This is a genomic window from Pseudomonas sp. GW821-FHT04C07, assembly GCF_059420325.1.
The window spans coordinates 55,633-112,058 of the sequence record NZ_JBWKTM010000011.1 but is presented as its reverse complement, the minus strand read 5'-3'; the positions used below and the strand labels follow the sequence as shown (position 1 = coordinate 112,058).

Here is a 56,426-nt window from a genome sequence, read left to right as displayed (position 1 = left end):
ACTTGAAGTAGTAGTAGACGTTGGGCTTGGGCAACCCCGCCTTGGCCGCGATGTCACTGGTTTTAGTCGCAGCGAAGCCCTTGTCGGCAAACTCTTCGCTGGCTGCGCGCAGGATCAGTTCTTTGTTGCGCTCGCGGATGGTGCTCATAAACCAGGTGATTCCTTGCCTGTTCTGGCGGTTGCGCATGGTAGCACCGGCTTTGCGCGGGGCTCAAGAATGCCCCGCAGCGCCTTGTGTCGCGCTATGCTCGACAAAATTCATGATCGAAGGAAGCCTGATCCATGGCAGGAAGCAGTTTGCTGGTGCTGATCGACGACATCGCCGCCGTGCTCGACGATGTAGCCTTGATGACCAAGCTGGCCGCCAAGAAAACCGCCGGCGTGCTTGGCGACGACCTGGCGCTCAACGCCCAGCAAGTTTGCGGTGTGCGCGCCGAGCGTGAAATTCCGGTGGTCTGGGCCGTGGCCAAGGGCTCGTTTCGCAACAAGTTAATCCTCGTTCCTGCTGCATTAGCCATCAGCGCCTTGGCGCCGATGCTGGTGACTCCGCTGTTGATGCTCGGCGGGGCCTATCTGTGCTTCGAAGGCTTCGAAAAACTCGCCCACACGTTCCTTCACAGCGAGGCCGACGACAAGTCCGGTCATGATCAACTGATCGATGCCGTGGCAGATCCGGCCGTCGACCTGGTGGCCTACGAGAGGGACAAGATCAAGGGTGCTGTGCGCACTGACTTCATCCTCTCGGCAGAAATCATCGCCATCACCCTGGGCACTGTGGCCGACGCGCCGCTGATGCAACAGGTCATCGTGCTGTCGGGTATCGCCATCATCATGACCGTTGGCGTCTATGGCCTGGTGGCCGGCATCGTCAAACTCGACGATCTCGGGTTATGGCTAACCCGCAAGCCAGGGCAGGTGGCCAAACGCATTGGCGGCGCCATCCTGCGTGCCGCACCGTACATGATGAAAAGCCTCTCGGTGATCGGCACCGCGGCGATGTTCATGGTCGGTGGCGGGATTCTCACCCATGGTGTGCCGGCGGCTCATCACTGGATAGAAAGCGTGAGCCAGAGCACAGGTGGCTTTTCGCTGATCGTGCCGATACTGCTCAATGCTGTGGCCGGGATTATCGCCGGGGCGGTGGTCCTGGTGGGGGTGATGGCGGCGGGCAAGGTCTGGCGGATGGCGAAGGCCTGAAACGGCGTTCTACAAAACGCCAAAGAAAAAGGCCATTCGATTGAGTCGAATGGCCTTTTTTTCACCCATGGATCGCGTTACTCAGCAATCTGCAACTTGCGCGCCTCGGTGTAGACGTAACGCACTTTTTCGTACTCGAACGGCGAGTTCGTCTGTCCATAGCGGAATCTGTTCTGGTAGCGCTTGTCGATGCCGCGCAGGACCCAGATTTCCGGATGGTTCTCGCTGACCTTCGAGACATTGAGGAAGTTGATCTGCGATTCCGCCGTGAAGTCGAATACAAGCCCGCCGGTATCACGCAGGTTCGACGGGCCGAGGATCGGCAGGACAATGTAGGCACCGCCCGGGACGCCATAGAAGCCCAGGGTCTGGCCGAAGTCTTCGTTCTGGCGCGGCAGGCCCATCATGGTTGCCGGGTCCCACAAACCGGCGATGCCGATGGTGGTGTTGAGCAACAATCGACCGGTGGTCTCCATGGAGCGCTTACCCTTGAACTGCAACAGGCTGTTGAGCAGATTGGGCACATCACCGAGGTTGTTGAAAAAGTTGCTCACACCGCTGCGCAGGAAGCTTGGGGTGATATACCGATAGCCGTCGACCACTGGCAGGAACACCCACTGATCGAAGCGATAGTTGAAGTGGTAGACCCGGCGGTTCCACGACTCCAGCGGGTCATAGACATTCAGCGCGTTCAAGGTCGAGCGTTCGAATTCGCGCTGGTCCAGCCCAGGGTTGAACTTGAGTTTGGTCATGGGCTCGGTGAAACCGTCCTGATCGACCACGGTGGTGGTGTTGGCCTTGCTGTTGTCGGCGTTGGCATAGCCTGTGAAAAGTAACGCAGCGATAAGCAGGAGATGTTTATAACGGGCCCTATCCACGGAAGAACTCCAGCATGGCGTCGCTGTTGACGCGGTAGTTGAGGTTGCCGCAATGGCCGCCATGGGGGTAGACGGTCAGGCGGTCGCCGAAGGTTCTACGCAGAAAACCAAGGTCGCCCGGGCCGAGAATCACGTCGTCGGCGTTGTGCATTACGGCAATCTTCGGGTTGTTGTGCAGGTAGTCCTTGAGTGCATAAAGGCTGACCTGGTCGATCAGTTGCAGCACGCTGCCGCCATCGGTGCGGGCGCGCCACATCGGGATCAGTTGCTCGGTGATGTAACAATCGAAGTCGCATTGCAGGGCACGCTTGAGGAACGGTGTAAGACTGGTGCCTTCGGTGATCGGGTATTTGGGTGGGGTGATCAGGCCGCGGCGGTTGATCAGGTCCGAGGTGAAGGCAATGTCGGCCGCAGAAAAGCGGAACGAGGTACCGATCAGCATGGCCATCTGTTCATTGCTCAGATGCTGTTTGGACTGTTGAAAGTCGTAGAGCAACGCATCGTTGAGATCGATATAGCCTTTTTGCTGAAAGTAGCGAGTCAGTTTGTTCAACACCAGTTCATAAAATGTGGTGCTGTTGTTGATGCCCTTGACCTCGGTCTGGACCAGCTTGTCCAGGTTGGTAATCGAGGTGTAAAGGTTGACCGGAGGGTTGAGCAGCAGGACTTTCTTGAAGTTGAAACTGCGTCGGGTTTCATCCAGCTTGCTGACAAACGCCGCATCCAGGCCGCCCAGGCTATAGCCGGTGAGGTAGTAGTCGGTGATCGGCAGTTTCGGGTTTTGTGCACGCACGGCCTGCATGACGCGGTACAGGTCCTCGGCGTCATCCTTGGTCACACCTGGCGTGGCATAGCGCGATGCAGCGCTCATGAAGTCGAAGCTGGTTGGCGACGACAGTTGCACCACGTGATAGCCGGCTTTGTAGTAGAGCTTTTTCAGGTATTCGTTAATGCTGCTGTTGTAGGGCGCGCCCGTACCGGAGATCAGGAAAATCAGCGGTGCGGCGTGATCCTGTTTGGCCATCCGGTAGGTGAGCTTCTTCACTGCCCAGAAATTATCCGGCAGGTTGAACTCACGCTCCGGGCGCAACCTCAGGCTGTAATCAGCCTGATCGATATCCTCATCGGACGGCAGCTCCGGCCGCAAATCCGGTGGGGTAGTAGCAATCGTCGCCTCGAACGGGTTGGTCAGCGGGTAGCCATAACTGACGGCGTCGATATCGACCGCCAGCGCGGACGCACTCAAGATAAGGCCGCCAAACAAGGCAGCGAGGCGCAAGGAACGGAGCATGACTGGATCCCTAAGAAGAAGGTGCCGAGTGAGGTATGCAGGCTATGACCATCGCGCTGTCGCCGAAGTGCCATGCATCGGCACAAATAGCTGGTCCAGACAGCCATAATCGGGGTAATAGTAGCTAGACGATACACTTTGCAGCTGTTTGGCGGACAGTTATCTGTGCAACGCGCTTGCATACCCTCGTCGGGCGATTAAGCTGAGCGCCGTTTTCGTTTATCGGAGTGCTTCATGTCCCGTCGTCTGCCCGTGATTCTGCTGCTTATTGTCTTGCCATTATGGCTGGCCGCCAGTTATGGCATGCGTTATGGGCTTATGGAGGATGCCCGGTGGGTTGGCGTCTGTGTCGATGAGGCGAGCCGTTGGGAGTGCCAGGCGCGTTCGACCCTGGGGCTGATGATTCATTTCAAGATCATGGGCTGGACTGCGCTGGCAGCGGCGATCATTGGGTTCCTGGTGCCGGGGCGTGCCGGATGGAGTCTGGCGGTGCTGTCACTGTTGTTCGGCTTTCCGGCGCTGGCGTTGTATAACGTCAGTCTTGCGGTGTTTGCGGTGGTGATTGGGGCATTGCGGTTGGTCCGGGCGCCGGACGTTGCCGCTTGAGCTGAATCGCGAGCGAAAAAAAGGGATGACCGTGGTCATCCCTTTTTTGTGCCTGTCGATCAGCCCTTGCGAGCCCGCAAACTGCGCCACAACGCAGCGACCATCAACACACTCACCAGCGCCCAGCCCCAGGCCTGCTGGTTTTGCAGGCCTTCGCGGTACAGCTGCGGGGCGATGCCGGCACCGATGATAAAGGTCAGCAAGGCGACCTCCCGGCGCGCAACGCTGATCGGGCGGCACAGGTAAACCAGCGCCGGCAGCAACAAGGCTGCGCTCGGGAAGCTGCGATAGCGTGGGTCGAACACCAGCTCCAGCATCATCACCGCTGTGGCAAAGCCTGCGGCCGCCAGCAGCCAGCCAGCGCGCTGTTCCAGCCAGTTGAAGGCACACTTGCGCCATGCGGTTTTGGCGCTCAGGGCAAGTGCTGCGTGGGCCAGCACCAGCAGATTCAAGCCGACCAGCAATCCGGCCCAGATCCATTCGCCGGCAAAGCGGCTGGTGACTCGTGCCAGTTCGCCCCAGGCGCCTATGGAGCAGGCGCCCAATGCGCCGAGCAGCGGCAGGAGCAGAGCTGTGCGAGTGCTGCGCACGCGACCGCCGAGGATCAGCGTGCCGAGGAAAAGCAACCCACCGATGCCCAGCCATTGAGGCCAGAAGGGCAGATTAGACACCGGCCCGGCCAATACACCCTTGTCCTGACGATCTGCATCGAACAGCCCCCAGTAGCCGCCGACAGCCCCCTCGCTGGCGCGCTTCCAGGGTTGGTCGAAGGCTTCAATCAGGTTGTAGTGCCAGCCATTGTGCTCAGCCAAGGCGACAAAACCACGAATGAACTTGGCTTCGTTGACCCGGCTTGGCAGCGCCGTTTCGCGCTGGCGGCCTTCGCTTGGCCAGCCGGTTTCGCCAATCATCACGTCTTTGGGGGCGAAGCGATTGCCAAATACCTGGCGGACTTGCGCGACCTGATTGAGGGCGGCGTCGATGTTGGACGGATCATCTTCCCAATACGGCAGCAAATGGATGGTCAGGAAATCTACTGCCGGGGCGATTTCCGGGTGCTTGAGCCAGAACTCCCAGACATCGGCGTAGGTCACCGGCTGTTTGACGTGGCTTTTCACCTTGAGAATCAGCTTGGCCAACTGGGCTCCGGTGACTTCCTTGCGCAGCAGGGCTTCGTTGCCGACGATCACCGAGGTCACTACATCCGCGTTGGCATTGGCCGAGGCGATCAGCATGTCGACTTCCTTGGCGGTATCCACCGGGTTGCTGTTGACCCACGCGCCGATCATCAGCTTCAAGCCGTGCTTGCGCGCCAGGTCGGGAAGGGCTTCGAGACCGGTCATGGAATAGGTGCGAATGCATTCGAAGCGGGTCGCCAACAGCGCAAGGTCGGCGTCCATGCGTTCGGGGCGCAACTTGAATGGTTCGTCGAACGGTGATTGGTCTTTATCGAACGGGGTATAGGAGGCGCATTGCAGCTTGTGCCTGGCGCTGGCTACATCCGGTAGCAGTACCGGTTGGCCGAGACCGTACCAGAAGCCGCAAAGCGCAAACAGGCCAAGCAGACAGGCGAATAGATAAGGTAAGAAAGGAAAGCGGGCAGTCGCGGGCATGGTCAGGCCGTCTGGGAGCAAAGCCGCGCATCTTACCTGCATTTGCCGCGTGCTTGGGGGGCCGCATAAATTTGACAAGCAATGTTCGGGCGGTACCCGGTGAGGTATTCCTCATTGTCACGATTACTGGCGTTCTGATGTCGTTTCTCGTTGCCTTGAGGTCGCAGCCAGAGCAGGTCGTCGCGCACGTCAGGTTGATGATCGAAGCATCAGTACTCCGCTGATATTCGGACGGGTTTGGCAATGAAGCGTGAAGGGGGCGCAAGTGACCTGTGTGGCGCCGAAGTTGACTAACAGAACCAGCCACACAGGCCAAAATGCACCATAGCAATAAGTTGACGCCGCTCGGCATCCGTCGGGCGCAGCACTTTCGGGGAAGTAACGATGAAGATGCGACAACTCTTAGGTGCAGGTGCCGCTCTGGTACTTGCGATTGGTTCCAGCGTGGCCAGTGCCGACGGCAAAACCCTGAGCATCGGCTATGTCGACGGCTGGTCCGACAGCGTGGCGACGACCAACGTGGCGGCTGAAGTGATCAAGCAAAAGCTCGGTTATGACGTCAAGCTGCAGGCCGTTGCGACCGGGATCATGTGGCAGGGCGTTGCCACCGGCAAACTCGACGCGATGCTCTCGGCCTGGCTGCCGGTGACTCACGGTGAGTATTGGGCCAAGAACAAGGACAAGGTGGTCGACTACGGTCCTAACTTCAAGGACGCGAAAATCGGCCTGATCGTACCGGAGTACGTCAAGGCGAAGTCCATCGCCGACCTGAAAGATGACACTACCTTCAAGAGCAAGATCGTCGGGATTGATGCCGGCTCAGGCGTGATGCTCAAGACCGATCAGGCCATCAAGGATTACGGTCTCGATTACAAGCTGCAAGCCAGTTCCGGTGCGGCAATGATTGCCGAATTGACCCGTGCTGAAGAGAAGAACGAGTCCATCGCTGTCACCGGCTGGGTGCCGCACTGGATGTTCGCCAAGTGGAAACTGCGCTTCCTCGACGATCCTAAAGCCGTTTACGGCGCTGCCGAAACCGTCAACAGCATCGGTAGTAAAGATCTGGAGAAGAAGGCTCCGGAGGTCGCTGCCTTCCTGAAAAAATTCCAGTGGGGGTCCAAAGACGAGATTGGCGAAGTCATGTTGGCGATTCAGGATGGTGCCAAGCCTGAAGCTGCTGCCAAGGACTGGGTGGCCAAGCACCCGCAACGTGTTGCCGAGTGGACCGCCAAATAACCTTACCACGCGTCTGAATAGCAGGTATCAAGACCGTCTGGCGTTCGCGCCAGGCGGTTTTTTTCTGTGCGCCAGGCATGGCGCGTTGCGCGTCAGCGCAACCAGCTTGGCTGTGGTGGCCACGCATGGGACTCAATGAGGCGCGTGCTTGTAACTCGGCATTCAATGGTCGAGGCCCTTGGCGGAACTCCGGAGCCCTCCACATGAATCAGGCGCTGGCGAAGAAACTATGGGATCGACTCGGGCTGGTCTCGATACTGGACACGATACGCCGGCTTAACCGCTTAACCTGAACCGCCGTATACGGAACCGTACGTACGGTGGGAGGACGGCGGATGTGAATCCGCCTCCTACTCGATTTAAAGCTATAACTCCACAGGGGGTATTTGTGCGATCTTCGCGCCATTCGCTTGCTGGAGTTGCTTGATGCCGACATTTCTCACCGATCACCCACTGCTCTGTGCCCTGGCCCTGGTCCTTATCGACATCTTTTTGTGGCGGTTGATTTCAGCCAGTGGCAGCAACTGGAAACTGGTGGTGCGGCTGGTGATTTTCTCGTTGTTCAGCGCGCTGCTGTTCAACGAGGGCATGAACCCGATGGAAACGCCGCCGTGGCCGGAGAATGTGCCGTTGCACCTGGCCGCGACCGGTCTGCAGATCGGTTGGTGGTTGTTCGGCGCGCGGACCCTGACGGTGCTGCTCGGTACCCTGATGATGCAGCGGGTCGGGCACACCGGGCGGTTGTTGCAGGATTTGCTCGGCGCGGTGATTTTCCTGATCGCGATCATTGCGGCGCTGGCCTACGTGCTCGATTTGCCGGTCAAGGGTGTGCTGGCGACTTCCGGGGCGGTGGCGATCATTGTCGGTCTGGCGCTGCAAAGCACCCTTAGCGATGTGTTCTCCGGCATCGTCCTGAACGCCACCAAGCCCTATCAAATCGATGACTGGATCTCGATCGATGGCACCGAAGGTCGGGTGACCGATATTGACTGGCGGGCGACGCGCTTGCAAACGACTCAAGGCAGCATGGCCGTGATCCCCAACTCCCTGGCGGCAAAAGCCAAGATCATCAATTTCAGCCGGCCCCGCGACATATTCGGTCTGTCCGTGAGCCTGCAGATCAGTCCCCATGCCCGGCCGCAAACGGTGATCGAAGCCCTGGAGCGCGCCATGCAGGGGTGTCGGCCACTGCTCGGCAGGCCAGCACCCAATGTTGCGCTGAAAAGCTCCAGCAGCGATGGGGTGGAATACGAAATCAGCGGGTTTGTATCGTCCATGGCTCAGAAGCGTGAAGTACGCAATCAGCTGTTCGATCTGGCGTATCGGCACTTGAGGGCGTCGGGTGTGAGCCTGTTGTCGACGGTGGAAAGCGCGACGCCGGCCAACTACTCACGGCCCCGGGCGCTGCTGGAAAGTTCGAATATTTTCTCGACCTTGCGTAAGGAGGAGAAAGACACCTTCAGCCAGAACATGACCCTGCAAACCTTCCGTGCCGGCGAGATGATCCTGGCCACTGGCGAGGTCAGCGATCATTTGTTCATTATCGAGTCCGGTGTGGTTTCGGTAGCCCTGAGCCGTGCCGGCAGCAAGTTCGAAGCCGGGCGCATGGGGCCGGGAGAGGTGATCGGCGAGGCCGGGATCCTCTCCGATCAGGCCGTGATCGCCGATTTCTCGGCCAAGACCTTTTGCACCTTGTATCGCATCGAGAAGGAGTACTTGAAACCTTGCCTGGATGCGCGCCGCGATATCAGTGATGCAATGAAAAACCTGCTGGATTTCCGCCTGCACACCGCACACACCCTGACTCAGGAAGTGCCAAAAGTGGTGGAGAAAAAAAAGGGCTTTTTGCAGTGGTTGCGCAGCAGGGCCTAGAGAGGTGGCCTGTTTATTGAGGGTGTCTGGTCTGACGCCTATCGCGGGCAAGGAGTAGGCGACTCGGTCTATCGGAGTCGTCGTTCCACCGATTGGTATCCTCAACTTCCAAAAAATTGGTTATTTGTGCAACTCACAGGCGGGGCTAACGTATCTACACCCCCACTTGTTATGGAGCACAGCATGCAACCTCGTATCGATTTCTACACCGCTTCGCCGGATGCCTTCAAAGCCATGTTGGCGCTGGAAACTGCGGTATCGAAACTGCCACTGGAAAAAAGCCTGGTCGAGCTGGTCAAGCTGCGCGCTTCGCAGATCAATGGCTGTGCATTCTGCGTCGACATGCACACCGCTGATGCCCGTAAGGGCGGTGAAACCGAACGTCGTCTGTATGCGGTTTCGGTCTGGCGTGAAACGCCGTTTTTCACCCCGCGCGAACGTGCCGCGCTGGCCTGGACCGAAGCCCTGACCCGACTCTCGGAAACCCACGCGCCGGATGAAGATTACGCGCTGCTGAGCGCTGAATTCAATGCCAGCGAAATGGTCGACCTGACCATGGCGATTTCCACAATCAACAGCTGGAACCGTCTTGCGGTAGGCTTTCGCAAGTTCCCGCAGGAATAAATCTGAGGCTCAATGAGCATCGGCAGACGGCGCGGCCGGTGGTTTGACCTTGCGCATCAAGGGCACCATCGCCGTGGCGATGATGAAGCAGGCCATGATCATCAGAAACGCGTCGCCATAGGTTTGTGTCTGGGCTTCGCGCCAGGTCAATAGCCACAGTTGATGAAGGCTGGCGGTAACGCCCTGGTCGCCGGTCTGACCGAGGGCGGCGAAGTTACCGCCCACCTGCGTCAGCCACTGGTTCAAGGCTTCGTTGCTGCTATTGAGATGCTCGGCCAGTCGGGTGAAGTGCAGGTTGGTGCGGTCATTGAGGATGGTCGCGCAGGCAGCAATGCCAATCGCACCACCCAGATTACGCATCAGGTTGAATAACCCCGAGGCGTGCTTCAACCGAGACGGGGCCAGCCCACCGAGGGTCAAGGTCACGGCCGGCGGCACCGCCAATTGCTGGGCGATACCACGCAAGGCTTGCGGCAGTATCAATTCTCTGGCTCCCCAATCGTGGGTGATCGGGCTGAAATCCCACATCGACAAGGCAAACAGCCCCAGGCCGGTCATCATGATCCAGCGCAGGTCGATGCGGTTGGCCAGGAAGGCATACAGCGGAATCGCCATAATCTGGAACACCCCGGTGGAAAATACCGCAAGACCAATGTCCAGCGCGCCGTAGCCGCGTACCCGTCCGAGAAACAGCGGTGTCAGGTAAATGGTCGCGAAAAGGCCGATGCCAGTGACGAAGGAAAAGAAACAACCCAAGGCAAAATTGCGGTCTTTCAATGCACGCAGATCAACGATCGGGTTGGCCACGTGCAAGCTGCGACCGATAAAGGCCAGTCCCGCCAACCCGGAGATCCATGCGGTCGTGAGGATGGTGCTGTCGCTGAACCAGTTCCAGCGCGGGCCTTCTTCGAGGGTGTATTCCAGGCAACCGAGAAACAGTGCCATGAAGACCATGCTCAGGTAATCGGCGCCCTTGAGCAGCGACAGTTCCGGCTCGTCGATTTTCACCAGCATTGGCACCGCCACCGCGACGAAAATCCCCGGTACCAGGTTGATGTAGAACAGCCAGTGCCAGGATGAGATATCGGTGATCCAGCCACCGATCACCGGGCCCAGGGTCGGAGCCAACGAAGCCACGGCGCCGATGGTCGCTGCGGCGATCACCCGTTGTTTGCCGGTGAAGAAAAAGAACGCGGTGGTGAACACCAGCGGGATCATCGAACCGCCGAGAAACCCTTGCAACGCGCGGAAGGCGATCATGCTCTGGATGTTCCAGGCCGCGCCGCAGAGCAAGCTGGCCAGGGTGAAACCGACCGCCGAGACGCAAAACAGCCAGCGTGTGGAAAACACCCGAGAAAGCCAGCCCGAGAGCGGGATAACAATGATTTCGGCGATCAGGTAACTGGTCTGCACCCAGGCGGTTTCGTCGGTGCCGGCCGAGAGCCCGCCACCGATGTCGCGCAACGACGCCGAGACAATCTGGATATCCAGCAGCGCAATGAACATACCGATGCACATAGTGGCGAAGGCGAACACCTTGGTCGCGGTCGCCATGGTACTGGCATCGAAGGGCTGAGCCCGGGCAGCGAGGGCGCGACTCATGGTGCGCTGGCCTGGGCGACGGCCGCCGAGGGTTCTTTATGTTCGGCTTTCGTATCGACTGACGCGGTCACCGAAAGGCCCGGACGCAGTTGGCCCAGCACCGCGTCAGCCGGATCGAGGATGATTCGCACCGGCACGCGCTGGACGATTTTAGTGAAGTTGCCCGTAGCGTTTTCCGGCGGCAACACGCTGAACTGCGCGCCAGTCGCCGGGGCCAGGCTGTCCAGGTGGCCGTGGAACTCCCGACCGGGCATCACATCAGCGTGGATACTGACCCGCTGGCCGGGAACCATGAGTCTGAGCTGATCTTCCTTGAAATTGGCATCGACCCACAGGCCGCTGGCCGGTACCACCGAGAGCAGTTGCGATCCGGCCTGGGCATAGGCGCCCACCCGCGCCCGACGGTTGCCGATCACGCCATCTGCAGGCGCGCGCAACTCGGTGTAAGCGAGGTTCAATCGAGCGATATCCCGCTCGGCCTGGGCTTGCATCAACGCCGCTCTGGCCTGCTGTTTCTGAGTGGCGATCACGTTCAACTGGCGCTGGGTGGCGAGCAGTTCAGCCTGCGCCCGGGCGCTGAGGGCTTGCGCGGTTTTGAAGGCGGCGTCTGCCCGTTGCGCACTCTCCACAGACACTGCGGAACTGCCGACCAGGCGTTTGTAGCGCGCATTGTCGTCGCGTGAGCGCGACATCTCCGCGCCCGTGGCATCGATCCCCGCCCGGGCCTGATCAATCACCGCGTGTTGCAGTTGTTCGGTGGCGTCGAGGTTGGCCAGCAAGGCTTCTTCGGCAGCTACCGCACCCTCGGCCTTGGCCAGGCTGGCGCGGTAATCCCGTGAGTCGAGCCGGATCAGTACGTCACCGGCATGCACCTGTTGGTTGTCGGTCACCAGCACTTCTTCGATGTAGCCGGCCACTTTCGGCCCGATCACCGTGACATCGCCGCCGATGTAGGCATCGTCGGTATCTTCGATAAAGCGCCCGCTGGTCCACCAGTGCAGGCCATAGAGCCCGATCAGCACCAGCGCAGCGGCGGCCAGAATCATCAGCATCAGGCGCTTGAGCAGTGCAGGCCTGGGTGGGTTCAGTGCGGTAGCGATTCCGGGCTCTTCAACTGCAGTCATGCTGGTCATGGCAGGGTACCTGTCGGATCAGATAAATATTACGCGTGTAATATGATATATGTAATATTGGCTCGCAAGTGAATTTTCCTGCCAGTCGTCAGGTGGGTTTAATACAACGGTTGTTTGAAGCGCGTCAGGAGCGCAGCGCCTGGTTGAACAAGCGCTTGCTCAGACGAAGATTGAACGGGGACTGGATGCTGACTTTCAGGTACTACGCAAACCGGGAAAGAAAAATGCGCGGGATCTGCATGATTCAATACTCGGGTTGTTCAGCACCGACCACCAACACACTGCAAGGCATCTTGTAGAGCAGGTGCTCTGCCGTACTGCCGATAAGTTTGTCCAGGCCATGCGGGCTCACTTTGCCCATGACGATGACATCGACGTCATGGGTGTCGGCATAACTGGCCAGGACCTTGGCCGGATTGCCCATGATCAGGTGGCGCTGCCCGGTCGGTATGCCGTTGCGTTCGGCCAACGCGTTGAAGGCCTCATCCTGAATGTCATACATGGTCTTGGCCATGCTTGAGGAGAAGAAGGATGAACCGCTGGCAAAGCCGAACTCTGACGAGGTAATCGATGACAGGTCATAGGCGTACAACACATCGATTTCGGCGTTGCATCGCATCGCCAGTTTCACCGCTTCGCGGACGATCCGGTCATTGAAGCCCGGGTTCTGGTCACTGTGATGGAGGGGGTCCACCGCTGCGACGATCTTGCGCGGCAAGGCATGACGGGTATTGCTCACAAAATGCAACGGTACAGGGCACTGGCGCATCAGGTGCACATCGAGAGGCGTGAACATGATCCGCGTCAACAGCGACTCGTGCTCCAGGGCCTTGATCAGCATGTCCATGGGTTGTTCGTTGAGGTGGACAAGGATTTCTTCCAGTGGACGTTCGACCCATGTCACTTCGGTGGTCACATCAACACCGATTTTGCGCAGGGGCCTGGCCTGTTCCTCAAGCCACTGGCGGTGCCGCCCGACGTAGCCCAAACGCATTTGCTCCAGCGCTTGCTCATTGACCAGGCCCGCTGTCGCCAGGCCCTCGAGATAATCAAAAGCCACGATGTGCAGCGCTGCACCTTCGGCTTTGGCCAGGGCGGCGGCCCTGTCGAAGGCTGCGCTGTGCTGCATCAATGGCGAAGTCACCAGCATGAAGCGTTTTTGTCTGGACATGACAAACCTCCCAAACAGTAAAGACAGCGGTCCCTCAGGGCCGTGACTGGACATCAAGTGGCAAGACGATTATCTGATCATGCCGCCAGTACGAGCAAACGGGTTGATTGGCATCAACGTCAGCCGGGGTGTCCGACGTGTGGTCGGGGATGAAGCGCCCGGTAACTGACTGGCGTTCAGGGCGTCAGTACGAGCGCCCCTTTGAACTGTCCTTGTCGCAGGCAGGCGAGGGCGGTATTGGCATCTTTCAGAGCAAAACAGGTGACATGGGAGCGAATGGGGGTATGACGAAATTCGGCGAAGAACGCCTTGCCGTCCTCGCGGGTCAGATTGGCCACCGAACGCAGTACTCGTTCACCCCACAGCAGTTGATAGGGAAAAGCCGGAATATCACTCATATGAATGCCGGCGCAGATCACACAGCCACCCTTGATCGTCGCGGCAAGGGCCAGTGGTATCAAGGCCCCGACGGGGGCGAATATCAGCGCGGCGTCCAGCGGTTGCGGTGGCGGTTGTTCTGAAGACCCGGCCCAGACAGCGCCCAGTTTTCTGGCGTAATCCTGGCCTTGTGTGTCGCCAGGGCGGGTGAAGGCATACACCTGCTGGCCACGTGTTAGCGCGATTTGTATGACCAGATGAGCGGCGGCGCCAAAACCATAGAGACCCAGTCGCCGCGCTGTCCCCGCCAGCCGCAAGGCGCGATAACCAATCAGCCCGGCACACAGCAACGGAGCAGCCTCGACAGGCGGCAGCGCGGCTGGAATGGTGAGGCAAAAGCGCGCATCGGCGAGGACGTAGTCGGCATAACCTCCATCGAGCTGACACCCCGTGAAAAGTGCCCGATTACACAGGTTCTCCCGTCCTGCCAGGCAGAAAGCGCAGTGTCCGCAGGCCCAGCCCAACCAGGGAACGCCGACCCGTCTGCCGATCCAGTAAGGTGCCACTTGCGAGCCGACCGCCACGACCTGACCAACAATTTCATGTCCCGGAACCCGTGGCAGCACCGCTTGAGGGAGCTCGCCGTCGAACAGGTGCAGATCAGTACGGCAGACACCGCAGGCCAGCACCTTGATCAGCAATTGATGGGGGGCAGGTGTCGGGACTGGACGCTCTTCCAACTGCAACGGCTGACCAGGGGAATGTAAAACCATGGCGCGCATGACCATTCTCCAGAGTAAGGGATATTAATCACTGTAGTTCGCAGGTGCAGACCGAACGAGAACCCTGGCGACCGGAGCTACGGTGGTAAGCGCCGCACATCGCTGCGGCCGTCAATGCTCGCGTAACCGGGGAACATAGGCTTGGACGCGTCAGTCAAACACTATGTGGGTATGTATGAAGCCGGTATCGGGGGCATACCACCTGGAGGAGGTTATTAAATGATTCATTATTCCTCTCAGCAAACGACCTTGCATGACCGGGCTGCTGCCGGTCGTAGCCTGGTGGAGCCGCTGCTTAAATACAGCGCAAAACCCGATGTCATTGTCCTCGCCTTGCCCCGAGGGGGTGTCCCGGTGGCCTATGAAGTGGCCACAGCCCTGGAGGTTCGCCTGGACCTGATGCTGGTCCGCAAGCTCGGCGTTCCTTCTCACCAGGAGTTCGCCATGGGTGCCATTGCCAGCGGTGGCATACAAATAGTGAATGAGGATGCGCTACGGGCTAACCACATTGATCAACGCACACTCGAGGCCGTGGCCGCACGGGAAACGCAGGAGCTGCTGCGCCGCGAGCGCATCTACCGGGCAACGCGTCCGCCCGTGGCGTTGCAAGACCAGGTGGTGATTCTGATCGATGACGGGCTGGCCACAGGGGCTTCAATGATGGCCGCAGTACACGCCGTGCGCCTGCAAAAACCGGCACGCATCGTTGTCGCTGTACCGGTGGCGCCACTGGAGACCGCGGAGGCGCTGCGCAGCGAAGTGGATGAGCTGGTTTGCCCGCTCACCCCCGAATGGCTGATGTCGATCGGCAGTTGGTACGCGGATTTTTCCCAGACCCCGGACGAAGAGGTTATTGATTTGTTGCAACGCGCCTGGCGACGCGAATCGAATTCGGGGCAGGGAGTGCCTTAAGGCAGTCCAATGCTAAAGCCACAGCGTCGCAATCTGGAACTGGCGGACGTCGAGTTAGCCGCTGATTTGCGTTTGCCTGCAGCCGCAGGCGGATTGGTGGTGTTCGTCCATGGCAGTGGCAGCAGTCGCTCGAGCCCACGTAACCAGCAGGTTGCACAATCTCTGGCCCAGCGCGGTCTGGGCACGCTGCTGTTCGATCTACTCACCGAGCAGGAACAATACGTGGACTACCTGACCGGAGAGTTGCGCTTTGATATCGCGCTGCTCTCCAGACGACTGGTGGGTGTGATCGACTGGATAGGGCACAGGGCTGAATTGAAATCGTTGCGCGTCGGGCTGTTCGGCGCGAGCACCGGGGCCGCAGCGGCGTTGTTGGCAGCGGCGCTGCGCCCGGACGTGGTGCATGCCGTGGTCAGCCGGGGAGGGCGGACCGACCTGGCCGGGGCAGCGCTGGCCCTGGTGAAGGCACCCACCTTACAAATCGTCGGAGATCAGGACCCGACGGTGCTTGGCCTTAACCGCCAAAGCGCCCTGGCCCTGCAGTGTGAGCACCGGCTGGACGTCATCGCCGGAGCCACCCACCTTTTTGAAGAACCAGGAGCCCTGGAGAAAGTCGCCAGCCTGGCTGGCGACTGGTTTGAGGTGTATCTGCACACGCCGGCAAAAAAAACGCCCGAATGAGCCAAACCTTGTAGGAGCCGAGCTTGGTCCGGGCGGCGTTCCGACGATGGCGATCTCAAGGACGCCATCGCCGGCAAGCCGTGCTCCTACAGGTGTGCGGATATCACACACCAAACGGAAAGGTTTCGTCCTCCGGTTCCAGTTCCTGGCTTTTCGGCAGGTGCAGTGCGGTCACCGGTTGCGTCTGTTCAATCCAGACCATGGCGTCGAATTGCTCGGCAAGCACCGCCTGGAAGTAGTGGCTGGCGAGCTCGCTTTCAGGTCGGTAAATCACCCCAATGGCCCGCTCCAGCAGTGGCTCGCTGAGGGCCTGGCGCAACGCTTCTCGCTGAGGATCGCGCCAGTCGGTCAATGACGCAGCGATGCCCGCCTCAAGGAACTGATACTCCCAACTGTCTGTTCGAGATGGCCGGATGTCCATGATGTGCATGTCGCCATCCCAGTCATCGGCCGCCGCCACCTGGCCGCGGTCGGTGCTCATGCCGATCAGCACGACGTCGCGCCCATAGGCGCTGCGGCACAGCTGACCGATATTGAACTGGCCCTTCCAGCCCATCTGTGTGGCGGCGGCATTGCCGATATGGGAGTTGTGCGCCCACACCACGGCCCTGGCTTGAGGGCCACGATGCTCGAGCAGCGCACACAAGGTGTCGAACATATGCCTGTCACGCAGGTTCCAGGAGGTGGTCGAGCCTCGATAAATCGCTCGGTAGTATTGTTCCGCCGCCCGAACGACCTGGGCGTTTTGCGTGGCATTGAAGAAAGCTTCGTCGTCCTGGATAAGCCCGGCCATTTGTTCGGCCAATATGGCATTGAGCTGCTCGATCACCGCTTGCTCACAAGGCATGACGCCGCCGCGCTCGACAAAATGGCCATATAGCGCAGGATCATCCTGCCAGGGTGTCAGACAGCCATAACGCTGTCGTGCTTCGTGCGCAAGCTGAGGGTCGCCCAGGTCCAGGTAGTTCAAGACCTCGCGAATGGAATTGCGCAAACTGTAAACGTCCAACCCGCGAAACTCGACACGCAGCTCGGAGGCTTTGTGGCTGTTGTGCTGATGAAGCCAGTGGGCGAAAGCCCTCACATCGGTATTGCGCCACATCCAGGTCGGGAATCGGCTGAAGATATGACGTTTCCAGGCCGAAGGCGCCAGCCCGCGGACGTAACGGTCAACGTGGCCCGCATCCGGCCAGTCCGCTTCGACGGCAACAATATTGAACCCATGCTGCTCAATCAGCCGTTGGGTGATGGCCGCCCGGGTTCGATAGAAGTCGCTGGTGCCATGGCTGGCCTCACCGATCATCACCACACGAGCATCGGCGTAACGGTCGAACATCGCGCCGAAGGTCTGCGAATTCAACGCCGGCAGCTCCTCAGCGTACTGGCGTAACAAGGGGACAATGGAGGTCTGCACCCCGTTGGCACGGGAGCCGGGAAGTTTCTTCGAGAAGTCTTGGAAAGATGGGCTCATGAGCGTCATTCCGATGAGAGTGGATTGCCCGACGTGCAGCGCTCTGGGGCATCACGTCGACTGCCGGGGCAGCGCTGACTTGAGGGGCATTAGCGCGGGGAATTCTTCAGGCGTCAGGGTTTCCTTTTCCAGCAAGAGTCTGGCGCCGGCATCCAGATCAGCCCTACGGTCCTCAAGCAACGCCTTGGCGCGACTGTAGGCTTCATCGAGCAGGGCTCTGATGCCGAGATCGATTTCCCGCGCGGTTTGTTCCGAGTAATCCTTCTCCCCCCGATTCAACATGTGTTCGCCCAGGAAAGTGGGGGTCTGTCGCTCCAGCACCGACTGCCCGAGCTCCGTACTCATGCCGAAGCGGGTAATCAGTTGCCGGGCGATATCGGTCGCCCGGGTCAAGTCGTCCGCCGCTCCCGTGGAGATCTGGCCATAGGCGATGTACTCGGCGGCCCGCCCGGCCATCAACACTGCGATGCGGTCCTTGAGCATCTGACAACTGATCAGAAAGTGATCTTCGGTCGGGCGTTGCAGGGTATAGCCCAACGACCCGATAGCGCGGGGAATGATCGAGACCTTGTGCACCGGATCCATTCCCGGCAAGGTGCTGGCGGCCAGCGCATGGCCCATTTCGTGATAGGCGACCACCAGACGTTCTTGTGGCTGCAGCAAGCTGCTCTTGCGCTCCACTCCGGCGACGATACGCTCCACCGCAGCGGTGAAATCATCGAGGCTGACCGCCTGGGCACCGCGACGGGTTGCGACGATAGCGGCTTCATTGATCAGATTCGCCAGGTCCGCGCCGGTGAAGCCGGTAGTGATCTCGGCAATGCGCCCGCAGTCGACGCTGAGCTCAACGGTGATTTTCTTGATATGCACTTTGAGAATCTCGAACCGGCCCTTGCGGTCCGGGCGATCAATGACGATCTGACGATCGAAGCGGCCGGCCCGCAGCAGCGCCGGGTCGAGGACTTCCGGACGATTGGTGGCGGCCAGCAGAACCACGCCTTCGCGGGGATCGAAGCCATCGAGCTCCGCCAGCAGTTGGTTGAGTGTCTGCTCTTTTTCGTCGTTGCCACCGAACGCACCGATCCCCCGCATCTTTCCCAGGGCATCCAGTTCGTCAATGAAAATGATGCAGGGTGCCGCCTGACGAGCCTGTTCGAACAGGTCGCGGACCCGGGCGGCGCCAACGCCGACGAACATCTCGACGAACTCGGAGCCGGAGATGGAGAAAAACGGAACCCCGGCTTCACCGGCGATGGCCTTGGCGACCAGGGTTTTACCGGTTCCGGGAGGGCCAACCAGCAAAGTCCCTTTGGGGATGTGGGCACCCAAGCGGGTGTACCTGGCCTTGTCTTTCAAAAACGAGACAATTTCCACCAGCTCGGCCTTGGCTTCGTCAATACCGGCTACATCGGCGAAGGTCACGCCCGTATCGCGTTCGACGAATACTTTGGCCCGCGACTTGCCGACACTCATCAGGCCACCAAGGCCCTGCTTCTCGGCAAGGCCGCGAAACAGAAAAAGCCAGACGCCCATGATCATGATAAAGGGCAGGAACCAGCCGAGCAGATTGCCCAGAAAGGTGTTTTCGTTGACACCGGAAAAACCGACGTCTGATTGAGCGAGTTCTGCCGCCAGGGTTGGGTCGACCCGCACTGTGCTGAACAGGTTATGACCGTTGATAGGCTCTTGCAGCTTGCCGTTGATTTGGTCCTTGGTGATGCTCAACTCGCTGACCTTATGCTCGTTCAGCAACTGCAGGAACTGACTGTAAGGGATCGACTCGACGGCAGCGCGTCCGGCAAACAGGAACTGCGCCAGTGTCAACGCGACGAAGGTGATGAGGAAGTATGAAAAATTCCACTGATCGGTCTTCTTCATGGTCTGGGCTCGAGAGTGAACGATGCATGTGAGCAACGACCCTGTGCAGTGCTACGCAGAGTCGTTCTGCGCCCTACACTTGAGTATTGGTTAAAATTTTAGACCTGCTGTCAGTCGATCAGTTTTATGTATATCGAGCGGGCGCCCTGTGGTTTGCTCGCAGCAGCTGCCAAAGGTTCGGGCCGTGTACGGACGATCTTTTGATCCTCGGTCAGAACGCGATCCTGGGTGAGTGCTGAAAAGATCGCAGGCTGCGCCAGCGCCTGCAAAGGGGAAACCCACAAAAAGCCCCTTGCCAGGTTTTCCTGGCAAGGGGCCAATGGGCACGCGGTTTTAGTCGGCTTTAATTCGCACAATTTTTTCCGGTTTTATGGCCTCGGCTTTTTTCGGCAGAGCCACCGTCAGCAAGCCTTTGCTGAAATGCGCGTCGATCTTGTCGACATCGACCCCTTTGGGCAGGTTGAAGACCCGCTCGAATGAGCCGTAGCTGCGTTCAGTGAGGTGATAGCCCTTCCTCTGTTCTTCCCTGTCTGCTTTCTTTTCGCCTCTGATGATCAGGCTGCCATTGGACAGTTTGATCTCAATGTCCTTCTCATCCATACCGGGAAGTTCGGCGGTGATTTCGTAGCTTTTATCCCGCTCGGCAATGTCCACGGCGGGCATGCCACGACCGCTCATCTCCCGATTCCAGAATGGCTCGACATCAAAGAGGCCGCGGCTGAACGGCTCGACATCGAAGAGGCTACGGCCGAGCGGCGAAAGCGCCGAGCCTCGACCGAAGTCTTCGAACAAATTGTCGACCTGTTGGCGCAGCGCGTCGAAGGGACGCCAGAGATCCTTGCTCACTGATGGCTGGCTGGTCTTCTGTTCGGTGCTGATCGGCATTTTTTTAACGGTAGACATATCATTTCTCCTCTTGGATGACTCGAGCTGGACTGCGAATGTCCGGGTCGCATGTCCACGTCGAGAGAGGCAATCAGGGGATATCAACGCCCTGTGGCGTCAGATTCCCCGCCACCGTATCCAGGCAGCGAATGCTGCTTGTGGTACGGGTATATAAACTCCTTTTGCACTTATAAGCATAGGCGCGCCAGAGGTCTGGATCATTCCAACGGGGAGGCAGGCGAGAAAAACGCGACGAGCGGATAGCGGGCTTCAAAAAATCAGATCGTTTTGTTGATTCGCCAGGGGCTTCGCAGAAGCGTTGCAGTCGAGTGGAGCGCTCTAAAGAGTGCAACGCTGGAGCGCGCATGCTGGTGAAGCCTGTTGGTGAGTGCCTGTGTCGGGGTGAACTGTAGGTGGAGACGTTAAACAGGGCTGTAAATCCGTGGCGCGCTTCGGTGGGGGACGTGGATCAAGTTGAGGCGGTGCTTGATTGCCCACTGCACGGTCAATGCGGTGGGTGCCGACAAGCTGACCAGCGTGCCAAACTTCGCCCTTACCGCTTTGTGAATAAGCTCCAGGCTGCAGCGGCTAGTCACTACCGTGAAGCCACAACGTGCATCGATCTGTGCATGCTGCATAGCGCCTATCAATTTATCCAGCGCGTTGTGGCGGCCGATATCTTCGCGGCACAAGAGCGCCGAGCCGTGAGTGTCGAAGTACAGCGCCGCATGCAGCGCGCCACTGCTGCGTGCCATTATTTGAGCCTGTTCGATGCGCTCACGCAGTCCGCTGAAGTGTTCCGCGAGAGGGAGGGGAACAGGCTCCAGAATGTCCAGTTGCGGAAGTGCCTGCTCCAGCGCTTCCACACCACACAACCCGCAACCACTGGTACCCGCCATTTGCCGGCGATGATTCTTCAGTGCCCAGAAGGCGCGACTGGAGATCTGTACATCCGCCTGACAGGCCTGGTCGAAGTGCGAGAGACGGATGTCGTGGATTTCGTTCAGATTTTCAACAATATCGTTACTCACGCTGAAACCCCGGATGAAATCCTCGATATTGCCGGGTGAAACCATCATCACGGCCTGGCTCAGTCCGTTGTACGTAATGGCCAGGGCGATCTCGGACGCTAGCGCAGCCTGGGAGACGGGTGCGCGCGTGTCATATTCTCGATAGGTGACATTCAGAGGCTTTGGCGCAGGTGCATTCGCATCGCTTTGCTCAGATGATTGTTCGACTTGGCAAGACATGACAAAACCCTCGAATCAGCTCTTTGCGGCAAATAGTTTTCTGGCTTCAGCAAAACACTTCTCGGCGATTGCCGAGCGAGGTTCGGTTTTGCGCATCACGAGACCCAGTGGCGCGAGAACACTTGCATCTGGAAGGTTGATAAAGGCCAGATTCTCAATCGGGTTTTCCAGACCATTGTTCAGCGGCATGATCGAGCAGCAAAAACCTTCGTGAATCGCCTGGAACAACTGATAAGTCGAGTCGGTTTCGAGTATTGGCTGTGGGTCTAGCCCGCGGCTGCGGAAACTCAGATCAACGGATTTTCGATAGTGCATGCCATTGCTGATCGTCCCCAATGGCAGCTCGGCGGCATCTTCCCAGCTCATTTCTGTTCCTTCGAAATGGAAGTGGCGAGTGTCGTACAGCAAGCCGACGCGGGTCTCTCCTATTTCGAAAAAATCCAGATAGTCCGGACTCACATGATCGAGATAACAGATGCCCAGATCCAGTTGGTTGTTACCTATGCCTTCGATGATTCGATCTGAGCTCATGGATGACAGGCTGAATTTGAGCTCTGGGAACGTATGGGAAAGCCCCTGAACGTAGCTGATGGGATTAAAGCCGCTGAGAGGCACCAGACCCAGACGCAAATTGCCGACTAACTGACCGCGACACGCGGCGGCTTCGGCGAACAGCCCGTCATGTGCGGCGAGCAATGTTCTCGCCCATGCCAGCACGCGTTCACCCGCCTGGGTGAAACCTTCAAAGCGCTGGCCTCGGGTGACCAGCTCCAGACCCAGTTCATCCTCAAGATTGCGCAAGCGCATGGACAGCGTCGGCTGAGTAATGTGGCAACGAGCAGCGGCCTGCCCGAAGTGTCGAGTCTGTTCCAGCGCAATCAGGAACTTGAGTTGTTTGATGTCCACGATGGCACCTGCTGAGGGAAGTATGTGATGTAAGTATTAACACAGGAGTCCAGGACGCATGGATTGTTTGAAAAGTCCCGAACCGACCCTTTGGAGGAAACAGTGTGAACTTATTCAAATGACGCAGATAGCGTTTCGCAAAGCAGTTCCGGGGTGTTGAAATTACATAGGCGCGAGTCGTCCGAGGCACACGACAACGCCCTCGGGGCACGTTTCAACAGCGCGCGTAACAGGCTTCGCTCTCCCTCATCCCAGTCTTGCTGCAAACCCTGTAGCAGCGCCTTGGGAATCAAGCTGAACATGGGTTGCCATTGCCCGGCCTGCTGCACCATCAACGCTGAAGCCGTCGCAGGGCGCGCCTCTAACAGAGCCCTGATCAGCGGCGCGTCAATGTTCGGTGCGTCGCAGGCGAGAATCAGTAGCCACGGATGGTGCGCAACAGCCAGTCCGGCCAGGACTCCTGCCAGAGGTCCCGGGAAATCCCTTTGTGAGTCCTCGACCAATTGATCGGCATAGGCTCGATAACTTTTTTCATTACGGTTGCAGGAGATGATCAAGTCGTCGGTGAAGGGTCGTACTACAGCGTGTACATGTGCGATGAGCGGCTTCCCTTTCCAGGGCAGCAGCCCTTTATCCCGTCCCCCCATACGCGCCCCGCGCCCGCCAGCAAGTAGTAGCACTGAGCAGGGTACAGATGAAGCTGCAGTAGAGCAGGTAAGTGTCATGATTAAAAACACGGATAGTTGGGTGAGCAGACGATCTCACTGTTTATCTTGTCAGTCCAATCAGAAGTATTTAATGATCGATCGATTGACTCTATCAAAACCGAATTTAATTAGAATAAGGAATCACTGTGGATGAAAAAACCTTCGATAGACGCGCTCGATAATCTGGTCGGCCAGAGTGATTAGACAGTGACCGTTTTAGCGCTTTAGCCTCTAGCAATTGTTTTCATTATTGCCTGCCGGAGAATGACATGAGCGTTAAGTCGGATGCGTTATTTGTACCGTTGAATATTGCCGTGCTGACCGTCAGTGATACCCGTGAATATGCCAATGATACCTCTGGGCAATTGCTGGTCAGTCGATTACTGGAAGCGGGCCACACCCTGAGTGAACGCAACTTGCTCAAGGATGACCTGTACAAAATCCGGGCACAGGTCGCAAGCTGGATTGCCGACGAGGGGATTCAGGTCGTGCTGATTACCGGGGGCACCGGATTCACTGGCCGCGACAGTACACCTGAGGCGGTGACCTGTTTGTTGGATAAACAAATTGACGGCTTTGGTGAGTTGTTTCGGGCGATTTCTATTCTCGATATTGGCACGTCCACTGTACAGAGCCGGGCCTTGGCCGGACTGGCCAACGGCACACTGGTGTGCTGCCTGCCAGGTTCTACTGGCGCCTGTCGAACCGCGTGGGAAGGCATTCTTGCCGAGCAGTTGGATGCACGCCACAGGCCGTGCAATTTCGTGCCGCACCTCAAGCCTGTGCAAGTCTGCGGGTCACGGGGATGAGTCAGTCACCGCTGATGCCTGTGGAGGAGGCCATCGCCAGGCTGCTGGCCATGGCTGAGGCCCAACGTCTCGATGATAGCGAGTCAGTACAGCTGAATGATGCACGGCAACGGGTGCTGGCCAGTGACCTGGTGGCGACCCTGGATCTTCCGCCTTGGCCGAATAGTGCCATGGACGGTTATGCCTTGAATGTGGACGACTGGAGCGGACAGCCACTAGCCGTATCCCAACGAATTTTTGCCGGTCAGGCCCCCGAAGCGTTGCTACCGGGGACCTGTGTACGAATCTTTACCGGAGCGCCTGTCCCCGAGGGTGCCAACAGTGTAGAGATGCAGGAGAACGTCGAGCTTTTGGATGATGGCCGCGTCAGCTTCAACCAGTCACTGACAGTTGGCCAGAATATTCGACCGCAAGGCCAAGAGAACCGTGTCGGGCAGGTTTTGCTCCCTGCCGGCAAACGACTGGGACCTTTCGAGTTGGCCATCGCAGCGGCGCAGGGATGTACGCATGTGCATGTCGTACGGCGCCCACGGGTCGCACTGCTCTCCACAGGCGATGAACTGGCCGAACCGGGTATGCCCTTGAAGCCCGGCTGTATCTACAACAGCAATCGCACCTTACTGAGCCACTGGTTAAGTGCATTGGGTTGCGACGTAATCGATGCAGGTATTCTCCCCGACCGGCCGCAGCAGACGCGCCTCAAACTCGAACAGTTGCAACACAATGCGGACTTGATTCTCACCACCGGTGGCGTGTCCGCAGGTGACGCCGATTGTCTCGGGCAGGTGCTGCGTGAATGCGGTAAACCGTTGTTCTGGAAGCTGTCCATAAAGCCGGGTAAGCCACTGACGGTGGGACACTTTGGCACAGTGCCGGTCATCGGTCTGCCAGGAAACCCGACGTCGGCTCTAGTGACTTTTGGGCTATTGGCCCGGGCTTACGTGTTGCGCATCCAGGGTGTCGAAGACGTCACACCATTGAGCTTCCCGATTAGCGTCGGTTTTGACTGGCCTAAAGCAGGAGGCCGCAGGGAGTACCTGAGAGCCAAATTGGAGGAGGGGCGAGCCGTACTCTATCCGAACCAGAGTTCAGGCGTGTTGCTGGGCGCATCCTGGGCTGATGGCTTGGTCGAGATTCTGGAGGGCTGTGCGCTGCAGGCAGGTGACACGGCACGGTTTATTCCGTTCTGCGACTTGTTTTAGAGCGCCCCATCCACCCCTCAGCCATTTGGACGGGGTGGATTCCTTTTGCTCACTCATCACTACCTTCCCAGCGACTTGCTGCCAGCCGATCACTCTCTCTACTGCATACCCAACGGTCACCGGATCGGGTTTCTTCACGTTTCCAGAAGGGTGCTCGTGTTTTCAGAGAGTCCATTAAAAAGGCGCAGGCATCAAAGGCAGCCTGTCGATGTTCGCTGGCAACTCCGACAAACACGATGGGGTCGCCGACGTTCAAAAGACCAACGCGGTGAACTATTTTCACTTTTTGAATAGACCACCTTTCATTGGCCTGGTCGACGATGAGTTGTAATGACCGCTCTGTCATTCCTGGATAATGCTCCAGGAAGAGGTTGCTTACCTTTTCCCCCTGATTGATATCACGGACATAGCCAACGAAGGTCGCCACTGCCCCAACGCTATAGTCTTCGGCGTGCAAGTTGCTATTCAGTTCACCTAAGTTGAACGCCTCAGTCTGGATCTGAATAGTCATCACTCAACCACCCGTCACTTGGGGGAAGAAGGCGATCTCATCGAACTCTTCAATGGAGGCGCCGAGTGTACATAACTCCTGGTTCAGCGCGCACATGAGGCTGGTTTCACTGAGTACTTGCTCCCAAACCTCTCCTCGGGTGATCAGGAATTTTCTGACATCGTCAATGCTTCGCAATGACGCGTTCAGAGCAATTTTTTCTCCGCCAATACCGAGTTGCTCTCGATAACGCGCAAAGTAGTTGATGAGAATCATTGAGCGGCACCTGCTTCAAAGTGACCTGATCTTCCGCCCTGTTTTTTGAGCAGCTGAATTCTATCAATGATCATCCCTCGGTCGACGGCTTTGCACATATCGTAGATAGTCAGAGCCGCAACACTTGCAGCAGTGAGAGCTTCCAGCTCAACGCCTGTTCTGCCGTTAAGTCGGCAGGTGCTCACAATTCTTACGCTATCGGGCTCGACAGTCTTCACCTCGATGTGAATTGAGCTGAGCATCAATGGGTGGCATAAAGGGATGAGTTCATGTGTTTTTTTCGCCGCCATGATCCCTGCGATTCGAGCGACCGCAAACACATCACCCTTGGGATGCCCATGGTGTTGGATAAGTTTCAACGTAGAAGGTCGCATACGTATCCAGGCCTGTGCTTGAGCTTCACGGTTGGTCGGCTCTTTTTCGCTGACATCGACCATATTGGCTCTGCCCTCGGCATCTAAATGAGTCAGCGTCCCGGGATCGGGTTGTTTGAATTCATTCATGTTTATCCTCCACCCCTGCGGGTGCTTAATGAGTAGGTTGTGCTAATCAGTTCAGCACGAAGTCCACGGGCTGAAGTATGGGAGGGAGTTCTGTCGCACCCAGGGCGTCAAGCACCTCACGTTCGATGTTGCGCACGATGGCATTCGTTGGAAGGTCGTTTTCATCTTGACCAAAGGGGTCTTCCAGTTCGTCGCCAATAGCATCCAGCCCAAAAAACGTATAACTCACAATGGCGGTGAAGACTGGCGTTAGCCAGCCCAGTGGCTCGGCCATCGCAAAGGGCAACAAAATGCAAAATATGTAAATTGTCCTGTGTAGCAAGAGTGTGTAAGGGAAGGGGAGTGGAGTACTTTTGATACGCTCGCAGGTCGTTTGCGTAGTGGTCAGATTGGTCAAATGATTGGCCATCAGCGTGTAACGCCATTCGCTGATGTGGCCTGATTCGGCGAGTGTTGAGCACTGTTGGCCGACTTGACGCAGAATCCTTTCAGGGATGTTAGGTGTATTTGAAGAGGGTAACTGGCTAAGCCACGTACCCGCCGCACTGAGCTCGTCTTCTTTACGAAGTCTGGCGTTCAGCGCATGGGCAAACCCGCAGAGATTTCGCAACATCATGCTGCGTTGCTGTTTGTCTTTAATGACCTGCGTTTCCCGGATCATCGAGCGCAGGTCCATCACCATCGCACCCAGCGCTTTGCGTGCTTCATACCAACGGTCGTAGCAGGCGTTGTTACGGAAATTCATGAAGATTGAAAGTGATAGCCCCAACAGCGTGAAGGGGGTGGCATTAACCTTTGAGAAGTACGCAGGATGGAGTGTTTCGACCAGGACAATAGCGGAGGCCAGGAGTGTCACCAGAAGGCTTCGCAGCGCGATACGCTTGGCAATCGAGCCTTTGAGTGAAATCAGAACATTGATCAGATTAGGTTTGGCTCTAACGATCATGGGAAGCAGCCTTCTAGAGAATAATGATGTGAAAACCGGGCAGGCTATCCGCCCGTCATGTTCATAAAACGGACAACTTGCACGTCATCATTGAGTTCAAAGTGGTGTCGGTACGGCTTGATTTTCATCGCCTCGATGATTGCCTTCTCCAGGCGCTCCGGCTCTCCTGGGTGGCGGCGAAGCACTTCCTTCAGGTCGACGGAATGTTCATTGCCCAGGCACAGCAGGAGTCGGCCTTCGACGGTTAACCGAACACGATTGCAGGTAGCGCAAAAATTGTGGCTGTGGGGCGAGATAAACCCCAGGCGAATATGCGGCGCCTCAGCCAGGCGCCAATAACGCGAAGGGCCTTGGGTCGATTCCGCGGAGTCGATGAGCGTGTAGCGTTCGGCAATACGCTCGCGCACGTGCGCGCTTGAAAAGAACGCCCCTGCACGGCTGTGCTCGCTGATTACACCCAGTGGCATCTCTTCGATGAAGGAAATGTCCAGTCCACGATCAATCGCAAAGCCAACGAGATCGTTTATCTCGTGATCGTTGCGCCCTTTCATGACGACGCAGTTGAGTTTGGTATGTTGAAAACCTGCTGCATTCGCCGCGTCAATACCGGCGATGACGTTAGCCAGATCACCCGTGCGGGTCAGTTCGCGGAAGCGATGGGTATCGAGGCTGTCGAGACTGATGTTAAGGCGCTTGAGCCCCGCATCGAACAAGGGTGCCGCGAGCTTGCCCAGCTGTGAACCGTTTGTGGTCATGCACAGTTCACGCAGCCCCGGCAGCGCTGCAATGCGTTCACACAGCGCTACCACGCCGGGGCGAATCAACGGTTCGCCACCGGTCAGGCGGATTTTTCGGGTGCCCAGCGCCACAAAGCTTTCAGCCAGCTGATAGATCTCTTCCAGCGTCAATATTCGTTGTCGCGGCAAGAATTCCATGTTCTCGGCCATGCAATAAACACAGCGGAAATCGCACCGGTCGGTCACAGACATTCTGAGATAGTCGACTCGCCGAGAAAAACTATCCATCAAAATTCGATCTGACATCACAACCTCCATCAGCGATCCAGGTGTATCAGCCATGGCGCCGGTTTTGGAAGACCACTGTTATATAGGGCCTTGATGACCCAAGACTAAGGTCATTTAAAGTGGCCGTCTAATCACTATTAACAACTGATTGATCAATGGAATCTATTGAGCAGGAAGTGGCTCGGATTCTCGCTGTCTTGAATTTGTAATTGGTTGATTTTTAGTGATTATTTTCTTGATAGATCATTTCGATGATCTGGTCATTATTTGCAATTAGACAGGCATGTAATGCGCGGAATAGTCTTGCTTCGTACCCCTGAATTGGGCCCGTGAAGTAATTAAGTGCGAATAACCTGTCGCTAAATAAAGTCGCATTTTTATAGGCGCACAAAAACAGAAATTAACAATGACTTGACATCAGGCTACCGCCTACGTGCACGTCTTGGAGAAGTATCATGAGCGAAGTTGAACGTTATAAACCGTATAAGGGGGCGGCCGCAGGCTGGGGCGCGCTGATTGCTGTTACCAGGAACTGGTTGGGCAGCGAAAATGCGTTCAAGAATATTCGAACCATGCTCAAGACCAACCAGAATGGCGGATTCGACTGCCCGGGCTGTGCGTGGGGCGAATCGCCGGAGAGTGGCATGGTCAAGTTCTGCGAGAACGGCGCCAAAGCGGTCAACTGGGAAGCCACCGGCCGTCTGGTCAACCCGGCGTTTTTCAACAAATACACGGTGTCGTCGCTGGCGGCGCAAAGTGACTATTGGCTCGAATACCAAGGGCGCCTGACTCACCCCATGCGCTATGACGCCTCCGCTGATCGTTACGTCGAAACCAGCTGGGACGATGCTTTTGCCTTGATCGCCAAACACCTGAAAGGGCTGACGTCGCCTGATCAGGCCGAGTTTTACACGTCCGGCCGGGCCAGCAACGAAGCGGCTTACCTCTATCAGCTATTCGTTCGTGCCTACGGCACCAATAACTTTCCTGACTGTTCGAACATGTGCCACGAAGCGAGCGGCCTGGGCATGGATGACAGCGTCGGCGTGGGCAAAGGCACGGTGACGTTCGATGATCTGGAGGAAGCCGACGCCATTTTCGTCATCGGCCAGAACCCAGGCACCAACCACCCACGGATGCTTGAGCCACTGCGCGAAGCGGTGAAGCGGGGCGCGCAGGTGATCTGTTTCAACCCACTGAAAGAGCGGGGTCTGGAACGCTTCCAGCACCCGCAGCATCCGCTGGAAATGCTCACCAACGGCTCCGAACCCACCTCGTCCGCGTACTTTCGTCCGGCATTGGGCGGCGACATGGCGGCTATGCGCGGCATCGCCAAGTTCCTGTGGCAGTGGGAGCGTGAAGCGCTCGCGAACAACAGCGAGGCGGTGTTCGACCGCGCGTTCATCGCTGAGCACACCTCGGGCCTGGAGACCTACCTGGCCGAAGTCGACGCCACGACCTGGGAGCATATCGTCGAACAGTCCGGCCTGACCCTGGCGGACATCGAACTGGCTGCCCGCATGTACCACAGAGCCACGCGGGTCATCATGTGCTGGGCGATGGGGGTGACCCAGCACACCCACTCGGTGGCGACCGTCCAGGAGATCGTCAATGTGCAGTTGTTGCGTGGCAATGTCGGTCGCCCGGGTGCAGGGCTGTCGCCGGTGCGCGGGCACAGTAACGTGCAGGGCGACCGCACCATGGGCATCAACGAGCTGGCACCCCCTGAGTTTATTGACGCGCTGGAAGCGCGCTTTGCGTTCAAGGTTCCGCGCAAACACGGCCACAACACGGTGATGGCGATTGCTGCAATGGAAGAGGGGCGCTCGAAAGTCTTCATCGGCCTGGGCGGCAACTTCGCCCAGGCGACCCCCGACAGCCCACGTACTCATGCCGCACTGCGCAACTGCGACCTCACGGTACACATCGCCACGAAGCTCAATCGCAGCCATCTGGTCACCGGCCGCGAGGCCTTGATTTTGCCGTGCCTGGGGCGCACCGATATCGACATGCAAGAGGAGGGGCCGCAAGGCGTTACGGTGGAAGACACCTTCAGCATGGTGCACATTTCCCACGGCCAACTGAAACCCAAGTCCGCGTTGATGCGTTCGGAACCGGCGATCATTGCCGGGATTGCCAACGCAACATTGGGTAAACACCCCATTGACTGGCTCTGGGCGATCGCAGATTACGGTCGCATCCGTGACCTGATTGCCGACACCATTCCCGGCTTCGAGGATTTCAATAAAAAATTGCTGCACCCCGGTGGCTTTCACCTGGGCAACGATGCCGCCAAACGCATCTGGAAAACCGCCACTGGCAAAGCGCAGTTTGCCCCCAGCGTATTGCCGGAACACCTGGTCAGCGAAGGCGTGCGCAACCTGGACGTGAAACCGGATCTGATCCTGCAAACCATGCGCTCCCACGATCAATACAACACCACCTTGTATGGACTGGATGATCGTTATCGCGGCGTCTACGGCATGCGCGATGTCGTATTCGTCAATGAGCAGGACATTCGCAAACTGGGTTACGAGCCGGGGCAAAAGGTCGACATGATCTCGCTGTGGGGGGATGGTCGCGAGCGTCGAGTGACCGGCTTTACCTTGATCGCCTACGACATTCCACCCGGTCAGGCCGCCGCCTATTACCCGGAAACCAACCCGTTGGTGCCGCTGGAAAGTTATGGCGACCGCACGTACACGCCGACCTCGAAGTTCATCGCCATTCGCCTTGAGCAGGCGAAGGCCAGCAACCTGATCCAGTCCTTCGGCGCTTGAGTCTGGCCGGGGTGGCGTGATTGCCGCCCCAGCCTCACCAGATCATTGGAAATCTGTTCGCTGCGAGCTGTGAGGCTCACTGCGGCCGGGCTTTGTATGCACGAGCATCGAGCCACTATGAGGGTATCGTCATGTTAAATCTGGAGGCGCTGGACCTTGCGCGAATTCAATTCGCGTTTACGGTCTCGTTTCACATCATATTTCCTGCCATCACCATCGGGCTTGCCAGTTTCCTGGCGGTCCTCGAAGGTCTCTGGTTGAAAAGCAACAATTCGGTTTACAAGGACCTCTATCACTTCTGGTCGAAAATCTTTGCCGTCAACTTCGGTATGGGGGTGGTCTCCGGGCTGGTCATGGCTTACGAGTTTGGCACCAACTGGAGCCGCTTCTCTGACTTCGCCGGGAGTATTACCGGGCCATTGCTGACGTATGAGGTGTTGACGGCCTTTTTCCTTGAGGCAGGCTTCCTTGGGGTGATGCTGTTCGGTTGGAACCGGGTAGGGCGCGGGCTGCACTTCTTTGCCACGGTGATGGTCGCCATCGGTACGTTGATCTCGACCTTCTGGATTCTGGCCTCCAACAGCTGGATGCAGACGCCACAGGGTTTCTCGATCGTGGATGGCCGGATTATGCCGATGGACTGGCTGGCCATCGTCTTCAATCCGTCGTTCCCTTTCCGACTGGCTCACATGGCCATCGCTGCGTTTGTGGCAACGGCGTTCTTTGTCGGGTCTTCCGCGGCCTGGCATTTGCTGCGTAAGCATGACACGCCTCAAGTGCGCAAAATGCTTTCGATGGCGTTGTGGATGGCGTTGATCGTGGCTCCGATCCAGGCCGTGGTCGGTGATGCCCATGGTCTGAATACCCTGGAACATCAACCGGCGAAAATTGCCGCCATTGAAGGGCACTGGGAAAACGTCGGTAATGAGCCGACTCCACTTGTGCTGTTCGGCATCCCGGACATGGGTGCCGAGAAGACGCGTTATGCGATAGAAGTCCCTTACCTGGGCAGTCTCATCCTGACTCACAGTCTGGATAAACAAATCCCTGCTCTCAAGAGTTTCCCTAAAGAGGACCGTCCCAACGCGACCATCATTTTCTTCAGCTTTCGGATTATGGCCGGGCTTGGAATGTTGATGATCCTCACCGGTTTGCTGGGTCTTGCCTTACGCCGTAATGGCGCGCTGTACCGCAATCGCCTGTTCCTGCGCCTGGTGTTGTTCATGGGCCCTACAGGTCTGATAGCAATGTTGGCGGGCTGGATCACCACCGAGGTAGGCCGTCAGCCGTGGGTCGTCTATGGACTTCTGCGCACTGCCAATGCGGCTTCCAATCACACGGTCACGCAGCTCAGCGTTTCGCTGGCGGTGTTTGTATTGATTTACTTCTCGGTTTTCGCGGTGGGCATCGGTTACATGATGAAGCTGGTACGCAAAGGCCCTCAGCCACATCACGAGCATCCGCCTCAGGGCGGTCCCGGTCAGGAGCGTACGCCACGCCGCCCCCTGTCCGCCGTCGCCGAGACGTTCGCGTCCGGCGATCACGTCAACTGAGCAAGGGGATTGATCATGGGCATTCAAGGTATAGATCTGTCGTTGATATGGGGCGTCATCATTGCCTTTGGGGTGATGATGTACGTGATCATGGATGGGTTCGATCTGGGGTTGGGCATCCTGTTCCCGCTCATCCCGGATAGGCAGGAACGCGATGTGATGATGAACACCGTAGCGCCTGTCTGGGACGGTAACGAAACCTGGCTGATACTCGGTGGGGCGGCACTTTACGGCGCGTTTCCCTTGGCTTACTCGGTGATTCTGGAGGCGTTGTATCTGCCACTGATTTTCATGCTGGCCGGGTTGATATTTCGCGGCGTGGCGTTTGAGTTCCGGTTCAAGGCCAGCCCGGAAAAGCGCCACATCTGGGATATGGCCTTTATCGGTGGCTCACTGCTGGCAACGTTTTGCCAAGGCATCGTGATTGGCGCTTATATCGCTGGAATTCCGGTGGTCAATCGTCAGTTTGCAGGCGGCACCCTGGACTGGCTGTCACCCTTTCCATTGTTCTGCGGTCTGGGGCTGATCGTCGCCTACGCGTTGCTGGGCAGTACCTGGCTGCTGGTCAAGACCGAAGGCATGCTTGAATCACGCATGCGTCACTACACTCGGCCGCTGGCGTTCACCCTCATGGCGGTGGTGGCTGTGCTCTGTATATGGACACCGTTGCTGCATCCCGAGATTGCGACTCGCTGGTTCGCACACGCGCATATCGTGGTCTTTGGCGGGTTGTTAATTCTGGGTGTGCTGGCGCTATTCGGGCTGCTTGGGACGTTACGCCAATATCATTCTCACTGGCCATTTGTGTTCACGTTGGCGCTGGTATTTCTAGGTTATATCGGCCTGGCATTCAGCATCTGGCCGAATATCGTACCGCCCTCCATCAGTTTGTGGGAGGCCGCATCGCCGCCTTCAAGCCAGTTGTTCATTTTGATCGGCACGTTGTTCATTCTGCCGATCATTCTGATGTACACCTGCTGGAGCTACTACGTGTTCCGCGGAAAAGTGAGGATCGGCGATGGCTACCATTGACAGCGAAAACGTCCGGACCGCTGAAGTATCGGCTACGCAAAGCGAATCCGCCCCTTGGTATCGACGGGTTCTTTGGTTGATCGCCATTTGGTTCGGCAGTGTTATTGCACTGGGGGTAGTGGCCAGCTTGTTCCGGCTGATGATGCATATGGCCGGAATGACCACTCATTGATCGCATGATTTCATGCCACGAATGCCCGGCGCGATCTTTCGCGTCGGGCACTTTTTTGTCTGCGTTTGATCGTTCCCGCGCTCTGCGTGGGAATGCCGCCCTGGACGCTCCGCGTCCATGTGACGCAGAGCGTCACCGGGATGCGTTACCACGCAGGAGCGTGGGAACGATCAAACGTCCTTCGCGAGCAAGCTCGCTCCTACACAGAAATTGCTCCATCAAGGGGCGACCGTTTGCTCGCCCTTTTTTTGTCTGCGCTTCCCCTAAGGCTTGCGATCAGCAAGCTCTTCGAGCAGGTCTGATGAAGGAACGAAGAACAAGCCTCCATTGACCGCCGTGCTGAAATCAAGCAATCGGTCATAGTTGCCCGCCGGTCTTCCGACAAACATATTATCGAGCATCTGCTCAATCGGCTTTGGCGAACGCGCATAACCGATGAAGTTATGTACCAAACTCTCCTGCGTCTCGCGCGACGCCTTCTCTAGAGCCTCAGTGAGAGCACTGATCTCTTTCTTCAAGGCGCTGACTCGGGTTAAGAAAAGCCTGTTTGTTCAGTCCAGACAGCATGCCCCGGGCACCGGCGTCAACGCCGATGGCAGCTTCAGCGGCAATTACATCACTGGTACCGCTGATGGTCAGTACGGTGACATGCCGGGTTACGTGACCTGGAACGTTCGCGGTGATTATGACTTCGGCTCGCAATTGTCGAACCTGAAACTCGGCGCGGGGGTGAAGAACCTCTTCGATCGCCAGTACTTCACCCGCTCGAGCGACAAAAAATTCGGGGATCTATGTCGGCGCGCCACGCACGTTCTTTGTGCAGGCCAGCGTAGGGGGCTGATTATTTCCTGTGGCGAGGGAGCAAGTCCCTCGCCACAGCTTTTAAACCTTCAACACTTTCCCGCTGGCCGCAACGGCCAGCAACAGCAACGCAATCAAGCCAAAGGCAATGCTCAAACTGCTGCCGTGGGCGATAAAACCGATCAGCGCGGGCCCGGCGAGGATGCCAGCGTAGCCCAGGGTGGTAATGGCCGGCACGGCGATGCTTTCGGGCATGACGTTCTGTTTGCCGACGGCGGTGTACAGCACCGGCACAATGTTCGAACAGCCCGCACCCACCAACGCATAGCCCATCAATGCCGCTTCCCAGGCTGGGGCGAGAGTTGCGAGCAACAGGCCAGTAGCGGCGGTAAGGCCGCCAAACACGATCACTCGCGTGGCGCCGAGCCGGTACACGATGGCGTCGCCGGTCAGACGGCCGGCGGTCATGGTCAGGGCAAACGCGGCATAACCCAAGCCCGCGTAGGCGGCGTCGAGATTGCGCTCGGACGTCAGGAACACCGCGCTCCAGTCGAGCACCGCGCCTTCTGCGAGAAACACGATAAAGCACAGGCTGCCGATAAATAGCACCACGCCATGGGGTACGGCGAAGGCTGGACCTGAGCTTTCGCTGGCATAGGGCAACAGATGCGGCGCAGCCTTGAGCAAAGCGAGCACCAGAAACACGATTACCACCAGCATGGCACCCAACGGCGGTATTCCCAGGCCCAGCAGAGCGCTGACCCCGGCCGCGCCGACGATCCCGCCGAGGCTGAACAATCCGTGGAAGCCCGACATCATGGTTTTGCCACTGGCCCGTTCGACGATTACCGCTTGCAGGTTCGCCGTGGAGTCCACCGAACCCAGTCCGGCGCCGAACATGAACAGCGCGGCGATCAACAACGGAGTCGAGGAAACCGTCGCCAACAGCGGGAGAGCCAGGCAGATCAACATCGTCCCGCCGGTCATCACCCGACGGCAACCGAAGCGCGAAGCCAGGATCCCGGCCACCGGCATGGCAATGATCGAGCCGACCCCCAGGCACAGCAGCAACAAGCCGAGTGTTCCTTCATCGAGTCCGGCCCGCGCTTTGGCGTAAGGCACCAGCGGCGCCCAGGCGGCGATGGCGAAACCGGCGATGAAGAAGGCGATACGGGTGGACATTTGCTCCAGGCGCCCGGGGACCACGGGGGCTGGGGTACTGATGGCGGTCATGAAAAATCCTTGGCAATCCGGCGGATAACAATGTGCGGCGCAACATCCTTGCACATCAGGCGGCGTCGGGCGAGGCGCGGACAATCCGTAATGTCAGTCGGTCAAGGAGTCCCTGACATTTCCCGTAGCCGCTGGCGATGGCGGCTGCAAGGATCCCGGCCGCCCAACTGATCTTGCAATGTCACCCCTGACTTAACCTCTCAGCCAGAAAATCGACAAACACCCGGATTTTTTGCGAGAGATGGCGGTTGCTCGCGTACAGCGCGTAGATACCGCGTCGGGACATCGAATGTTCCGGCAAGACCCGTTGCAACTGACCGCTTTCCAGCAGCGGCAAGGCAATGAACGAGGGCAGGGCGCCGATGCCCAGTCCGGCCGGTAGCATTGCCGATCAAATAAGCGGAAAGTTGTTCGTTGTACTACTGGCCTCAAACAAGGAGAGATCTCGATGCAAACGGATAAAGAACACGCGCCAACGCTACAACTGTCGAACCCGCCAGGGCTTTACGATCCGACCGCCAATGGTTATTCCCATGTTGCCCAGGTCGCCGCTGGCGCACGGCTGGTGTTTATCGCCGGGCAGGGCGGCGAGAACGCGCAGAGTCAGTTATCCAGCGACTTCGCCGAACAGGTCAGGCAGGCGCTGGAAAATCTGCAGATCGCCCTGGCGGCGGCCGATGCCGAGGTGTCCGATGTCGCCAAACTGACGGTGCTGATCGTTGATCACAGCCTGGAGCGTCTGGAAATCTTCGGCGAGGAGCTGCATCGGGTCTGGGGTTCGTTGCCCAAGCCGGCCTGCACTCTGATCCCGGTGCCGAGGCTGGCGCTGGACGACATGTTGTTCGAGATTGAAGCGCTGGCGGCCGTTGCTGTATGACGCAGTTCTATGATGCCCGCGGGAATATCTACGCTGTTGCCTCTCCCGATGCTCTGCGTCAAAGGGGAATCGAGTTGCCTGAGCAGGCCCGCCTGGCCGCTCAAACCCGCGATACCTGGGCGTTGCAGGCAGTGGAAGCCTTTTGCGGCTGGGCACCCCAAGCCATGCCGCCTGGCGCCAAGGCACATCGTTCGGATGGTTTGCTCATCGGTCCGTTTCAGTCCGCACCGCCCTACGACCTGCTGATCGTCAACACTGACGGTAGCCTGGCCGAGCGCAGTGGTAACGGTTTGACGATTTTTGCTCAGGCGTTGACTGAGCAGGGTTTGATGCCGGAGCAGGGGGCGTGCGTGCTCAAGGTTCATCACGACAAGCGTGATGCTGTGTCGCCGGTGGAAACCTCGGTAGAGTCGGCCGGGATTGACGGCATTCGCGGGTTTTGGCTGGACCTGGGCAAACCGGCATTCGGTCCGCAGGCCACAGGTGCTCAAGGCGTTGCGGCGGCTGATTTGAACGGTCGCAGTCTGAACAAGGTGCCGCCGCTTTCCAGGCTGAACCCTCTGTGGGATCACAGCCAGTTCGTGCGTGTCGGCAATCCCCATTGCGTGACCCTGGTATCGCAAGCGGCTGCGCTACCCGGTAATGAGCAGATGCGCGAGCCCGATTTATCTTCAGGCCTGACTCGCATCGCTTTTGCGATGCCGGCCGGTGCTGGCGAGCCATGCCCGGCAGGGGTCAACCTGCAATGGGCAATGCGTGAATCTGAAGGGCGGATCGTCGCCCGGGTGTTCGAACGCGGTGAAGGCCCGACTGCGTCCTCCGGCACCAGTGCCAGCGCAGTGGCTTGTGCTGCGTGGAGTGTGGGTTGGGTGGCGGCGGGGGAGGTTGCGGTGGTCATGCCGGGCGGCACGGCGCCGATCTTTCTGGAGGAAAAGGACGGCGAGTTGATTCGCGTCAGATTGTTCGGGACAGCGAGGATCATCCCTTAGAGCAACGGAGCCGGACTGACGCCATCGCGAGCAAGCCCGCTCCCACACCGGATCGCAGTCGTTCACAAATTAAGTGTTCGCTGAAGATCTAATGTGGGAGCGGGCTTGCTCGCGATGGCGTCAGTCCGGCGAGCGAGTCTCTAAAGGCAATCAGCTGTAGCTCGAATCCCCAACCCATTCCACCTGTGGCATCTGCCTTTTCATCAACACTTCCCCACCTCGAATCGAATACAACGCCAGCCCCTGGCTGCGGATCATTTCGTAGTCGCTGTCGGCTGACAGAATCAGCAGATTGGCCGGGCGACCTGGTTCCAGTCCATAACGATCACCCAAAGCCATGGCTTTGGCGCTGTTGTCGGTGACCAGGTCCAAGGCACTTTGCAGGTTGCGATAACCGAGCATGTGGCAGATGTGCAGACCGGCTTCGAGCACCCGCAGGATGTTGCCGTTACCCAACGGGTACCAGGGATCGACGATGGAGTCCTGGCCGAAACAGACATTCATTCCGGCTTCAAGCAACTCGTTGACGCGGGTTACACCGCGGCGTTTCGGGAAGTTATCGAAGCGTCCTTGCAGGTGAATGCTTTCGGTCGGGCAGGAGACGAAGCTGATCCCGGAATGCCCGAGCAGGCGAAACAGTTTGGCGCAGTAGGCGTTGTCGTAGGAACCCATGGCGGTGGTGTGGCTGGCCGTGACCCGGGCGCCCATGTCGCGGCTGCGGGCCTCTTCGGCGAGCACTTCGAGGAAGCGCGAATGCGGGTCGTCGGTTTCGTCGCAATGCACGTCTACCAGGCAGCCGGTGCGTTCTGCCAGGTCCATCAGGTATTTGATCGAACTCACCCCTTGATCGCGGGTGTACTCAAAATGCGGTATGCCACCAATCACATCGGCGCCCAGAAGAATGGCTTCTTCCATCAGCTCCCGTCCATTGCGGTAGGACTCGATGCCTTCCTGGGGGAACGCGACGATCTGCAGGTCGATCAGGTGGCGACTTTCTTCGCGTATTTCGAGCATTGCTTTGAGCGCGGTCAAGCTGGGGTCGGTGACGTCGACATGGGTGCGTACATGCTGGATGCCGTGGGCGGCGAGGGCGCGAATGGTCTTGCTGGCGCGGGTCCTGGTGTCTTCCTGGGTGATGGTCGCCTTGCGTTCGCCCCAGCATTCAATGCCTTCGAACAGGGTACCGCTCATGTTCCAGCGCGGCTCGCCGGCGGTGAGGGTGGCGTCCAGGTGAATGTGCGGTTCGACGAAGGGCGGTACTACCAGATTGCCACCGGCATCCAGGTCTTCAGGGCCCAGTGTCGGCGCTTCTGTTTGCCGGGCGATGCTGACGATCAGGCCGTTTTCCAGGTGCAGTTCATGCAGACCTTCGCGGTTGCGCAGGCGGGCGTTGATGATATGCATCGCGACAGTCCTTTTATTCAGTCTTATGTTTGGGCGTCGACCGGCATGGATGTACGGGCGCCGAGCATGCCTGTCAGCACAATATAGATCAGCGCAGCGGCGGCGATACCCACCAGCGGCGCAACCCATGGTGAGATGAATGCCGCCACGGTACCCACCGCATAAGCCGTCAGTCCCGGCCAGTTGAACGCGGGCAGTTGTGCCTCTGTCAAGCGTGGATAACGACCACGATAGCGGAAAAAGAAGTCCGCCATGATCACGCCGCCAATTGGTGGGATTACTGTGCCCAGCAGAATCAGGTAGGGCACTAGCATGAACAACATTTATAGCCGTGAATGGAGATTTAGCCTGATGGGCTGGTCAATTTTCCCAGTCGGGCGCGAATGTAGTGCGGGGTTGATACACATTGGATCACTGCATGGGGGCGTGGCAGGTGGGTTTGTCCTGATGCCAGCCAGTTAAGCCACTACGCGGTCCGTAGCAGCTGCCGCCAGGCTGCGTTCGGCCGCGCAGCAGTCGTAAAATCAGGCACTGCGGTTTACGGGCTAACCGTGATGGCATGATTTGCGACTGCTGCGCAGCCGAACGCAGGCTTCGCCAGCTGCTACGCAGTCCGGCGGGAGCAACGTTAGGCGCCCCCGCTTGGGTCCGCCTCTTTATTTTTTCTCAAGGTGGCAGCGCACTTGATGGCCCTGGCTACCGCTCAGTATCTGCGGGCGCTCACAGCCTTGGGTACGGCGTGGGCAGCGTTCGAGGAAAAAACAGCCGGAAGGCAATATACGGTTTCCTGGCAGTTCGGTGGGGGCTGATACCTGCCCGGCTTCGAGTGGTGCGCCCAGCCGCGGGACCGCATCCAGTAGCAATCGGGTATAGGGGTGCAGCGGTCGCTCCAGAACCTGTTCGGCGCTGCCCAGTTCGACAATCTGCCCTAGATACATGACGGCGACTCGATCGGCCATGTGCCGTACCACCGAGACGTTATGGGAAATCAGGATGTAGGTCAGGCCACGGCTGCGTTGCAACTCGCCCAGCAAGTTGAGGATTTGCGCCTGTACCGAGATGTCCAGTGCCGAGGTCGGCTCATCGAGCACGATGATGCTCGGGTTGGACGACAGCGCTCGGGCAATGGCGATGCGTTGGCGTTGGCCCCCGGAGAACTGGTGTGGATAACGATCAAGGTACTCGCTGCGAATGCCTACCTGTTCGGCCACTTTGGTGGCAATGGCACGCATCTGCGCGCGCGGTGTGTTGCCCAGTGCAACCAACGGCTCGGTGATGATTTTCCAGATCGGCAAACGTGGATCGAGAGAGGACTGTGGATCCTGGAATACGATCTGCACATGGCTGTGGCGCTCGCGCGGGGTTCGGTAAATCCACTGCAGGTCTCCGGCGCTCGGAGGTACCAGCCCCATCAACAACTGTGCGAGCGTACTTTTTCCGCAACCGGACTCGCCGACGATGCCCAGGGTTTCTCCGGCATTGACTTGCAGGTCGATGCCATTCAGCGCATGGGCATAACCTTGCGGCCGTCCCAGCCAGTCGTTACTGACGGGGAAGCGTACGCGAACATCGTTCAGGCTGAGCAGTGGTGTCGAGGTGTTTGGAGTATTCATCACGCGTGCTCCGCTATAGACAACCAGCAAGCACTTTTGCGCTGGCTATTGCCGTCGATCAGATTGAGACGAGGGCGTTCGGCACACGCCGGCATGGCGTGGGTACAGCGCTCGCGGAACGTGCAGCCTGAAGGTAATGCTGCGAGGTTTGGTACCTGGCCGGGAATGGTCAGCAGCGCCTCGCCGGGCGACACCTGCTCGGGTAACCCACTGAGCAGCCCGCGAGTGTAGGGGTGCTGCGGGTTGCCCATGACCTCGCAGGTGGGACCTTCCTCCACTACCGCGCCGGTGTACATGACGTAGACCCGATCACAGAATTGCGAGACTACGGCCATGTCGTGGGTGATCAGCAGAATCGCTGTGCCCCGCTGCCGAGCCTTCTCGCGCAGGAGCAGCAGCACTTGGCGCTGTACGGTGACATCAAGGGCTGTGGTCGGCTCGTCGGCAATCAGCAGCTGCGGGTCGCAGGAAAACGCCAGGGCAATCATCACCCTTTGACGCATGCCACCGGACAGTTCGAAAGGGTAGCTTTCAAGGATTTGCTCGGGGTCGGCGATGTGCATGTCGCGCAGCAAGGCGATTGCTTTGGCTCTGGCGTCGGTGTTGCTCAGGTGCTGGTGATGAATGATCACGTCGAGCATCTGCCGGCCTATGCGGCGGGTCGGGTTGAGGGCGGTCATCGGCTCCTGGAAGATCATTGCGGCGTCGCGACCACGGATGTTCAGCAACTCCTTTTCGCTGGCGCCGAGCATGTCGCGCCCGAGCATCTGTAAGCTGCCGGCGGTGATCCGGTAACTTCGTTCGGGCAACAAGCGCAGGCTGAGCATGGCGGTCACTGATTTGCCTGAGCCGGACTCACCGACCACGCCGACAATTTCACCAGGGTCGACGTGCAGCGAAACACCGTTGAGCGCCTGGACATTGCTGCGATAGGCCACGAATTCGAGACTCAGGTTCTCGATGGCGAGTACCGATGGGCTGTGCATGTTCATTTCCCTTGTTGCCGTGGATCGAGCAGGTCACGGACACCGTCACCCAGCAGGTTGAAGCCGGTGGCGGTGACCAGGATCGCCAGGCCCGGAAAGGTCGAATACCACCAATTGTCGAGGATGAAGTTGCGCCCGGTCGCGACCATCGCGCCCCATTCGGCCGTGGGTTGTTGTGCACCGAGGCCGATGAAACCTAGCGCCGAGGCCATGAGAATGGCGCTGCCGATGTCCAGGCTCAGTTGCACCATCAGCGGCGGCATGGCGTTGCGCCCGACGTGCCAGGACACGATGTGCCAGCGATCGGCACCGAAGGTCTGCGCGGCTTTCACATAGCCCATCTGACGAATGCTCAGGGCCTGGCCTCGGGCCAGCCGCACATAGAACGGAATGCGCACCACGGTGATTGCCAGCATGGCGTTGAACAGGCTTGGGCCCAAGGCGGCCGCCAGGGCCATGATCAGCACCAGCGAAGGCACCGACAGCATGATGTCCATCAAGCGCATGATCAGACCGTCGAAGCGCCCGCCGATGATCCCGGACAGACAGCCGAGCAAGCCTCCGGCAAAACAAGAGGCGAAGGCCACGAATAGACCGACGCCGACTGACTGTCGGCTGCCGTAGAGCACCCGGCTGAACAGGTCACGGCCGACCTCGTCGGTGCCGAACCAGTGAGCGCCGGAGGGCGGTGCCAAGCGTTGGGCGAGGTTCAGGGCATTAGGATCATGGCTGGCCAGCCACGGCGCGAATGCCATGCAGATCAACACCAACAGGGTGATGGTCAGGCCGGCGATGGTCAACGGGCTGCGTCGTACCTGATAGCCAAGGTAGGCCAGTTTTGCTCGCCAGTTCGGGCGTTGTGCCAACGGCACTGGCAAAGGGAGAGTCAAGGGAGCGGTCATTTCAACTTACCTCGCCGATACGCGGATCGATCACTCGGTACAGCAGGTCGATCGCCATGTTGAGCAACACGTAAATAAACGACACCAGGATCGCGAAGCCCATGACCGCTGGGAAATCCAGCGACTGGATCGACTTGACCACATAGGCGCCCATGCCGGGCCAGGCGAACACGGTTTCGGTCAGTACCGCGCCGTAGAGCAGATCACCAAGGGTCAGGCCGAGCACCGTGACGGAGGGAATCAGCGCATTGGGCAGCGCGTGGCGCAGGATCACCGCCCAGCGCGATAAACCATAGGCGCGTGCGGTACGGATGTAGTCCTCGCCCAGTTGATCAAGCATGGCCGAGCGAATCTGCCGGGCAACCACACCGAGGTTGACGAAGCCCAGAGTGATCGCCGGCAGAATCAAGTGCTGCAATGCGTTGAGAAACAGCCCCAGGTTGCCGGCCAGCAGCGAGTCAATCAGATAGAAACCGGTGATCGTGCGTGGCGGCTCAAGACCTTCGTCCAGCCTGCCGCTGCCGGGCAACCAGCCGAGTTGGCCATAGAACAACACGATCAGGCCCAGACCGAGCCAGAACGCCGGGGTGGAAATGCCGGTCACTGCCAGGGTGCGGGCGATCTGGTCGATGGTCCGATTGTGGTAAACCGCCGACAGCACGCCCAACGGCACGCCCGCCAGCACCGACAGCAACAAGGCGGCGAGGGCCAGTTCCAGGGTCGCCGGGAAGAACGCTTGTAGGTCTTCAAGCACTGGCCGGCTGGTGCGGATTGAGGTGCCGAGGTCGCCGTGCAGCAGATCGAGCATGTAGCGGCCATATTGCTGATAGAGCGGCAGGTCGAGCCCGAGTTGGTGACGGATGTTCTCGACGATGGCGTCACTGGCCCGGTCGCCGGCGATCAAACGGGCCGGGTCGCCGGGAATCAGGTGCGAAATGGTAAAGGTAATCAGCGAAACCCCGACCACGACCAATAACAGGCCGAGCAGGCGTTTACGCAACATATTCAGGAAGGCCATGAGGCACCTCGTTAACGCTTGACGGACGGCAGTGAAAGTGCGGATTCATTGCCGGAAGGCGAAGCGCCGCAGCGGCCGCATCAGGCGCGGCCGCCGGGCTGGCGAGGACTTCGTTCTATTTGCTGATTTCAGCGATGTTGAACACTTGTTCGAGCATCGGATGGAACACATAGCCCTTCACTGAATCACGCATCGGCAAGGTGTAGTTCTTCTGATACAGGTAGGCGTAGACGCTGTCTTTGAGCACGATTTTCTGTGCCTGCTGGTACAGCTCGATCCGTTTGGTGGTGTCGTTGTTGGCGGCTGCATCGCGAATCAGCGTGTCCACTTGCGGGTTGCTGTAGAACGAGCGGTTGCCCGCCAGCCCCTGCAAGTTGGAGTCGAACCAGAAGTTCATGAACATGTAGGGGTCGGCGAAGTCCGGGCTCCACGAGCCGATGGCTACGTCGAAATCACCCTTGCCCAGACGCTCGCGCATGGTTGCGTTGGCGAGCTTCTCGAGCTTGAGGTTGACCCCCAATGGCGCCAGACCGGCTTGCAGTGTCAGGCCAATGGATTCCCAGTTGGCATCCTTGTCCGAGTACATGAAGTCCAGGTTACTGATCTTCTGTGGGGCTTTGTCGAGGTTGGCCTTGGCTGCCGAGAGGTCCTGTTTCATCGGTAACAGGCTCTCGTCATGGGCCCACATGCCCAAGGGGATCGGCCCGTTCATGAGCTTGGCCTGGCCTTTGAGGATGCCGTCAACGATGCCGTTGTAATCGATGGCATCAACGATGGCCTGGCGGGCGTTCCGGTTGTCCAGCGGGGCTTTCTTGTTGTTCAGGTAGAGGTAGGTCACGCGCAGGGACGGAAACTTCTGGATCATGATCCCGGATTTGCTTGCCAGCGTACTGAGCTGGTCCTCTGGCATGTCTTCGATGATGTCGAGATCGCCGCGCTCCAGTTGCAGACGGCGCACCGAGGCCTCGCTGATGATTTTGATCACCACTTTATTCAGGCTTGGCTTGAGCCCGGCGTAATAGCTGTTTGGTTCCAGCGTCAGCGACTGGCCCTTTTGCCAGTTCGTCAAACGGAACGCGCCGGAGCCTGCGGTGTGGGTCGAGAGGTAGGCGTTGATGTCCTCGCTCTTCTTGGCGACGTCCGGGTTGATGATGCCCGCGCCATTGTGGGCGAGGGTAAAGAGGAACGGCGCGTAGGGTTTGCTCAAGGTGAAGCGGATGGTCAGAGGGTCAACCACTGCGACACTCATGTCATCCGGGAAGGCACCGGAGGGGCCTTGTTTGAGCTTCATCAAGCGGTCGAAGGAGAACTTGACCGCTGCGGCGTCCACCGGCGCACCGTCGTCGAATTTGTTTCCCGTCTTGAGCTTGAATTCCCAGACCAGATTGTCTGGCGAGGTGCTCCAGCTGTCAGCCAGGTCGCCCTGGACCTCGGTACTGCCTTTGCCATTTTCGACTTTGTAGGTCACCAGTTTCTGATAGGCCGGGTAGGTCACTGCCCAATCGTTGTTATCGATGGTCACGGCCGGGTCAAGGGTTTGCGGGTCGGCGGCTTTGCCAATCATCAAGGTATCTTTGGGGGCCGCCGCACTGGCTGATTGCCAGGCGCCCAGACTGAGGGCGCCACAGAGTAATGACAGAGCGACTTTGTGCTGGAAGGACAAATGACGGTTAGTGTGGGTGTTAGGGCTCATGCCGGTTTCCTTGATCATTCGATTAATGGAAGTTCGTCAGGTTTTTTATAAAATCTATAACCGGGCAGTTGGATCTGAAGCGAAGTGCTTATTGTTATCCGGCCTGTGGCAGTGGGCTGCCTGTTGTTTTTGCCGGAGCCTGTGTCGGTAAACGTCTATGGGTGCAACTCATGCGTCGAAGGGCAGGTCACGCTCCTCGATCAAAGGGAATTGTTCGGCGTCTGGAAGTTCGTAATGCCACCACTCGGTCGCAATTGCTTCAAAGCCGGCGCTGAGCATGATCCCCAGCAGCAACAGGCGATTGCGCTGCACTTCAATAGGCAGATCGGCATAGAACTGATGGGACTTTTGCTCCATGGCATCGAAGGCGGTGCCCATGTCCAGCGGTTCGCCATCGGCACCCACCAGAGTCAGGTCGATCGCCACGCCGCGGGTGTGGTGCGAGCCCAGACGCGGATCACGCACGTAGTCCGGGTCGGGCAGGGCTTTCCACAACAGCTGCTGCGCATAAGCCGGACGGTAGGCGTCGTAGATCCGCAGGGTCAAACCGGCCTGGCGCGCCAGTTGGCTGGCCTTGCGCAAGCAGGCTTCGGCCTCGGCGTGCAGTAAGCAGCGGGCATTGCGGTAGATCACTTGGCCAGCCAGGTTGTCGGCGCTGGCGTAGATCAGGTCGATCTGGACCTGGTGCGCGTGGGCGTCAATTTCTACAAGTGGGCTGTTATTCACTCAAACACTCCATCGGGGGTTGCGTGGTTATGAATGCCTAGCGCTCGAACTGGCCGAAGACTTCCTGAAGTTGCCGGTTCTTCGCCAAGCGTTCGTCCAGTCGGTCGCCGTACATCTCGGCCACGGCGGACACCATGAGGTTAAACAGGCAAGTCAGCGGCGCCAGGGAATCCCAGAACTGGCCGACATCGGTTTTCAGTTGCAGAAGATCCAGGGAGTAATCCCGGGCCCAGGGGCATTGCAGGTCGGTGATCAGTGCCAGCGGTAAGTGATTGGCATTGGCCACTTCGCAGAAGGTCTGAGTGATGCTGGAGTAGGCGCGAAAGTCGGAAATGATCGCGTAGGGTTTTTCGAAACCCGAATTCAGCGTTTCGGCATAAATACCCGACAGGCCATCGACGTAGTAGACCTTGGGCCGAATGTATTCCAGGTGGCTGTGGAAAGCGTTGAGGATGCCGCGTGTGGACTGGATGCCGAGGATGAACACCGCATCGGCTTCAAAGATGTTCTGCACAATGTCGGCAAACGGCTGAGTCCGGGCCAGACCATAGACATGCTGGATGGCTTCGATTTCCCGGCCGAGGGAGCGATCGAGGGCGTCCTCTTGATCCGCTTCGCTGCGAAAAGCCCCCAGTCGATCGGTGATCAGCCACGAAGCCGGGGACTCGCCACGCAGACCTTGTTTGACGTCATCGAGATTCTGATACCCCAGTGAACGCAGAAAACGTCCCACCGAAATACCCGTAGTACCGGCTTGCTGAGCGATGCTGTCAGCGGTTTCGAAAGGCAGTTGTTGAAGGTTGGCCAGCAGATAAGTGGCGATCCGCTTGCCGGTCGGCGTCAGCGTAGGGAACTGTTGTTCTAGCGTCAGCTGGAAGCTGTTCTTGTCCATGACGTTCTCGAAAGGCGATTGCGCAAAATGTTATGTATATTTCATTTTTTATCTTGATGTTAAAAACATAACATTCCCGATTTAACGAACACAATGCTTTTTTTCGGTAAGGTTTTGACTCGTTCTTGAATGGTTTTGCGCAGGCGGCGATTTCTCGTTGTCCTGATACGCTGATAACCGAGAGAAGGGCCTGGACTGCAACGACCCAAAAACCGAAGTGACAGGCATAAAAAAACCACCGGGCCCGGTGGTTTTTTTGATCGCCGGCTTATTCGCCGTGATAGATGCAGCCACTGGTGCAGGTTTCATGGATGCGGATCGCGCTGAGCTCCGGCAGCAGGGGCTTCAACTCGTTCCAGATCCATTTGGCCAGGACCTCGCTGGTTGGATTTTCCAGGCCGGGAATGTCATTCAAATAGTTGTGATCGAGGCGCTCGTAGAGCGGCTTGAAGATCGCCTTGATTTCCGAGAAGTCGCGAATCCAGCCGGTGTTCGGATCGAGATCACCGCTCAGGTGAATCGCCACCTTGAACGAGTGACCGTGCAGGCGTCCGCATTTGTGGCCTTCCGGGACGTGGGGCAGGCGGTGGGCGGATTCGAAGGTAAATTCTTTGAAGATTTCCACAGTGGTTTGAGCTCTGTCAGGTGGCTATCGCCCGCGGCGATGAAAGCAGGTGACGAGTTTAACAGCTTGGGTTTGTCTATGCGGGAAAACACTGACTAAAGGGTCAACAAGTTCTCCCCCAGCCGACCGTTCGCGGCCAACTCAAGGAACTCATCACCGAGCCGGCGGCTTTCGTCCATGGCTGTGCGCCAATAGTTTTGTCGGCTGAGGTCATCGCCGATGAAACGCTTGAAGTCGTTGCGATCCGGTAGTTTGCCATAGGGCAGGCGGGCCAGGTAATCCTTGGAGGGCGCTAGCAGCAAGACGTCCTGCAACCGCTGCGGGTTACCGCGGCGCCACGGCAGGGGCTTGTCGAACCAGCCGGGAATCACCCGGTTGGTGAAGTGTGGATAGAGCACGATGTCATCGCCGCTGTAGGGCAGGTCGAGGTGGTAATCGAGCAGGCCGCCGTCGCGATAGGTGCCGACACCCGCGCCGGGCAAGTCGCGCACGCCTTCCATGATCATCGGGATCGAGCCCGAGGCCAGCAAGGCCTGGCGCAGGTTGGTAGCGTCCAGAGGCACAAAGCGCGAAGGGAAGTCGTTGAGGGCATTGAGCGGCGGCGCCAGGCGCGGATCATGCAGGATCAGTCGTTCGAAATGCCGGGACAGGCGTGAGCGCCCGCGCAGGTTGTCGGCGATCACCGACGACAGGCCAAGACCCAACCGCGCGCGATGATCATCGGCCAGCAGACCGTGACTTTTCACCACGACGATGTTCAGTCGGTAGTCAGGATTGTTGAGGATCGAGGCGTCGCGACCGTCGAGCAGGTCGTGCAGCATGCGCTGCGAACGCAGGCTGATTTGCGCCATGGTCACGCCTTTGCCGAAACTTTGCTCGTTGTAGAGCTGACCGAGGCGTCTGATCCCTTCGGCGGGGTCCGGCAAGCAGGCACTGGCGAAGCGCCAGGAACCGACAGAGGCGCCAATCAACGAGCGCTCCCGCGGGGCCGCCGGCAGCCATTCACCAAACAACGCCAGATCCAGACCCTGAATACCCAAGGCTTTCGGCCCACCGGCGGCGCCCGGAAGCGTACCGACGTCGGCGGCGCTCAAGCCGTTTTCACGGATCCGCGCGAAAGCGCGTTTTCCGGCTTTGAGGGTCAGGGCGGGGAACTTGATGTGGATAGCGGTCATACCGACCTCATGTCTGGCGATCGGCGATTGTAGAAGATTTTACCGTCGGTGCGCGGTTTCCAGGACGGCAATGAAGGCAATTCAGTTTCCGTTAAGTTGATGTGGTTATCGTGGGGCCTATAGGTTTACATCTATTCAGGTTGAACTGCGCGATGTCCAGGGTGTTGAGTGGGACCTGGAGTTGGACGCCGTCTGCGAGCAGGTTCTCAAGAATCATCAGGATACGTAATGAAGGTAAATCTGCGCGCCGGCAGCCAAATGGCGCTGGCGCTTCTGGCTTTTTGCTCGGTGGCAGTGGCCCGTGATCTGGATCAGGACCACGCCCTGCGCCTGCGTCAGCAAGGGGTGATCGCACCGCTTGAGCAACTGCTGGGGCCGGCTCTGCAACGCTACCCCGGAGCCAGATTGCTGGAAGCCGAGTTCGAGGAGCATAAAGACGAACGCGCGCGCTATATCTATGACATCGAGCTGCTGACCGTCGAGGGCGTGGTGCATGAAATCGAACTCGACGCCAACACCGGTGAGCTGCTCAAAGACAAGGAAGATGATTGATGCGCCTGCTTTTGGTGGAGGACCACGTCCCGCTGGCCGACGAGTTGATGGCCGGGCTCAATCGCCAGGGCTACGCCGTCGACTGGCTGGCGACGGCCGTGATGCGGTGTATCAAGCCAGCAGCGAACCCTATGACTTGATTATTCTCGACCTGGAATTGCCAGGCTTACCCGGGCTTGAGGTGCTGACCCAGTGGCGCGCCAGCGTTCACAACTGGACGCCCAAGTGCCGGTTGAGCTGGAACCGCTGGTGGCGCAGATCAACCATCCGCTCGCGCATACCGAAGACAGCCTCAAGCGTTCACGCAATGCCTGCAAATGGGCGGATGCCGAGGTGAAACTGAGCATCGTCGAGACGGCCGAGGGCTTTCGCCTGGTGGTGGAGGATGACGGGCCGGGGATTCCCGAGCAGAACCGTAATCAGGTGTTGAGCCGCGGTGCGCGGCTGGATGAACAGACCGATGGCCATGGCCAGGGGTTGGGCATCGTGCGTGATATCGTCGAGGCGAGGGGCGGGGTATTGCAGTTGCAGGGTAGTGAGCCGGGCGGGTTGAAGGTGGTGATTGAGTTGCCTGGGTGTTAATCGATCGTTCCCACGCTCCCGCGTGGTAACGCTGCCATGGACGCTCTGCGTCCGCTGTGGATGTGACGCAGAGCGTCACGGGATGCATTCCCACGCGGAGCGTGGGAACGATCAACACCGCCAACCGCTGATCAAACCCTGAATTGATCCATCAAGCTCTGCTGCTGGTTAGCCAGACTGTTCAGCGACTGGCTGACCCGCGCCGACTCGTTGGCTTGCCCCGACAGAGACTCAGTCACGTCACGAATGGTCGCCACGTTACTGTTGATCTCTTCGGCCACGGCGCTTTGCTCTTCGGCAGCGCTGGCAATCTGCAGGTTCATGTCAGTGATCACGGTCACGGCATCACCGATCTGACGCAGGGCCGTGACTGCCTGGCTGACTTGCTCGACACTGCCTTGAGCCTGACGATGGCTGTTGCTCATAGAGCCGACAACGTCCCGAGTACCGCTTTGCAGCTGTTCGATCACCTGGCGGGTTTCCTCTACGGACTCCTGAGTGCGGCGGGCCAGGTTGCGTACTTCGTCGGCGACCACGGCGAATCCACGTCCGGCTTCACCTGCGCGAGCGGCTTCAATGGCGGCGTTGAGTGCCAGCAGGTTGGTCTGCTCGGCGATGGCGCGAATGACTTCCAGCACCGAACCGATTTTCTCGCTGTTGGCGGCCAGTCCTTCGACCTGGGTCATCGCCGTGCTCATGTCCGCGGCGAGGTTGTCGATGCTGGAGGTGGTGCGGTCGATCACGGTCAAACCCTGACGGGTCGCCTGATCGGCGTCGCGAGCGGCCTGGGCCGCTTGCGCGGCGCTACGGGCGACGTCCTGCGCGGTGGCGCTCATTTCGTGGGAGGCGGTGGCCACCTGGTCAACCTGACGGTATTGCTGCTCCATGCCGGCGCTGGTCTGGGTGGCGATGGCGGCTGATTGGTCGGCGGTGCTGCGGGCGTCCTGCACCGAGCGTTTCACATCGGCGATGATCGGTTGCAGCTTATCGAGGAAGCGGTTGAACCAGCCGGCCAGCTGACCCAGTTCGTCCTGCTTGTCGTATGCCAGACGTCGGGTCAGATCACCTTCACCGCTGGCAATGTCTTCGAGCATGTGCGCCACGCCGAGGATTGGTTTTGTCACGCTGCGGGCCATCAACCAGACCAGCAACAGGCCGATGACTGCCGCCAACAGGCCCAGACTCAGTTCGATCAGGGTGCCGGCGGTGCTGCGTTGGTCGAGTTCTTTCTTCAGGGTTTCAGCCGGGCCGACCAGGACCTTTTCCGGCACGTCGAGCAGCACGCCCCACGACTTGCCGCCAGGAATCGGCGAAAACGGTGAGAGCACCTTGAGCTCTTGATCGCTGCGCAGACTCTGGGTCCGGTTGCCGCTGGAGAGCATGCGGACCAGCTCGGCGCCGCTGGCCTTGTCGACCATGTCCAGACGCTGGCTCAGTTTGCCGGCGTCCGCGCTGTAGCCGGCCAGCAGGCCGACCGGGCTGATGATGCTGACGCTGGTCTGGCCATCATAGAGTTTCTTGCTCGCTTGCTGGCTGACCGCTTGCAGGCTGTTGAGGTTGATGTCGACCGACAGCGAGGCGATGACTTTACCGTCGACCATCAGCGGGAAGACGATGCTGGTCATCAGCACGTTCTGGCCGTCGATCATGTAGAAGTAGGGCTCGATCACGCAAGGCTTGAGTGTGGTGCGTGGGCAGGTGAACCAGGCATTGGCCGGTTCGCCGCTGGGGCCGGTGCTGGTATCGGCAATGTCGCTTTCCGGAAGCGACATTGAGGTCAGCTTGCCCGGTGTCGGTTGCGACCAGTACAGGGAAAAGCGGCCCTTTTCGTTGCTGCCGATTTCTTTCTGGCCGGCAAACAACTCATCCTTGCCGTCCAGCGCATTGGCTTCAAACACCAGCGACAGACCGAGCAGTTCCGGGTTGGCTTGCAGCGCCGACTTGACCTGACGGGTCAGGTCTTCACGAAGGTCGAAGGCATCGAGGAAACGCTTCTCGGCTTGTTCGCGCAGGAACAGTACCTGGCGGGAGAAGCCGTGACCGTATTGGTAGGCGTCCATGAATTGCTGGCGAATGCCCAGCGCCTGGACTTCGCCCTGAGCCTCGATACGTACCTGAGCCGCTTCGTTGAGCATCTCCATGCTCGAGGCTTTGACCAGCTCGGAATTGTGCTCCATGCGATAGAGCGAAAGCCCTACCAGCAACGTGACAATGCCGAGCAGGCAGAGTCCGGCCAGAAGGGTAATTTTCCATTGAATGGAAAGCTGTCTGATCGACATGGAGACGTCCTTGATTGGATAGAACATGAGAGTCTTCGCACTGTAGCGGCGGCACTTTTTGTTTCTTTATCCATTCATTTAAAGAAGTGCTGCTGAAACGTTTTAGACAAGTAAATAGTTTTAATTTTTTATTGTGCTCATTGAATGCAAGCGACAAATCGTCGTTTAAGGACAGCCAGGCGACCTTTGGTCTGTGTTTGCGGGACGACCCCTCAACTTTTGATCCGGCGTGCCGTTAAAGGCTTAACCACGCCAATAAAATCAAGAGTGAATGCCATGCGCCTAAGCCTGAAGGCCAAAGTTTTATCCCTCGCGGTACTCCCGGTCTTACTGTTTGCGCTGGTTATCAGTCTGACTACGGTGTTCATTCTGCAAGAACAGGCCAGCAAAGAAGTCGACGAAACCCGTCAGCGCCTGCTGACCGATGCCAAGGCGACGCTGCAAAGTTATGTGGCGGTGGCGATGAGCGCGATCAAGCCGTTGTACGACGCGGCGGCACCGGGTGATGACGCGGCCCGGGCGCAAGTGGTCAAGCTGCTGTCGAGCATCAGCTATGGCAAGGATGGCTACTTCTTCGGTTACGACTCGCAAACGGTGCGCCTGTTCAAGAGCAACAGCCCGGACGGCGTGGGTCAGAGCTTCAAGGACAACCGCGATCCGAATGGCGTGTATGTCAACCGTGACCTGGTGAAAGTCGCCAAGGACGGTACTCACTACCTGCAATACAGCTCGCCGTTGCCGAGCGACCCGAAAGTTCTGGTACCCAAGCTCGGCTACACCGAATACCTGCCCAAGTGGGACATGGCCATCGGTACTTCAGTCAACCTGGACGGGATCGAGGCCCAAGTCACAGTGGTCGAGGCCAAGGTTCATGAGCGCATGCAAGGCGTGGTGCTGAGCATCGTCGGCATCGCCGTCGTGGTGCTGCTGGTGATTGCGGTGGTAGGCATGTTCGTCGCCAACACCATTTTGCGTCCGCTGCACTTGATGAAAGCCAACCTGGACGATATCGCCGCAGGTGAGGGCGACCTGACTCGTCGTCTGGCGATTACCAGCCAGGATGAGCTGGGCGACTTGGCCGGCTCGTTCAATCGCTTCGTCGACAAGATCCACGGCCTGGTGCGACAAATCACCGAAATGACCTCGCAGTTGACCGGTCTGGTGACACAGGTTTCCGATCAGGCTCAGCGTTCGGAGCAGGCCATGGAACGCCAGCGTCACGAGACGGATCAGGTGGCAACGGCGATCAACGAGATGTCCTCGGCGGCTCAGGAAGTCGCGAGAAGCGCCCAGGGCGCCGCGGTTGCTGCGCAGCAGACCGACGAAGAGGGTCAGGCCGCCAAGCGCGTGGTGGATGGCAGCATCAAACAGATCCACGCGTTGGTCAGCGATATCCGCAGCAGCGGCACGTCCCTTGATAGCCTGCAAAAAGATGTGTTGTCTATTGTCAGTGTGCTGAGCGTTATTCGTTCGATTGCCGATCAGACCAACCTGCTGGCACTCAACGCGGCCATCGAAGCGGCCCGCGCCGGTGAGGCCGGGCGTGGTTTTGCGGTGGTGGCCGATGAAGTGCGGGCGCTGGCTAGCCGCACCCAGCAAAGTACCCAGGAAATCCAGGGCATGATCGACCGCCTGCAACAGGGCACTCAATCAGCGGTAGAAGCCATGCGCCGTTCCAGCGATGCCGGTGACGGTACTTCGGCCCAGGCCAACGAGGCCGGTGCTTCGCTGGACACCATGGCCCAGTTGATCGGCACCATCAACTCGATGAACGCGCAGATCGCCAGCGCCGCCGAAGAGCAAACGGCGGTGGCCGAAGAGATCAATCGCAGCGTGCACCAGATCGCCGTGGCGGTGGACAACGTGGCCGACGAAACCCAACTCGGTGCACAGACCTCTCGCAGTCTGGCCGAGCTTGGCCAGCGCTTGGGCAAGTTGGTGGGGCAATTCCGCATCTGAGTCCTGATCGCTCCCACGCTCTGCGTGGGAGCGATCAACGCTCAGCTGGCGCACTCACGCGCACATCCCGCATCAACAACCCAAAGCGTAAATCCACCTGATCCGGGATCGGCAAATACACCGTGTGCCCGTCTCCCGGCGCAACCTCAATGGGCTCTCCTTTGACGTTGTACAACTGATGCAAATCGAAATGAAAGTTGCCTTTGGGGGTCATCAACTCCAGGTGGTCGCCGAGCAGGAAGCGGTTCTTCACGCGGACTTCGGCCAGTCGATCACGTCGCTCGCCGGTCAGCTCACCGACGAACTGCTGACGCTCGGACACCGAGCTGCCGTTCTGGTAGTTCTGATATTCGTCATGCACATGCCGGCGTAGAAAGCCTTCGGTGTACCCGCGTTGTGCCAGGGAGTCGAGATCGGTCATCAGGCTGCGGTCGAATTCCCGGCCGGCAACGGCGTCATCGATCGCCCGGCGATAGACCTGAGTGGTCCGTGCGCAGTAAAAATGCGATTTGGTCCGGCCCTCGATTTTCAGCGAGTGCACACCCATCCTGGTCAAGCGTTCGACGTGCTGCACCGCGCGCAGGTCCTTGGCGTTCATGATGTAGGTGCCGTGCTCGTCCTCGAATGCCGGCATCAGCTCTTCGGGGCGATTGGTTTCCTGCAACACAAATACCTGATCGGTCGGTGCGCCGAGGCCCAGCGTTGGCTGGGCCGGTTCGGGTTGAAAGGCCTTGACGATATCGCCCAATTGATTCTCTACCGCTGGTTGTGCCTTGTACTGCCAGCGGCAGGCGTTGGTGCAACTGCCCTGATTGGCATCGCGCTTGTTCAGGTAACCCGACAACAGGCAACGACCGGAATAGGCCATGCACAGCGCGCCATGAACGAACACTTCCAGCTCCATGCCTGGGACCTGCAGGCGAATCTCGGCGATTTCCTCAAGGGACAGTTCGCGGGACAGGATGATCCGGCTCAAGCCTTGTTGCTGCCAGAACTCGACACTGGCCCAGTTCACCGTGTTGGCCTGAACTGACAGGTGAATCGGCATCTGCGGGAAATGCTTGCGCACCAACATGATCAAGCCGGGGTCGGACATGATCAGCGCATCCGGTGCCATGGCAATCACCGGTTCCAGATCGTTGAGAAAGGTACGCAACTTGGCGTTATGCGGGGCGATATTCACCACCACATAGAAACGCTTGCCCTGGGCCCGGGCTTCACGAATGCCGGTGGCCAGGTTGGCGTGGTCGAATTCGTTATTGCGCACCCGCAGGCTGTAGCGTGGCTGCCCGGCGTACACCGCATCGGCACCGTAGGCGAAGGCATAACGCATGTTTTTCAGGGAGCCGGCAGGGGCGAGGAGTTCCGGAGTGGCAAGGGGCATGGTCGTGTCGATCGCAAAAGGCCGGGAGGGTAATCGAGTCGCGTCCGGGATTTATTGATCTGGATCTATGCGCCATGAACAAAGATGGCACTGCGGCGCGCCATTGCGGATGACGCATCAAGGGGAGGCTGTCAGTGCTGTTGCCAGCGGTGGGGGCGGGGATCGTCCGGGCGCCAGTGGCAGTGTACTTTTTGCCTAGGCGTGCAAACCATGGGAACCCATTCTTTGCGACAGCGCCTGAGCGGCCGGGAGTGAAGTGAGCGGACCGCTGATCGGCACGCCGTCCTGCACCAGATACCAACAGGCGAGCAGTCCTAGCTCTCTGAGCGGTGCAGGAACGGCGCTGCCGATAACGGACATGATATGAACCTTGGGCATAAGTACCTCCATCAATCTATGGGGGCTACCTTACGGACCTGCCGGTTCAACGAAAAATCATCGCGCTCGATAGTGGACATCGACGCAGGCGAAATTCAACGCGACCCTGGCGTCAGTCGACGACCTGATCGAGCATGTACACCACTTCCTGATCACTCAACAGGCCTTTTCGCACCAGGTTCTCGGCCAGTAAAGACAGGAACTTGGCACTTCGATGGCCTTCCAGGTGTTTCAGTTCGGTCAGCGCACTGTAGACCTTGCTCGATGTGCAGAGGCCGGCAGTGCGGTGGGGATTCTGAGTCGGCATTGTGGGTCGTCCTTGTTTTTATGGGCCTGCTTATATGGACAAGTCAGATCTTGCTGAGGTGTCATGACATAAATATGACAGTCGTTGCATCGAGGTGCGAAGGCGACAGTCGGATCTATCATGCCAAATTCAGCCGTAGCCACTGTCTCAGCAGCGACCCTGGCAGGATCTATTCAGACGTTGTTCAGGT

50 protein-coding genes and 10 pseudogenes (1 of these 60 running past the window's edge) are annotated in these 56,426 nt (G+C 58.5%); 22 read left to right on the top strand and 38 right to left on the bottom strand.

Going from position 1 to position 56,426, the window contains the following annotated elements:
- Positions 1-148 carry the 5' portion of a TetR/AcrR family transcriptional regulator gene (locus AC07UI_RS20280; protein ID WP_494994171.1) on the bottom strand. Its footprint begins 458 nt before the window's first position, so only the first 148 of its 606 coding nucleotides appear in the window; the start codon lies at positions 146-148; its stop codon lies beyond the left edge, outside the window.
- Between the two features lie 134 nt (positions 149-282).
- On the opposite strand from AC07UI_RS20280, the gene AC07UI_RS20275 reads away from it, so the two are divergent.
- The gene (locus AC07UI_RS20275) at positions 283-1,197 is read left to right on the top strand and encodes a DUF808 domain-containing protein (protein ID WP_494994170.1); all 915 of its coding nucleotides are present in this window, start codon (positions 283-285) and stop codon (positions 1,195-1,197) included.
- 77 nt (positions 1,198-1,274) lie between these two features.
- Here the strand turns inward: AC07UI_RS20275 and AC07UI_RS20270 are convergent, their stop codons facing one another.
- Together AC07UI_RS20270 and AC07UI_RS20265 are read right to left on the bottom strand one after the other, a co-directional pair.
- On the bottom strand, positions 1,275-1,979 hold the full coding sequence (locus tag AC07UI_RS20270; RefSeq protein ID WP_494994292.1) for an MlaA family lipoprotein: 705 nt from the start codon (positions 1,977-1,979) through the stop codon (positions 1,275-1,277).
- Positions 1,980-2,067: 88 nt separating this feature from the next.
- On the bottom strand, positions 2,068-3,366 hold the full coding sequence (locus tag AC07UI_RS20265) for a serine/threonine protein kinase (RefSeq protein WP_494994169.1): 1,299 nt from the start codon (positions 3,364-3,366) through the stop codon (positions 2,068-2,070).
- A 234-nt stretch (positions 3,367-3,600) separates the two neighbouring features.
- Here AC07UI_RS20265 and AC07UI_RS20260 point away from each other — a divergent pair, with 234 nt between their 5' ends.
- Positions 3,601-3,972, top strand: a complete 372-nt coding sequence (locus AC07UI_RS20260; protein WP_494994168.1) for a hypothetical protein — start codon at positions 3,601-3,603, stop codon at positions 3,970-3,972.
- Positions 3,973-4,031: 59 nt separating this feature from the next.
- On the opposite strand, the gene AC07UI_RS20255 is transcribed toward AC07UI_RS20260, so the two are convergent.
- Positions 4,032-5,627, bottom strand: a complete 1,596-nt coding sequence (locus AC07UI_RS20255; RefSeq protein ID WP_494994167.1) for a glycoside hydrolase family 17 protein — start codon at positions 5,625-5,627, stop codon at positions 4,032-4,034.
- Positions 5,628-5,969: 342 nt separating this feature from the next.
- On the opposite strand from AC07UI_RS20255, the gene AC07UI_RS20250 reads away from it, so the two are divergent.
- The 4 genes and pseudogenes from AC07UI_RS20250 to AC07UI_RS20235 all read left to right on the top strand — a co-directional run bounded on the left by AC07UI_RS20250 (position 5,970) and on the right by AC07UI_RS20235 (position 9,317).
- The gene (locus AC07UI_RS20250) at positions 5,970-6,821 is read left to right on the top strand and encodes a glycine betaine ABC transporter substrate-binding protein (RefSeq protein ID WP_494994166.1); all 852 of its coding nucleotides are present in this window, start codon (positions 5,970-5,972) and stop codon (positions 6,819-6,821) included.
- Positions 6,822-6,943: 122 nt separating this feature from the next.
- Positions 6,944-7,114, top strand: a pseudogene (locus tag AC07UI_RS20245) (group II intron reverse transcriptase/maturase); the annotation flags it as partial.
- Between the two features lie 133 nt (positions 7,115-7,247).
- Complete coding sequence (locus AC07UI_RS20240) at positions 7,248-8,693, top strand: mechanosensitive ion channel domain-containing protein (RefSeq protein ID WP_494994165.1); 1,446 nt, start codon at positions 7,248-7,250, stop codon at positions 8,691-8,693.
- A 183-nt stretch (positions 8,694-8,876) separates the two neighbouring features.
- Positions 8,877-9,317 carry a carboxymuconolactone decarboxylase family protein gene (locus AC07UI_RS20235; RefSeq protein WP_494994164.1) on the top strand — a complete coding sequence of 147 codons (441 nt, stop codon included), beginning with the start codon at positions 8,877-8,879 and terminating at the stop codon, positions 9,315-9,317.
- A 9-nt stretch (positions 9,318-9,326) separates the two neighbouring features.
- On the opposite strand, the gene AC07UI_RS20230 is transcribed toward AC07UI_RS20235, so the two are convergent.
- The 4 genes from AC07UI_RS20230 to AC07UI_RS20215 form a co-directional block, all read right to left on the bottom strand.
- Positions 9,327-10,919: a DHA2 family efflux MFS transporter permease subunit gene (locus AC07UI_RS20230; RefSeq protein WP_494994163.1), complete on the bottom strand. Its 1,593-nt coding sequence runs from the start codon at positions 10,917-10,919 to the stop codon at positions 9,327-9,329.
- A complete protein-coding gene (locus AC07UI_RS20225; RefSeq protein ID WP_494994162.1) occupies positions 10,916-12,052 on the bottom strand; it encodes an HlyD family secretion protein in 1,137 nt (378 codons plus the stop codon). The genes AC07UI_RS20230 and AC07UI_RS20225 overlap by 4 nt, the downstream gene beginning before the upstream one ends.
- A 244-nt stretch (positions 12,053-12,296) precedes the next feature.
- A complete protein-coding gene (locus tag AC07UI_RS20220; protein ID WP_494994161.1) occupies positions 12,297-13,223 on the bottom strand; it encodes a universal stress protein in 927 nt (308 codons plus the stop codon).
- 176 nt (positions 13,224-13,399) lie between these two features.
- On the bottom strand, positions 13,400-14,383 hold the full coding sequence (locus AC07UI_RS20215) for a zinc-dependent alcohol dehydrogenase family protein (RefSeq protein ID WP_494994160.1): 984 nt from the start codon (positions 14,381-14,383) through the stop codon (positions 13,400-13,402).
- 219 nt (positions 14,384-14,602) lie between these two features.
- Between AC07UI_RS20215 and AC07UI_RS20210 the strand changes: the two genes are divergently transcribed.
- Positions 14,603-15,295 (top strand): phosphoribosyltransferase, encoded by a 693-nt coding sequence (locus AC07UI_RS20210; protein ID WP_494994159.1) that lies wholly within the window; start codon positions 14,603-14,605, stop codon positions 15,293-15,295.
- Positions 15,296-15,304: 9 nt separating this feature from the next.
- Positions 15,305-15,976, top strand: a complete 672-nt coding sequence (locus AC07UI_RS20205; RefSeq protein ID WP_494994158.1) for a dienelactone hydrolase family protein — start codon at positions 15,305-15,307, stop codon at positions 15,974-15,976.
- A gap of 103 nt (positions 15,977-16,079) precedes the next feature.
- Here the strand turns inward: AC07UI_RS20205 and AC07UI_RS20200 are convergent, their stop codons facing one another.
- The 6 genes from AC07UI_RS20200 to mobA all read right to left on the bottom strand — a co-directional run bounded on the left by AC07UI_RS20200 (position 16,080) and on the right by mobA (position 23,091).
- On the bottom strand, positions 16,080-17,447 hold the full coding sequence (locus tag AC07UI_RS20200; protein WP_494994157.1) for an erythromycin esterase family protein: 1,368 nt from the start codon (positions 17,445-17,447) through the stop codon (positions 16,080-16,082).
- Between the two features lie 51 nt (positions 17,448-17,498).
- The gene (gene ftsH / locus AC07UI_RS20195; protein ID WP_494994156.1) at positions 17,499-19,325 is read right to left on the bottom strand and encodes an ATP-dependent zinc metalloprotease FtsH; all 1,827 of its coding nucleotides are present in this window, start codon (positions 19,323-19,325) and stop codon (positions 17,499-17,501) included.
- 333 nt (positions 19,326-19,658) lie between these two features.
- Positions 19,659-20,228, bottom strand: a complete 570-nt coding sequence (locus AC07UI_RS20190) for an Hsp20/alpha crystallin family protein (RefSeq protein WP_494994155.1) — start codon at positions 20,226-20,228, stop codon at positions 19,659-19,661.
- 404 nt (positions 20,229-20,632) lie between these two features.
- Positions 20,633-21,460: a formate dehydrogenase accessory sulfurtransferase FdhD gene (fdhD, locus tag AC07UI_RS20185; RefSeq protein WP_494994154.1), complete on the bottom strand. Its 828-nt coding sequence runs from the start codon at positions 21,458-21,460 to the stop codon at positions 20,633-20,635.
- 15 nt (positions 21,461-21,475) lie between these two features.
- A complete protein-coding gene (locus tag AC07UI_RS20180; RefSeq protein WP_494994153.1) occupies positions 21,476-22,366 on the bottom strand; it encodes a LysR family transcriptional regulator in 891 nt (296 codons plus the stop codon).
- A 110-nt stretch (positions 22,367-22,476) separates the two neighbouring features.
- A complete protein-coding gene (gene mobA / locus AC07UI_RS20175; protein WP_494994152.1) occupies positions 22,477-23,091 on the bottom strand; it encodes a molybdenum cofactor guanylyltransferase MobA in 615 nt (204 codons plus the stop codon).
- Positions 23,092-23,342: 251 nt separating this feature from the next.
- On the opposite strand from mobA, the gene moaB reads away from it, so the two are divergent.
- The gene (gene moaB / locus AC07UI_RS20170) at positions 23,343-23,882 is read left to right on the top strand and encodes a molybdenum cofactor biosynthesis protein B (RefSeq protein ID WP_494994151.1); all 540 of its coding nucleotides are present in this window, start codon (positions 23,343-23,345) and stop codon (positions 23,880-23,882) included.
- The gene (locus tag AC07UI_RS20165) at positions 23,879-25,084 is read left to right on the top strand and encodes a molybdopterin molybdotransferase MoeA (protein ID WP_494994150.1); all 1,206 of its coding nucleotides are present in this window, start codon (positions 23,879-23,881) and stop codon (positions 25,082-25,084) included. The genes moaB and AC07UI_RS20165 overlap by 4 nt, the downstream gene beginning before the upstream one ends.
- Positions 25,085-25,133: 49 nt before the next feature.
- Here AC07UI_RS20165 and moaE read toward each other — a convergent pair whose 3' ends face one another.
- Genes moaE through moaA form a run of 5 tightly spaced genes read right to left on the bottom strand, consistent with a single transcriptional unit; the run spans position 25,134 to position 28,342 of the window.
- The gene (moaE, locus tag AC07UI_RS20160; RefSeq protein WP_494994149.1) at positions 25,134-25,595 is read right to left on the bottom strand and encodes a molybdopterin synthase catalytic subunit MoaE; all 462 of its coding nucleotides are present in this window, start codon (positions 25,593-25,595) and stop codon (positions 25,134-25,136) included.
- 3 nt (positions 25,596-25,598) lie between these two features.
- Positions 25,599-25,850 carry a MoaD/ThiS family protein gene (locus AC07UI_RS20155; protein ID WP_494994148.1) on the bottom strand — a complete coding sequence of 84 codons (252 nt, stop codon included), beginning with the start codon at positions 25,848-25,850 and terminating at the stop codon, positions 25,599-25,601.
- Positions 25,847-26,353, bottom strand: coding sequence for a cyclic pyranopterin monophosphate synthase MoaC (gene moaC, locus AC07UI_RS20150; RefSeq protein WP_494994147.1), 507 nt, complete (start codon positions 26,351-26,353; stop codon positions 25,847-25,849). The genes AC07UI_RS20155 and moaC overlap by 4 nt, the downstream gene beginning before the upstream one ends.
- 46 nt (positions 26,354-26,399) lie before the next feature.
- On the bottom strand, positions 26,400-27,299 hold the full coding sequence (locus tag AC07UI_RS20145) for a bestrophin family protein (RefSeq protein WP_494994146.1): 900 nt from the start codon (positions 27,297-27,299) through the stop codon (positions 26,400-26,402).
- 44 nt (positions 27,300-27,343) lie between these two features.
- On the bottom strand, positions 27,344-28,342 hold the full coding sequence (moaA, locus tag AC07UI_RS20140; protein ID WP_494994291.1) for a GTP 3',8-cyclase MoaA: 999 nt from the start codon (positions 28,340-28,342) through the stop codon (positions 27,344-27,346).
- A 437-nt stretch (positions 28,343-28,779) separates the two neighbouring features.
- Here moaA and AC07UI_RS20135 point away from each other — a divergent pair, with 437 nt between their 5' ends.
- The 4 genes from AC07UI_RS20135 (at position 28,780) to AC07UI_RS20120 (ending at position 33,861) form a co-directional block, all read left to right on the top strand.
- Positions 28,780-31,104 carry an FdhF/YdeP family oxidoreductase gene (locus AC07UI_RS20135; RefSeq protein ID WP_494994145.1) on the top strand — a complete coding sequence of 775 codons (2,325 nt, stop codon included), beginning with the start codon at positions 28,780-28,782 and terminating at the stop codon, positions 31,102-31,104.
- A gap of 131 nt (positions 31,105-31,235) precedes the next feature.
- Positions 31,236-32,657 carry a cytochrome ubiquinol oxidase subunit I gene (locus tag AC07UI_RS20130; RefSeq protein ID WP_494994144.1) on the top strand — a complete coding sequence of 474 codons (1,422 nt, stop codon included), beginning with the start codon at positions 31,236-31,238 and terminating at the stop codon, positions 32,655-32,657.
- Between the two features lie 15 nt (positions 32,658-32,672).
- The gene (cydB, locus tag AC07UI_RS20125; protein WP_494994143.1) at positions 32,673-33,689 is read left to right on the top strand and encodes a cytochrome d ubiquinol oxidase subunit II; all 1,017 of its coding nucleotides are present in this window, start codon (positions 32,673-32,675) and stop codon (positions 33,687-33,689) included.
- Positions 33,676-33,861, top strand: a complete 186-nt coding sequence (locus AC07UI_RS20120; RefSeq protein WP_494994142.1) for a DUF2474 domain-containing protein — start codon at positions 33,676-33,678, stop codon at positions 33,859-33,861. The genes cydB and AC07UI_RS20120 overlap by 14 nt, the downstream gene beginning before the upstream one ends.
- Before the next feature lie 263 nt (positions 33,862-34,124).
- Here the strand turns inward: AC07UI_RS20120 and AC07UI_RS20115 are convergent.
- Positions 34,125-34,323 (bottom strand): annotated as a pseudogene (locus AC07UI_RS20115) (Dyp-type peroxidase); the annotation flags it as partial.
- Between the two features lie 84 nt (positions 34,324-34,407).
- Here AC07UI_RS20115 and AC07UI_RS20110 point away from each other — a divergent pair.
- A pseudogene (locus AC07UI_RS20110) lies at positions 34,408-34,702 on the top strand (TonB-dependent siderophore receptor); the annotation flags it as partial.
- A gap of 41 nt (positions 34,703-34,743) precedes the next feature.
- On the opposite strand, the gene AC07UI_RS20105 reads toward AC07UI_RS20110, so the two are convergent.
- Positions 34,744-35,895: an MFS transporter gene (locus AC07UI_RS20105; RefSeq protein WP_494994141.1), complete on the bottom strand. Its 1,152-nt coding sequence runs from the start codon at positions 35,893-35,895 to the stop codon at positions 34,744-34,746.
- Positions 35,896-36,076: 181 nt separating this feature from the next.
- Positions 36,077-36,286 (bottom strand): annotated as a pseudogene (locus AC07UI_RS20100) (LysR substrate-binding domain-containing protein); the annotation flags it as partial.
- A gap of 57 nt (positions 36,287-36,343) precedes the next feature.
- On the opposite strand from AC07UI_RS20100, the gene AC07UI_RS20095 reads away from it, so the two are divergent.
- The gene (locus AC07UI_RS20095; protein WP_494994140.1) at positions 36,344-36,772 is read left to right on the top strand and encodes a RidA family protein; all 429 of its coding nucleotides are present in this window, start codon (positions 36,344-36,346) and stop codon (positions 36,770-36,772) included.
- Positions 36,769-37,761 carry a diaminopimelate epimerase gene (locus tag AC07UI_RS20090; RefSeq protein WP_494994139.1) on the top strand — a complete coding sequence of 331 codons (993 nt, stop codon included), beginning with the start codon at positions 36,769-36,771 and terminating at the stop codon, positions 37,759-37,761. Before AC07UI_RS20095 ends, AC07UI_RS20090 begins: the two co-directional genes overlap by 4 nt.
- 150 nt (positions 37,762-37,911) lie before the next feature.
- Here the strand turns inward: AC07UI_RS20090 and codA are convergent, their stop codons facing one another.
- The 11 genes and pseudogenes from codA to AC07UI_RS20035 form a co-directional block, all read right to left on the bottom strand.
- The gene (gene codA, locus AC07UI_RS20085; protein WP_494994138.1) at positions 37,912-39,165 is read right to left on the bottom strand and encodes a cytosine deaminase; all 1,254 of its coding nucleotides are present in this window, start codon (positions 39,163-39,165) and stop codon (positions 37,912-37,914) included.
- 23 nt (positions 39,166-39,188) lie between these two features.
- A pseudogene (locus tag AC07UI_RS20080) lies at positions 39,189-39,488 on the bottom strand (cytosine permease); the annotation flags it as partial.
- A 333-nt stretch (positions 39,489-39,821) separates the two neighbouring features.
- The gene (locus AC07UI_RS20075) at positions 39,822-40,778 is read right to left on the bottom strand and encodes an oligopeptide/dipeptide ABC transporter ATP-binding protein (protein WP_494994137.1); all 957 of its coding nucleotides are present in this window, start codon (positions 40,776-40,778) and stop codon (positions 39,822-39,824) included.
- The gene (locus AC07UI_RS20070) at positions 40,778-41,764 is read right to left on the bottom strand and encodes an ABC transporter ATP-binding protein (RefSeq protein WP_494994136.1); all 987 of its coding nucleotides are present in this window, start codon (positions 41,762-41,764) and stop codon (positions 40,778-40,780) included. The genes AC07UI_RS20075 and AC07UI_RS20070 overlap by 1 nt, the downstream gene beginning before the upstream one ends.
- A 2-nt stretch (positions 41,765-41,766) precedes the next feature.
- Entirely contained in the window at positions 41,767-42,666 is a 900-nt protein-coding gene (gene ddpC / locus AC07UI_RS20065; RefSeq protein ID WP_494994135.1) for a D,D-dipeptide ABC transporter permease, read from the bottom strand.
- A gap of 1 nt (position 42,667) precedes the next feature.
- On the bottom strand, positions 42,668-43,684 hold the full coding sequence (locus AC07UI_RS20060; RefSeq protein WP_494994134.1) for an ABC transporter permease: 1,017 nt from the start codon (positions 43,682-43,684) through the stop codon (positions 42,668-42,670).
- Positions 43,685-43,799: 115 nt separating this feature from the next.
- Positions 43,800-45,377, bottom strand: coding sequence for an ABC transporter substrate-binding protein (locus tag AC07UI_RS20055; protein WP_494994133.1), 1,578 nt, complete (start codon positions 45,375-45,377; stop codon positions 43,800-43,802).
- Between the two features lie 168 nt (positions 45,378-45,545).
- Entirely contained in the window at positions 45,546-46,103 is a 558-nt protein-coding gene (gene ddpX / locus AC07UI_RS20050) for a D-alanyl-D-alanine dipeptidase (protein WP_494994132.1), read from the bottom strand.
- 37 nt (positions 46,104-46,140) lie between these two features.
- On the bottom strand, positions 46,141-46,995 hold the full coding sequence (locus tag AC07UI_RS20045; protein ID WP_494994131.1) for a MurR/RpiR family transcriptional regulator: 855 nt from the start codon (positions 46,993-46,995) through the stop codon (positions 46,141-46,143).
- 268 nt (positions 46,996-47,263) lie between these two features.
- Positions 47,264-47,620 (bottom strand): 6-carboxytetrahydropterin synthase QueD, encoded by a 357-nt coding sequence (queD, locus tag AC07UI_RS20040; protein WP_489072189.1) that lies wholly within the window; start codon positions 47,618-47,620, stop codon positions 47,264-47,266.
- 95 nt (positions 47,621-47,715) lie between these two features.
- Complete coding sequence (locus tag AC07UI_RS20035; protein ID WP_494994130.1) at positions 47,716-48,795, bottom strand: patatin-like phospholipase family protein; 1,080 nt, start codon at positions 48,793-48,795, stop codon at positions 47,716-47,718.
- A gap of 136 nt (positions 48,796-48,931) precedes the next feature.
- On the opposite strand from AC07UI_RS20035, the pseudogene AC07UI_RS20030 reads away from it, so the two are divergent.
- The 4 genes and pseudogenes from AC07UI_RS20030 to AC07UI_RS20015 form a co-directional block, all read left to right on the top strand.
- Positions 48,932-49,024 (top strand): annotated as a pseudogene (locus AC07UI_RS20030) (PepSY domain-containing protein); the annotation flags it as partial.
- Positions 49,024-49,347, top strand: coding sequence for a PepSY domain-containing protein (locus AC07UI_RS20025; protein WP_494994129.1), 324 nt, complete (start codon positions 49,024-49,026; stop codon positions 49,345-49,347). The pseudogene AC07UI_RS20030 and the gene AC07UI_RS20025, both read left to right, overlap by 1 nt.
- Positions 49,347-49,546 (top strand): annotated as a pseudogene (locus AC07UI_RS20020) (response regulator); the annotation flags it as partial. The gene AC07UI_RS20025 and the pseudogene AC07UI_RS20020, both read left to right, overlap by 1 nt.
- Positions 49,547-49,548: 2 nt before the next feature.
- Positions 49,549-49,929: pseudogene (locus AC07UI_RS20015) on the top strand (ATP-binding protein); the annotation flags it as partial.
- 131 nt (positions 49,930-50,060) lie between these two features.
- Here AC07UI_RS20015 and AC07UI_RS20010 read toward each other — a convergent pair.
- Positions 50,061-50,576: pseudogene (locus tag AC07UI_RS20010) on the bottom strand (methyl-accepting chemotaxis protein); the annotation flags it as partial.
- Between the two features lie 342 nt (positions 50,577-50,918).
- Positions 50,919-51,989: pseudogene (locus AC07UI_RS20005) on the bottom strand (cache domain-containing protein); the annotation flags it as partial.
- Between the two features lie 363 nt (positions 51,990-52,352).
- On the opposite strand from AC07UI_RS20005, the gene ctpM reads away from it, so the two are divergent.
- Positions 52,353-54,167, top strand: a complete 1,815-nt coding sequence (gene ctpM, locus AC07UI_RS20000; RefSeq protein WP_494994128.1) for a methyl-accepting chemotaxis protein CtpM — start codon at positions 52,353-52,355, stop codon at positions 54,165-54,167.
- A gap of 34 nt (positions 54,168-54,201) precedes the next feature.
- On the opposite strand, the gene trhP is transcribed toward ctpM, so the two are convergent.
- From trhP to AC07UI_RS19985, 3 genes are all read right to left on the bottom strand, one after another.
- The gene (gene trhP / locus AC07UI_RS19995) at positions 54,202-55,551 is read right to left on the bottom strand and encodes a prephenate-dependent tRNA uridine(34) hydroxylase TrhP (RefSeq protein WP_494994127.1); all 1,350 of its coding nucleotides are present in this window, start codon (positions 55,549-55,551) and stop codon (positions 54,202-54,204) included.
- Between the two features lie 195 nt (positions 55,552-55,746).
- Complete coding sequence (locus tag AC07UI_RS19990) at positions 55,747-55,929, bottom strand: hypothetical protein (RefSeq protein ID WP_494994126.1); 183 nt, start codon at positions 55,927-55,929, stop codon at positions 55,747-55,749.
- Positions 55,930-56,041: 112 nt separating this feature from the next.
- Positions 56,042-56,236, bottom strand: a complete 195-nt coding sequence (locus AC07UI_RS19985) for a hypothetical protein (protein WP_494994125.1) — start codon at positions 56,234-56,236, stop codon at positions 56,042-56,044.
- Positions 56,237-56,426: the final 190 nt, after the last annotated feature.

Coding starts and splice junctions, on each gene's coding strand:
- AC07UI_RS20045 (WP_494994131.1), bottom strand. CDS start 46,995: ATGGACAAGAACAGCTTCCAGCTGACGCTAGAACAACAGTTCCCTACG.
- AC07UI_RS20205 (WP_494994158.1), top strand. CDS start 15,305: ATGCTAAAGCCACAGCGTCGCAATCTGGAACTGGCGGACGTCGAGTTA.
- AC07UI_RS20220 (WP_494994161.1), bottom strand. CDS start 13,223: ATGTCCAGACAAAAACGCTTCATGCTGGTGACTTCGCCATTGATGCAG.
- AC07UI_RS20200 (WP_494994157.1), bottom strand. CDS start 17,447: ATGAGCCCATCTTTCCAAGACTTCTCGAAGAAACTTCCCGGCTCCCGT.
- AC07UI_RS20230 (WP_494994163.1), bottom strand. CDS start 10,919: ATGAGTCGCGCCCTCGCTGCCCGGGCTCAGCCCTTCGATGCCAGTACC.
- AC07UI_RS20250 (WP_494994166.1), top strand. CDS start 5,970: ATGAAGATGCGACAACTCTTAGGTGCAGGTGCCGCTCTGGTACTTGCG.
- AC07UI_RS20075 (WP_494994137.1), bottom strand. CDS start 40,778: ATGAATACTCCAAACACCTCGACACCACTGCTCAGCCTGAACGATGTT.
- AC07UI_RS19985 (WP_494994125.1), bottom strand. CDS start 56,236: ATGCCGACTCAGAATCCCCACCGCACTGCCGGCCTCTGCACATCGAGC.
- AC07UI_RS20155 (WP_494994148.1), bottom strand. CDS start 25,850: ATGATTCTCATCAACTACTTTGCGCGTTATCGAGAGCAACTCGGTATT.
- AC07UI_RS20225 (WP_494994162.1), bottom strand. CDS start 12,052: ATGACCAGCATGACTGCAGTTGAAGAGCCCGGAATCGCTACCGCACTG.
- AC07UI_RS20070 (WP_494994136.1), bottom strand. CDS start 41,764: ATGCACAGCCCATCGGTACTCGCCATCGAGAACCTGAGTCTCGAATTC.
- AC07UI_RS20265 (WP_494994169.1), bottom strand. CDS start 3,366: ATGCTCCGTTCCTTGCGCCTCGCTGCCTTGTTTGGCGGCCTTATCTTG.
- ddpC (WP_494994135.1), bottom strand. CDS start 42,666: ATGACCGCTCCCTTGACTCTCCCTTTGCCAGTGCCGTTGGCACAACGC.
- AC07UI_RS20165 (WP_494994150.1), top strand. CDS start 23,879: ATGAGTCAGTCACCGCTGATGCCTGTGGAGGAGGCCATCGCCAGGCTG.
- AC07UI_RS20260 (WP_494994168.1), top strand. CDS start 3,601: ATGTCCCGTCGTCTGCCCGTGATTCTGCTGCTTATTGTCTTGCCATTA.
- AC07UI_RS20060 (WP_494994134.1), bottom strand. CDS start 43,684: ATGGCCTTCCTGAATATGTTGCGTAAACGCCTGCTCGGCCTGTTATTG.
- AC07UI_RS20215 (WP_494994160.1), bottom strand. CDS start 14,383: ATGCGCGCCATGGTTTTACATTCCCCTGGTCAGCCGTTGCAGTTGGAA.
- AC07UI_RS20090 (WP_494994139.1), top strand. CDS start 36,769: ATGACGCAGTTCTATGATGCCCGCGGGAATATCTACGCTGTTGCCTCT.
- AC07UI_RS20145 (WP_494994146.1), bottom strand. CDS start 27,299: ATGATCGTTAGAGCCAAACCTAATCTGATCAATGTTCTGATTTCACTC.
- AC07UI_RS20235 (WP_494994164.1), top strand. CDS start 8,877: ATGCAACCTCGTATCGATTTCTACACCGCTTCGCCGGATGCCTTCAAA.
- moaB (WP_494994151.1), top strand. CDS start 23,343: ATGAGCGTTAAGTCGGATGCGTTATTTGTACCGTTGAATATTGCCGTG.
- AC07UI_RS20120 (WP_494994142.1), top strand. CDS start 33,676: ATGGCTACCATTGACAGCGAAAACGTCCGGACCGCTGAAGTATCGGCT.
- AC07UI_RS20275 (WP_494994170.1), top strand. CDS start 283: ATGGCAGGAAGCAGTTTGCTGGTGCTGATCGACGACATCGCCGCCGTG.
- AC07UI_RS20130 (WP_494994144.1), top strand. CDS start 31,236: ATGTTAAATCTGGAGGCGCTGGACCTTGCGCGAATTCAATTCGCGTTT.
- AC07UI_RS20095 (WP_494994140.1), top strand. CDS start 36,344: ATGCAAACGGATAAAGAACACGCGCCAACGCTACAACTGTCGAACCCG.
- AC07UI_RS20135 (WP_494994145.1), top strand. CDS start 28,780: ATGAGCGAAGTTGAACGTTATAAACCGTATAAGGGGGCGGCCGCAGGC.
- AC07UI_RS20035 (WP_494994130.1), bottom strand. CDS start 48,795: ATGACCGCTATCCACATCAAGTTCCCCGCCCTGACCCTCAAAGCCGGA.
- AC07UI_RS20240 (WP_494994165.1), top strand. CDS start 7,248: ATGCCGACATTTCTCACCGATCACCCACTGCTCTGTGCCCTGGCCCTG.
- mobA (WP_494994152.1), bottom strand. CDS start 23,091: ATGACACTTACCTGCTCTACTGCAGCTTCATCTGTACCCTGCTCAGTG.
- AC07UI_RS20210 (WP_494994159.1), top strand. CDS start 14,603: ATGATTCATTATTCCTCTCAGCAAACGACCTTGCATGACCGGGCTGCT.
- ctpM (WP_494994128.1), top strand. CDS start 52,353: ATGCAAGCGACAAATCGTCGTTTAAGGACAGCCAGGCGACCTTTGGTC.
- AC07UI_RS20190 (WP_494994155.1), bottom strand. CDS start 20,228: ATGTCTACCGTTAAAAAAATGCCGATCAGCACCGAACAGAAGACCAGC.
- codA (WP_494994138.1), bottom strand. CDS start 39,165: ATGCATATCATCAACGCCCGCCTGCGCAACCGCGAAGGTCTGCATGAA.
- AC07UI_RS20055 (WP_494994133.1), bottom strand. CDS start 45,377: ATGAGCCCTAACACCCACACTAACCGTCATTTGTCCTTCCAGCACAAA.
- AC07UI_RS20025 (WP_494994129.1), top strand. CDS start 49,024: ATGAAGGTAAATCTGCGCGCCGGCAGCCAAATGGCGCTGGCGCTTCTG.
- moaA (WP_494994291.1), bottom strand. CDS start 28,342: ATGTCAGATCGAATTTTGATGGATAGTTTTTCTCGGCGAGTCGACTAT.
- AC07UI_RS20105 (WP_494994141.1), bottom strand. CDS start 35,895: ATGACCGCCATCAGTACCCCAGCCCCCGTGGTCCCCGGGCGCCTGGAG.
- AC07UI_RS20255 (WP_494994167.1), bottom strand. CDS start 5,627: ATGCAGGTAAGATGCGCGGCTTTGCTCCCAGACGGCCTGACCATGCCC.
- fdhD (WP_494994154.1), bottom strand. CDS start 21,460: ATGTCTTGCCAAGTCGAACAATCATCTGAGCAAAGCGATGCGAATGCA.
- AC07UI_RS19990 (WP_494994126.1), bottom strand. CDS start 55,929: ATGCCCAAGGTTCATATCATGTCCGTTATCGGCAGCGCCGTTCCTGCA.
- trhP (WP_494994127.1), bottom strand. CDS start 55,551: ATGCCCCTTGCCACTCCGGAACTCCTCGCCCCTGCCGGCTCCCTGAAA.
- ftsH (WP_494994156.1), bottom strand. CDS start 19,325: ATGAAGAAGACCGATCAGTGGAATTTTTCATACTTCCTCATCACCTTC.
- moaE (WP_494994149.1), bottom strand. CDS start 25,595: ATGACTATTCAGATCCAGACTGAGGCGTTCAACTTAGGTGAACTGAAT.
- moaC (WP_494994147.1), bottom strand. CDS start 26,353: ATGAATGAATTCAAACAACCCGATCCCGGGACGCTGACTCATTTAGAT.
- cydB (WP_494994143.1), top strand. CDS start 32,673: ATGGGCATTCAAGGTATAGATCTGTCGTTGATATGGGGCGTCATCATT.